This window comes from Spiribacter onubensis (assembly GCF_040838425.1).
In the GTDB taxonomy this organism is placed as follows: domain Bacteria; phylum Pseudomonadota; class Gammaproteobacteria; order Nitrococcales; family Nitrococcaceae; genus Spiribacter; species Spiribacter onubensis.
Genome location: NZ_JBAKFI010000002.1, coordinates 390484 through 447887 on the forward strand (window position 1 = coordinate 390484; position 57404 = coordinate 447887).

The window sequence follows — 57404 nt, forward strand, 5'->3', positions numbered from 1 at the left end:
CGCTGACGGCGAACGCGCGATCAGCTTCCGTAACGTCATCATTGCCGCCGGGTCCCGACCGATTGCACCGCCGGGATTCGACCTCGACCACCCGCGGGTGATGGACTCCACCGACGCCCTCAAGCTCGAGGAGGTGCCGAAGCGCATGCTGGTGGTGGGTGGCGGCATCATCGGGCTGGAGATGGCCTCGGTCTACCACGCGCTGGGCAGCGAGATTACCGTCGTCGAACTGGCTGACCGTCTCATGGCCGGCGCGGATCCGGACATCGTCAAACCGTTCCGGAAAATCATCGACAAGCGCTATGCCAATATCTTCCTGAAAACCCGCGTGAGCGCTCTCGAGCCTGATGATTCGGGAGTCACCGTCCACTTCGAGGGCGACAAGGCGCCGGCGGAAGACCGCTTCGACCGGGTACTCGTGTCAGTCGGCCGGCGACCCAATACCGATCTGTTCAACATTGCGTCCACCGGTGTCCGGCTACTTGACAACGGCTGCATCGCAGCGGACGAGCAGATGCGCACCAGCGTGCCGCACATCTTCGCGATCGGCGACCTGATCGGTCAGCCCATGCTCGCGCACAAGGCCGTGCACGAGGGCAAGATCGCCGCTGAAGTGGCTGCCGGCGAGAAAAGCGCCTTTGATGCCCGAGTCATTCCGTCGGTGGCCTACACCGACCCGGAGGTGGCCTGGGTGGGCGTTACCCAGGAGCAGGCGAAGGCCGAGGGCCTGGATGTGGAGGTCGGCAGCTTCCCCTGGGCCGCCAATGGCCGATCGCTATCTCTGGGCCGGGACGAGGGCATTACCAAACTCATTTTCGAGAAGGGCACCGAGCGCATTGTCGGGGCCGGCATCGTCGGACCCAACGCCGGTGATCTGATCGCCGAGGCGGGTCTGGCCATCGAAATGGGCGCGGACATGCATGACATCGGCCTGACGATTCATCCGCATCCAACGCTCTCGGAGACGGTCGGCATGGCTGCCGAGGCCGCCGCCGGGACACTCACGGATCTCTACATACCCAAGAAGAAACGCTGACCGCTCATGAATCGGACCGCCACCGTCGTTGCCACGGGGCGCTACCTGCCGGAGCGCCTGGTGACCAACGACGAGCTGCGGTCGAAGTTCGCCCCCTCCGGCCGTGCAGAGATCATCGATGGCTTTGAGGCGCGCTCGGGCATCCGCCAGCGTTACCACGCCGACGCCGGCCAGGCGACTTCCGATCTGGCGGCGGAGGCTGCCCGCCAGGCCATGGCGCGCGCAGCATGCCAGCCCGCCGACCTTGACCTGATCATCCTCGGTACCGACACACCCGATCAGCTCACCCCGGCCACCAGCGTCATCGTCCAGGCCAAGCTCGGTGCGTCCAATGCCGGGACTTTCGATATCGGCTGCGCCTGTGCCTCCTTCCCCACGGCACTCGCCACAGCGGTCGGACTGGTGACCGTCAATCCGGATATCCGGCGGGTGCTGGTGATCGGCGCCTACCTGATGCACCGGCTCGCCGACCCGGATGACCCGATGAGCTTCTTCTACGGGGACGGCGCGGGGGCCGCGATTGTCGAGCCTACCCAGGGGCCTGGACTGCTGGCCAGCGCCTTTCTGGCCGACGGCCGCTACGCCCGCCACTGGAGCATCGCTGCCGGCGGGACGGCGGAACCGGCCAGTCATGCGGCGGTGGAGGCCGGCCGCACCCGGGTTCGGCTCAACGAGCGCTACCCGCCGGAGATCAACGAGGAGGGATGGCCCCGGCTCATGGGCCGACTGGCCGCGCAGGGCGGGTTTACCATGGACGCGGTGGACCTGGCGGTCTTTACCCAGGTCAATGCGGCGAGTATCGACAAGGTATGCGATCGGGTGAACCTGGCCCGCGATCGAGCGCCCAAACTGATGGATCGGTACGGGTATACAGGCTCCGCCTGTGTTCCAATTGCACTGGACCATGCGATCGAGCATGGGCTGGTTGGCTCAGGCGATCTGGTCACCCTGCTTGGCTCGGGCGTGGGCTACAACATGGCAGGCGTGGCCCTGAGACTGGAGGAGAATCTGCCCGCATGACGGATGATACCGCGACCATTCGCCGACAGCAGCTGGACGGGCTTGTCGCCCATGCCGCCCGCCGCTGGGATGACACTGACCGCGCCCTGATCGAGGACTTCCTGCATCACTACCACGGCGGCATGGCCACGGAGGATCTGACCCATCGCGGCATCCCAATGCTTTATGGGGCGGCCATGTCACACTGGCGTCTCGGTGCCGATCGGCAGCCTGGCCATACCGCGCTTGCCATCTACAACCCCGATCCCGAACAGAACGGCTGGGAATCCACCCATACGGTGATCCAGATCGTCACCGACGATCGACCGTTCCTGGTGGACTCGCTGTCCATGGCCATCAACGAACAGGGCCTCATGATCCACCTGATCGTGCATCCCGTACTGGAAGTTGCCCGCGATGCCGAGGGATGGGTGACCTCGGTGGGTGAGAGTCCGGTGAGCGACGGCGAACCGGAGGCGTGGATCCACATCGAGGTCGACCGCCAGGCGGAGCGTCAGCAGCTGCAGGCACTGGAGGAGGCGATCCGCTCCGCCCTCGAGGATGTCCAGGTGGCGGTAGGCGACTGGCAGGCCATGCGCCAGCAGGCACAGCGCGCCCGGGCGGCACTCAGGCGCCGCGCCCCGGACAGCGACGATGACTACCTGGAGGAGGTGGACGACTTCCTCGCCTGGATCCTCGACGATCACTTCACGTTTCTTGGCTATCGTCGCTACGACCTGCGCAGAGCGCATGACGCCGTGCAGCTCCGCGCCGTCCGCGGCTCCGGGCTCGGCCTCCTGCGCGATGGCCATGATGCCGGGCGGTTGTCGCAGAGTTTCGAGGCCCTGCCGCAGGCGCTTCGCGAGCAGGCGACGGATCCCGATCCGCTTATCCTCACCAAATCGAGCCATCGCGCCACCGTGCACCGCCATGGCTACATGGACACCATCGGCATCAAGCGTTTCAACGCCCGTGGAGAGGTGATCGGGGAACACCGCTTTCTAGGGCTCTATACCTCTTCGGCCTATAGCCGCAACCCCCGCCATATCCCGCTGCTGCGGCGCAAGCTGGACGCGGTGCTCGACCGCGCGGGCCTGAGGAACAACAGCCATGCCGGCAAGGCGCTGGTGCACATTCTTGAGACCTATCCGAGGGACGAGCTCTTCCAGATCAGCGTCGACAAGCTCTACGAGACGGCCCGCGGCATTCTTCAGCTCCAGGAACGCCAGCGTGTCAGACTCTTCCTGCGTCACGACCGTTTCGGGCGTTTCGTCTCCTGCCTGGTCTACGCGCCGCGCGACCGCTATGACACGGCGGTGCGTCAGCGCATGCAGAAAATCCTCATGGACGCGTTCGATGGCGCGCATTCGGAGTTCACCGTCCAGCTGTCGGAAGCCGTTCTGGCGCGCATCCACTTCATCATCCATTTCGGTAGCGCCACCGCCCGCGATGTCGACGCTGACGCCCTGGAGGCGCAACTGGCGGCTACGACCCGATCATGGTCAGACGATCTGGCGCAGGCCCTGCTGGACCACTGCGGCGAGGCGCGGGGTACCCGGCTGCATCATCGCTACGGCGAGGCGTTCAGCGCCGCCTACCGCGAGGATACCGGCGCGCGAACCGCGGCACAGGATATCGAGCGTCTCGAGACCCTGGGCGACAATGAGGGCCTGGTGATCAGCCTCTATCGCCCCCTCGAGGCCCGCCCCGGCGTCCTGCGCCTCAAGCTCTACCATGCCGGCGAACCCATCAGCCTGTCCGACGTACTGCCGGTCCTTGAGCATATGGGCGTCCGTGTCATCGACGAACGTCCATACGGCATCCGTCCGCTGCAGACGGAGCGATGCTGGATCCATGACTTCGGGCTGAGCCATGATCCCGCCCTTGAACTCGACACGGGGATGCTGCGGGACGCCTTCCAGAACGGATTCGCGGCGATCTGGCGTCATCAGGCCGATGACGACGGCTTCAATCGCCTGATCCTGCTGGCCGGGCTGAGCTGGCGGGATATCGTCATCCTCCGGGCCTACGCGCAGTATCTGCGGCAGGCGGGTACCGCTTACAGCCAGCCCTATGTGGAAGCCACGCTCGCTGCCCACCCGGGGCTGGCCGCTCGGCTTGTCCGGCTCTTCCATGCACGCTTCGCTCCCGATACCGCTGACGCAGATCAGGCGGAACGCCTGGCCGGGGATATCGATGAACGGCTCGAGTCCGTCGCCAGTCTCGACGAGGACCGCATTCTCCGGCGTATGCTCGCGGCGATACTGGCCACCGTCAGAACCAATTTCTTCCGCATGGACGAGCAGGGTCAGTATCGCGACAACCTGGCCTTCAAGCTCCGCCCCGAGACGATTCCGGGCGTCCCGAAGCCGGTCCCCGCCTTCGAGATCTTCATCACTTCCCCCCGCGTCGAAGGCGTCCACCTGCGCGGAGGCAAGGTGGCCCGGGGCGGGCTGCGCTGGTCGGAGCGTCCCGAGGACTATCGCACCGAAATCCTCGGACTGATGAAGGCGCAGATGGTGAAGAACGCCCTGATCGTTCCGGTCGGAGCAAAGGGAGGCTTTGTCTGCAAGCAGCTCCCGCGGGAGCGCAGTGCCCGACAGAGGGAGGTGCTCGCCTGTTACCGGCTGTTCATCCGCGGCCTGCTGGATGTCACCGACAACATCGTCGACGGCCGGGTGGCGCCACCAGCGGCGGTGATCCGGCATGACGACGACGATCCCTATCTGGTGGTGGCGGCGGACAAGGGAACGGCCAGCTTCTCCGATGAAGCCAATGCGATCGCCGAAGAGTACGACTTCTGGCTCCATGATGCCTTTGCCTCCGGCGGCTCTACCGGCTATGACCACAAGAAGATGGGCATCACGGCACGGGGCGCGTGGGTTGCAGTGCAGCGGCATTTCCGGGAACTGGGCCGCAATATCCAGTTCGAGCCGTTCAGTGTCATCGGTATTGGTGACATGTCCGGCGACGTATTCGGCAATGGCATGCTCCAGTCAGAAACCACCCGACTGATCGCGGCCTTCGATCACCGGCACATATTCATCGACCCTGATCCCGATCCGGCAAGCAGCTACGCCGAACGTGAGCGACTGTTCGCCCTGTCGCGTTCGAGCTGGGCCGACTATGACGAATCCCTGCTCTCCGAGGGCGGGGGCATCTGGCCCCGCAGCGCCAAATCCATCCGTCTGTCAGCACCGGCACGGCGGGCACTGGGCATTGACGCCAAGAAACTGACGCCCAACGAACTCATCTCCGCGATCCTGCGGGCCCCGGTGGACCTGCTCTGGAACGGCGGCATCGGGACCTACATCAAGGCCGCCTCGGAGAGCCATGCCGAGGTGGGCGACAAGGGTAACGACGCGTTGCGGGTCGATGCCGAAGACCTGCGCTGCCGGGTCATCGGCGAGGGCGGCAACCTCGGCGTCACGCCGCTGGGGAGAGTCGTTTTCGCTCTGGCGGGCGGACGCATCAACAACGACGCCATCGACAACTCCGGTGGCGTGGACTGCTCAGACCATGAGGTCAACATCAAGGTCCTGATGAACGGCGTGGTCGATGATGGCGATCTCACCATGAAGCAGCGCAACGCCCTGCTCGAGGAAATGACCGATGCCGTCGCCACGCATGTCCTGGCCAACAATTACCGCCAGACTCAGGCATTGAGCCTGATGCATGACCGGGCCCCGGGCAGACTGCCCGAACAGGGCCGCTGCATGCGGCTGCTGGAGCGCGAGGGGCGGCTCGATCGAGCGGTGGAGCAGCTGCCCGACGACGAGATGCTCGCCGAGCGAGAGCAGCAGGGCCGCGGTCTGACACGACCCGAACTGGCCATCCTGCTCGCCTACAGTAAAATCCGCAGCTTCGAACAGCTTCTCGATTCGCCGCTGGTGGAGGGGGAGGAAAACCTCGACGAACTGCTGGATTACTTCCCGAAGCCTCTGCGAGAGCGCTTCTCCGCACGTATCGACCGGCATCCACTGCGTCGCGAGATCATCGCCACCAATCTCGCCAATCACGTCCTGAACCGCATGGGCGCCACGTTCCTCATGCGGGTGACAGAGGCAACCGGGGCCGATCTACCCGAGGCGGTCCGGGCCTACCTTGCCGCCCGCGACATCTACGACCTGCGCAGCCTGTGGCGGGAAATCGACGGCCTCGACAACCAGGTGGCCACGGCCGGGCAACAGCGCCTCCTCCACCGCATCTGTGACCTGCAGGAACGCGCCACCCGGTGGCTGCTGCGCCATCAGCCGGCCATCAGCAGCACCGGTATTGCCATCGACCGCATGCACACCGCGATCCGGAACCTCGACGACGCCCTGCCGGCGCTCCTTCCCGAGCCTGCGCTGGAGCGTCTGGCGCGCGATCGCCAGCGGCACCTGGATGCCGGCATTCCCGCCGGACTGGCCGATCGCATGAGCCGTCTGCCGCGGCTCTACCCGGCGTTGGACATCAGTGCCGCCGCCGGAGTGGCGGGTGCCGATCTGACGGAGACGGCGCGTATCCATTTCCGGGCCGCGGATCAGCTTGGCCTGGGCGACCTGAACGAGGCCATCGCCGGCTTCAGTCCCGACAGCGATTGGGAAGCAAGGTACCGCATCGGCCTGATGGAGTCGCTGCACCGCGAACATCGTCGGCTGACCGAAGCCATCCTCTGCAGCACGGCGCCGACTGACGCCGATAGCCGGGTGGCGGAGTGGCTGACCACCCGGGGCAATCGTATCGACTACCTGCGAGAGACCATCGAACAGGTCACGGGCACCGCACAGGCCGACTCGGCCATGCTCGGTGTCGCGATGCAGGAACTCCGCCATGTCGCCGCCAATCCGCAGGAGCAGCATTCATGAGCGAGACCGTCGAACTCGCCTGCCAGTCTGCGGGGGCCGGGCCGGCGCTGGTCATGCTGCATGGCCTCTACGGCTCGGGAAACAACTGGCGGGGTATCGCCCGTCAGTTCGAGGCAGGCCACCGAACCCTGCTGCCCGACCTGAGAAACCACGGCCGCTCACCGAGCCATCCGGATATGGACTATCGGCGGATGGCGGCCGATGTGCTGGCCCTGCTCGACCGGGAAGGCATTGACCGGGCCAGCCTGGTCGGACACAGCATGGGAGGCAAGGTGGCCATGGCACTGACGCTGACCGCTCCCCAGCGGGTCGAGCGTCTGATGGTGGTGGACATCGCCCCGATGGCATACGACCACTCCGCCGAGCATGGCCGCATCATCCGGGCCATGCGCGAGTTGGACCCGGGCATGCTGCGCCGCCGCGAGGATGTTGATTCAGCTCTGGCCGAATCCATTCCGCATGCGGCCGTACGGCAGTTCCTGCTCACCAACCTCCAGCGTCAGGGCGAACAGTGGCGGTGGCGTATTCCGCTGGACATCCTTGCCGACCAGCTGCCGGTCATCCAGGGATGGCCCACCGGACTCGGCACATTCAGGGATGCACCCGTCGAGTTCATCCACGGCGGGGTCTCGGGCTATGTCGATGACCGCGGCCGTGCCGCCATTGCGAAGCACTTCCCCGACGCCATGATCATGTCCTATGCGGGCGTCGGGCACTGGGTCCATGCCGAGGACCCCAAGCGATTCAGTACCGATCTGCACACCTTCTTGAGCGATAACAACAACCCGTGAGCACCCCGAGGAAGAACCATGGCCGAGGACTTCAGACAGAACGCACTCGATTACCACCGCTACCCCACACCGGGGAAAATAGAGGTCGCGCCCACCAAGCCGCTCGCCAATCAGCGTGACCTCGCCCTGGCCTACAGTCCGGGCGTCGCGGCCGCCTGCGAGGCCATCGTCGAGGATGAACGCGAAGCGGCGACGATGACCGCCCGGGGCAATCTGGTCGGGGTGATCACCAACGGCAGCGCGGTACTCGGGCTTGGCGCCATCGGGCCACTGGCATCAAAACCGGTCATGGAGGGCAAGGGGGTGCTCTTCAAGAAATTCGCCGGCATTGATGTCTTCGACATCGAGATCGCCGAAACGGGCGCCGATCAGCTGGTGGAGACCATCGCGCGACTCGAGCCGACGTTCGGCGGGATCAACCTCGAGGACATCAAGGCACCGGAGTGCTTCGAGGTGGAAGAAAAGCTCCGCGAACGGATGAACATCCCCGTATTCCACGACGATCAGCATGGCACGGCCATTACCGCGGCGGCGGCGATCTACAATGGACTGCGACTGGTCGACAAGCGCTTCGAAGAGGTCAAGCTGGTGACCTCCGGCGCCGGCGCATCGGCCGTTGCCTGCCTCGACCTGCTGGTCTCCATGGGGCTGCGTCCGGAAAACGTGATCGCCACCGATCGCCAGGGGGTCATCTACAAGGGCCGCACCGAGTACATGGATGACCGCAAGGGCATCTACGCGACCGAATCACCGGCGCGGACGCTGGGCGAGGCCATCGAGGATGCGGATATCTTCCTCGGGCTCTCGGCACCCGGAGTTCTCTCGCCCGAGATGGTCAAGCGCATGGCCGATAAACCGCTGATCATGGCGCTGGCCAATCCGACGCCGGAAATCTGGCCCGAGGATGCGCTGGAGGCCCGTCCGGACGCGATCATCTCCACCGGCCGTTCGGATTATCCCAATCAGGTCAACAACGTCCTCTGTTTCCCGTTCATCTTCCGCGGGGCGCTGGACGTCGGTGCCACCACCATCAACGATGAGATGAAAAAGGCCTGCGTACGGGCCATCGCCGATCTGGCCACGATGGAGTCATCCGACGTGGTCCGCGCGGCCTACGGTGGCAAGCCACTGTCCTTCGGACCCGAGTACCTGATTCCCAAACCCTTCGATCCCCGGCTGATCACCCGTATCGCCCCCGAGGTTGCCCGCTCGGCCATGGAAAGCGGCGTCGCCACTCGCCCGATCGATGACTTCGCCGCCTATCGGCGGCGGCTGTCGACCTATGTGTTCCAGTCGGGCCTGCTGATGAAACCGATCTTCGAACGGGCCACCCAGAACCCGCAGCGCGTGGTCTACGGCGATGGCGAGGACGAGCGCATCCTCCAGGCCGTCCAGCTGGTGGTGGACGACGGGCTGGCCCGTCCGATCATTATTGGCCGCCGCCGCGTGGTGAAGATGCGCATTGAGCGTCTTGGCCTGCGACTCGGCATCGACACTGATTTCGAGCTCGTCGACCCCGAGGACGACCCTCGCTTCAAGGAATACTGGCGCCTCTACCACTCACTGATGGAGCGCCGCGGTATCACACCGGACCGGGCGAGGCAGATCGTGCGCACCCGCAACACGGTGATCGCGGCCCTCATGGTCCGCCGCGGCGAGGCCGATGCCATGCTCTCGGGCGCCGTGGGGAAATACCATCGTCAGCTCGATTACGTGAACGAGGTCCTGGGCCGGCGCACCGGCGTCCGCAATCTGGCGGCCATGAACGCCATCATCACACCCAAGGGCACGCTTTTCCTCTGTGATACCTACGTCAACCAGAACCCCTCGGCCCATCAGCTCGCCGAGATGACGGTGCTGGCGGCCGATGAGATCCGGCGCTTCGGCATGGTTCCCAAGGTGGCCCTGCTCTCGCACAGCAACTTCGGCACCTCGGAAGCGCCGGAAGCGATCAAGATGCGCGAGGCCCTGCAGTTGATCGAGGATCGCGACCCGGCGCTTGAGGTCGAGGGCGAAATGCACGGCGACGCCGCACTCAACGAAGAGATCCGCCGTCGGATCTTCCCCAACTCGCGACTGGACGGCGAAGCCAACCTGTTGATCATGCCCACACTGGATGCCGCCAATATCGCCTTCAACCTGCTGAAGACGGTGACCGATGCGGTTTCCATCGGGCCGATCGTTCTCGGCATGTCAAAGCCCGCGCATATCCTCACGCCATCGGTCACTGTCCGCGGTGTCGTCAATCTGACGGCGCTTGCCGGCGTCGAGGCCGCCATGGCCGCCGGAAAACCGGAGGAGAAAGATGACTGAAGCCATCCGTGTCCACGAAGTCGGCGGTCCCGAGCAGCTGCGGTACGAGTCGATCGAGGTCCCCGCACCGGGACCCGGCGAGGTTCTCGTGCGTCAGACGCACATCGGCGTGAATTACATCGACGTCTACTTCCGCACCGGGCTTTACCCGGCCGGCAATCTACCCTTCACGCCCGGCCTGGAGGGCGCAGGTGAGATCATTGCCGCCGGCGAGGGCGTCACAACGCTCCGGCCGGGCCAGCGGGTGGCCTATGCCGGCGGACCACTGGGTGCCTATGCCGCCGAGCGGGTAATGCCGGCGGACCGGCTGGTGCCGCTGCCGGAGTCGATCAGCAACGAACAGGCCGCAGCCGTCATGCTCAAGGGCATGACCGCCCATGTCCTTCTGCAACAGGTACATGCCGTGCGACCGGGCGACCGGGTACTGATCCATGCAGCGGCGGGGGGTGTCGGGCTGCTGCTCTGCCAGTGGGCCAGCCATCTGGGCGCCACGGTGATCGGAACCGTGGGCAGCCCTGGGAAGGCCGAGCTGGCAAAAGCCAATGGCTGTCACCATCCCGTGCTCTACCGCGAGGAGGACGTCCTGGAACGGGTAAGGGCACTGACCGGGGGCGACGGTGTGCACGTCGCCTATGACTCCGTCGGCGCCGATACGCTGATGGTCTCGCTTGCCTGTCTGGCCCGACGTGGCATGCTGGTAAGCTTCGGACAGTCCTCGGGGAAACCACCCGCCATCGAGGTGGGTCAGCTGGCAGCCGGCGGTTCGCTCTTCCTGACCCGCCCGTCGCTGTTCGACTACATCGCCACGGCGAACGAGCTGCAAACAGCCGCTGCCGCCGTTTTCGAGGTGATCGGCCAGGGCAGGCTGACCGTGCGGATCGGTCAGCGGCTGCCCCTCGCCGATGCGGCCACCGCCCACCAGCGGCTGGAATCGCGGCAGAGTACCGGTTCGACCATTCTCACGGTCTAGTGACCGGCGGACTCGATCCGCGGCAGGCTATTGCCCAGCGGGTCGAGTCCCAGGGCCTGGCGGTAAGTGCGGCGGGCCTGCTCCTCTTCGCCAAGCCTTTCATAGAGTTCGGCCAGCATGCGGGCCATCGCCGGGTTGTTGCTGCGTTCGACGGCCGCCTCCAGATAACCCCGGGCCTGTCCCCACAGCTCGCAGCGGGCGGCCTGGCGCGCGGCGGCGTACAGCAGTGCCGGGTCCTCCGGCCGCTCCCGTAACCACCCGGTGATCCGGTCGTAGACCCGCTGTGGGGGATCGACCGGCAGTTCGCCATAAACCTCGACCAGCTCCGGCGCCCAGTGCTGGCGTAACCAGCGACGCAGCTGCTGCTCGGCGGTCGCCGGGCAATCCGCATCGATCAGCGCACGTGCATAGCGGGCCTGCAGCGCCGGATCACGCCGGCGCACCTTGGGCAGAGACTTCCAGATACGGCCCAGACTGTCGGCATTGGCCTCCACGCCAAGCTCGTCGAACCGCTGCCCCATCGCGCGGTACTCGATATCGGCGAGCTCCTGCTCGGGCAACGCCTTTTCCCGGCGCAGATCAGGCAGGAGATCCGCGAGCCCGGCATGGTCGTCCACCGCCTGCATGGCCCTCGCCAGCAACATGAGAACGCGATGGTTGCGTGGCGCCTTCTCCCTCAGCCAACCCAGCGTGGCCAGGGCCTGTTCCCACTGTTCGGCCTCCGCCTGCAGCTGCGCCTGGAGCAGCCCCACCGCGACCCGTGCCCGGGGGTTGGCGGCATCCGCCGCTGCGAGAAGGTCATCCCGCCGTTGCCACTCACCCCGTCGTTGCGCGGCGATGGCCGCCAGCAGATGATGCATGAGCGGCTGGACGGCCGCCCGGCTGGTGCCCTCCAGATGGCGCTCGGCTTCGGCATAACGGCCCTCGGCCAGTTCGATGAGCCCGTCCACCAGCTCGCGCTGTGCCTTGTGCGTGCGCCGACTCGCCCAGCGCACGCGGATTCGCCCCGGCGCCAGCAGAAGGCGCCGCGCCAGCCCATAGAGCAAAGTGACAACCACCCAGGCCGCGATGAATGCGACGACCGCCACGAACAGGCTCGTCTGCACGGTTACATCGCCGACGCGGAGCATCAGGAAACCGCCCTGGTTGGCAAACCACAGCGCCGCCGTAACGCTCGCCAGCAGCAGCACGACCAGCATTAACAGCCGGCCCATCATGGCTCACTGCTCCCGTCGAGAACCGGCGACAGGACACCCGCGATATCGGGGGTCTCGACTTTCACGGGCTCCTGCATGAGCCCGTCCAGTCGCTCCCGAACCGCCGAGACCATCGGCGAAGCGGAGTCGAAATAGGCAGCAACCCAGTCATCAACGCGCTGCAGCGCGTCGCGGTAGGTTGCCGGCTCCCCACGCAGGGCCGCCAGCCGTGCCGATTCAATCTGCAGCAGCAGATTCTGCTGGAGAAGGAAGCGCGACTCGGGTTCCGGCAGGGGTTCCACCTGGCGGTCGCGGCTCACCGTGACCAGTCCGCCCAGGCCTTCGAGCAGGCGTTCACGAGCCCGCTCGAGGCGGCTCTGCCAGCCGCCGTCGGCCGATGTCTCCGCGCCACTTCCGGCGCTATCCGCGGCATCCTGTTCGAATTCGGTGACACCGGCAGCCAGGGGAAGATCATCGAGTTGATCGGCGACACGATCCAGGCCGCGGTTGATGGCGACCATGTCCACCCGGTCCACCGCGAGTAGACGGTCCACGGCCTCACCAATGGCCTCGCGGCGATCAATGCCCATCCCCCCCAGGCCTGACAGCAGAATATCGGCCGACTCAAGCGCCTCGAGCGCACCGGCGATGTCGCCATTGAAACGGACCCGGTGTAAGGCCATCCGGGCCAGATAACTCGCCTCGGCCACTCGCCAGTCATCGGTTTCCGACTGCATGCGCCGATAGAGCTGATCGACCCGATCGGCCAGCTCCTTGCGGGCGGACACCTGATCCGCCATGCGATTCTCGAGTCGCGCGAGCGATTGCAGGCGAGATTCCAGGGCCTCATTCAGGTTGGTGATCCGTCCATTGAGTTCACCGAGATCGCTCTGCTGCTCATCGGCCAGTGCCTGCAGTTCGCTGCGTTCGGCAAAACCTGACTGGGCGTCGGCCAGTGACTGCACCTGGAGGTACAGATAGCCACCGCCGGCAGCAGCCAGCAAGGCAACGAATACCGCAATCACCAGGGCGCCGCGACCCGCGGACCGGCCCTTGGGAGAAGGCGTCGGGGCCGGCTCGGCCCTCTCCCCGACATCCCCGCCATTGCCGCCGGCGCCGTCGTCCGCCGACGCGGAGACGGGCCGCGAATCGTCAGCCGACCGCTGTCCCTCGGTGTCTTCGCTGAGCGGGCCGTTGCCCGTCGTCGGTTCCTCGGAATCCTTGTCCTTTTCAGTCATTGGTTTTCTCTCTGCAGCGCTGCGCAGACGGCGCGGGTGATGGCCTCATCGTCCGCCCCATCGGCCACCAGCGGCCGATCAAATCCGGCGGCTGTCGCGGCCTGTGCGATACGATCGCTTACCGTGACCAGCCGTCCCTGCCTTACCCACTCTATCGCGCCTGGTTCCGCCATGCCGAGCAAATGCTCGAGCCCCGTCCGGCTGGTCACGATTGTGCAGTCGAGCCGCCTGGCCTGCCACTCCCGGGGAACCGCCAGGGTATCGGCGGGCTTGATGCGCTCGTAGACCACCATCTCGCGGAGATCCACATCCTGCATCAGGAGGGCGGACTGAAGACGCCGGCGTCCGCCCCGGCCACGAACGATCACGACGGTCTCACCCGGGCCGGGATCGAACGCCGGCTCCGCGAGCAATGCGTCCGCGCCTCCCCCGGCGGCCGGGGCCACGGTCACCGGTCGTCCCGCATCGCGCAGGCTGGCCGCGGTGCCAGGCCCCACCGCAGCCAGACTTGTCGAACGGCAGTGCGCCGGTGGTAGATGGACCAGTCCGTGGTGCACGGCATTGGGACTGGTAAAGACAAGCCAGTCAGGGCACTGTCCGTCGATCATGGATTCGGGATCACAGGGGGCGATCGCGAGTGTCGGACGGTGTAACACCGTCGCCCCGGCCGCTTCGAGCCGCCGGATCAGTCCATCGGCCTGGCCCGCCGGCCGGGTTACCAGGACGCGCCGTCCACCGAGGGGGGCGCTCAATGGACCTCGGCCAGTATTTCCGCGGCGCCCTGCGAGAGCAGATCCTCGGCGACGGCGCCACCCAGTTCGACGCCCTCTGTCCGGGGCGCCCGGCCTTCCGCGCGCAGCACCCGCCGGCCGTCCCGGCTGGCGACCAGTGCCCGCAACCAGAGGCCGTCCCCCTCAAGCACGGCATAGGCCGCGAGCGGCACATGGCAACTGCCATCGAGCCTGGCGTTGACCGCACGCTCGGCGGCAACCCGGTCATGCGTATCAGGGTCATCGAGACCCGCAATCAAGGCCTCGACCTCCGGATCGTCGGCGCGACACTCAATCCCGAGCGCACCCTGACCCACCGCGGGCAGGCTCTCTTCCGGCGGCATCACCCGGGTGATCTGGTCGACCATCCCCAGTCGCCGCAAACCGGATGCCGCCAGCACGATGACATCGAACTCACCGGCGTCCAGCTTAGAAAGTCTGGTCTGGACGTTCCCCCGCAGTGACTCGACGACCAGATCCGGACGCCGCGCCCGGATCTGGCACTCACGTCGCAGGCTGGCCGTACCCACGCGGGCGCCCGCGGGAAGCTCCGTGATGTCGCCGTAATGGCGGGAGATCAGGGCATCGCAGGGGTCTTCGCGATCGAGGATGACGGGCAACCGGAAGGCCTCCGGCACCACCGCGGGAACATCCTTCATGGAATGCACGGCGATATCCGCCCTGCCGGCCAGCATGCCCTCCTCAAGCGCCTTGACGAAAAGCGCCTTGCCACCAACAGCCATCAGGGGCCGGTCGGTGATCTCGTCGCCGCGGGTGGACAGGCGCACCAGTTCGACGCCGAGCCCCGGATACCGGGCTCGGAGACGGTCGGCGACATGTTCGGCCTGCCAGACGGCAAGCGGACTGCGGCGGGTGGCGATACGAAGATGGTCTACGGACATAAAAAAGGCCCAGCGGCGGCCGCGGCGGCCGGAATCGGTCAGCCGCAACCATACCGCCAGATCGTCATCAGGCAAACCGTCAGCCCGGACCAGCCGCGGACTTCAGCCATCGTCTGACCTGCGGCAGGCGCCGCCGACTGACTGGCAGGCGCTCTTCACTGCCGTCGACGAGCGCCTGTGTACGTCCGTCCAGATCCTTCTCCAGCCCGCGCAGGGCATCGCGGGCGATCAGGGCACTGCGATGGACGCGCAGGAAGCGCGGGCCGAATTCCGCCTCCAGCCGGCACAGCGAATCCTCGATGAGATCCTCGCCCCCATCATGCTGAACCGTGACGTATTTCTGGTCAGCTACGAAACAGCGCACTCCATCCACCGGGATCAGGCTCAGCCCATTGCGTCGGCGACAGAGGATATGCCGTCTTTCACCACCGGAGCCGGGCGCCTGGATTCGGGCGATCTGCTCGGCACTGAGCGGCCGGGCACGCTGGATGGCCGAGCTGAGCCGTGCCGGCTGGACATGTTCCAGAACGTATTCGACGCCGCTCTGCTGGAGCCGGGGCAGCATGGGATCGGTCAAGGAACTGGCCAGCAGCACGGCCGGCGCCGGGCGCTCATTGGCCAGCGCCACGGCGACGCGCAGGTCGGCTTCCTGTCGAATCCCGAGCACGACAACGTCGACCGGGTCATGACGATGGGCATCCGTTACCTCACCCGGGTCCTCGAGCACGGCGCTCACTGCGCAGCCGGGTGTGGAGGCGACCAGACGGGCGAGCCGCTGCCGCAATGATGACTGTTCGCAGGCAATGACGATCTTCATCAATGACATCCTCCCGAAAGCGTTGGTGGCTTGAAACGCCGCCCGACAGGATGACGGACGGCTTGATCAAGCTTGCTCGAGCTCTCGGAGGGATGCCGCCAACCGGTTCACAGAACCGCGCATCCGGCGTTCAGTGCCGGCCGGCTGCTATACTGCATGGCTCAGTTGACGGGGACGAAAGGGCATGAGCAAGTCAGACGCGAAGGGCATGTGGAGCGGTCGATTCAGCGAGGCAACGGACGCGTTCGTCGCCGCCTTCAGTGCCTCCGAACACTATGACCGACGGCTCTACCGTGAGGATATCCAGGGCTCCAGAGCCCATGCGCGCATGCTGGCGGACTGCGGCGTCATCACCCAGGCCGACGCGGCCGCCATCATGGAGGGGCTGGATGCGATCGCCGCCGAGATCGAGGCCGGCGACTTCCCCTGGGATCCCGCCCTTGAGGACGTCCACATGAATATCGAGGCGCGGCTCACCGAGCGAATCGGCGAAGCCGGCAAGCGGCTGCATACCGGCCGCTCGCGCAACGACCAGATTGCCACCGATGTACGGCTGTGGCTGCGCACCGTGATCGACGAGACGATCGGCCTGCTGCTTCGGTTCCAGACCGGGCTCGTGGACCTCGCCGAGCGCGAGGCGGACACGGTCATGCCCGGATTCACCCACCTGCAGGTCGCGCAGCCTGTCAGTTTCGGACACCACATGCTGGCCTGGTATGAAATGCTGGTTCGGGATCAGGCGAGGTTTGCCGACGCCCGACAGCGACTCAACCAGATGCCGCTGGGATCAGCAGCCCTGGCAGGCACGACCTTCCCCATCGACCGCCACCAGACCTGCGCCGAACTCGGCTTCGAGGCACCGACCCGCAACTCGCTGGATGCCGTCTCTGACCGGGACTTCGCCATTGAATTCGTCTCGGCGGCGGCACTGACCATGACCCACCTGTCGCGGATGGCAGAGGAACTGGTGATCTGGGCATCGCCACTGACCGGTTTCATCGAGTTGCCCGATCGCTTCTGCACCGGCAGCTCGATCATGCCGCAGAAGAAAAACCCCGATGTCGCCGAGCTGGTCCGGGGCAAGAGCGCCCGGGTTCATGGCGCGCTACAGGCACTGCTCACCCTCATGAAGGGCCAGCCGCTCGCCTACAATCGTGACAACCAGGAAGACAAGGAACCGCTGTTCGATGCCGCGGATGCGCTTCGTGACAGCCTGCGGGCCTTCGCCGACATGGTCCCCGCCTTGCGCGTGAACCGCGGGCGAACCCGCGCCGCGGCCCGTGAAGGCTTCGCCACCGCGACGGACCTCGCCGATTACCTGGTCCGCCATGGCGTCGCCTTTCGGGACGCGCACGAAATCGTCGGCAAGGCAGTCGCCTACGGCGTGGCCGAGGAACGCGATCTGGCCGACATGTCGCTTGCCGAGCTGCAGCAGTTTTCGGAGGTCATCGGCGAAGACGTCTTCGAGGTCCTGACGCTGGACGGATCGCTGGCTGCCCGAGACCATGTGGGGGGTACGGCGCCGGCCCAGGTGCGCATCCAGGTGGAAGCGGCGCGGCAGCGGCTCGCGTCAGGCTGAGGCGCCACGCGGGCACCGCTACGACGAAAGCGCCAGAACCCGGCGCAGCCACCGGCCGATGTCATCGATCTCCTCTCGGCAGACCTGATGCTCCATGGGATAGTCGTGCCAGTCGACCGGATACCCGAGGGCCAGTAAGGCATCCCGCGAGGCGACGCCCAACTGGTGGGAGAGGACCGGATCATGATGGCCGTGGGCGAGGAAGACCGGCGTACCGCGGTTGGCCGCCGCTCGAGCCTGCGCCAGGTGATCAGGCAACGGCAGATAGGTGGACAGGCCCATGATCCCGGCCAGCCCTGAGGCATAGCGCAGACCCGTATGCAGCGCCAGGGCGCCCCCCTGGGAGAACCCCGCCAGGACCAGGCGTTCAGGCGGGACACCCCGTTCGCCCTCGTGGTCGATCAGCGACTCGATCCAGCCCGCGGCCCGATCGAGGCCCTGCTCATCGGCAGGCGTCCCTGCCGTCAGTCCGTAGATGTCGTACCAGGCCGGCATCGAAAGACCGCCGTTCAGCGTAACGGGCTGCTCGGGGGCATGCGGGAAAATGAACCGCACTGCGCTGTCTGCCGGCAGGCCCAGCTCGGGGACGATCGGTTCAAAATCGTGTCCGCTGGCACCCAGTCCGTGCAGCCATATCACGCTGTGGCGTGCGTCCGCTGGCCCCAGTTCGACCGTCTTGAGCAGTTCATCCGCCATGTTCCTCTCCCTCTGCGTCGTGTGTATTCGGAATCGCAGCCTACCGGCTTTATACTATCGCGCCACTCAAACCACCGGGTCCGGATCATCATGCGCATCCTGTCCTGCCTGCTGCTCGTCATGCTGATACTGCTGAGCGGATGTGGCGTAAAGGGCGACCTTTACCTACCTGAAGCCAATGCGCCCGCCGGCGCCGGGGAGATGGCATGAGTCTGTCCCGCCACAATGGCATCCTGAACATCGAGGATTGCGCGGTGCCGGCGCTGGCCGAGCAGTTCGGCACGCCCCTGTATGTCTACTCGCGAGCCGCCATTGAATCCGCATGGCGAGCCTACGACCAGGCCTTCGCCGACCGCGACCATCTGATCTGCTACGCGGTGAAGGCAAACGGGAGCCTCGCCATTCTCCAGCTCCTGGCCCGCCTCGGCAGCGGTTTCGACATCGTCTCGGGCGGTGAACTGGCCCGCGTGATGGAGGCCGGCGGCGACCCCGGCAGAGTGGTTTTCTCCGGCGTCGGGAAGACCGAAGCGGAGATCGTCCAGGCACTGGACGTCGGCATCCTTGCCTTCAACGTGGAGTCGGAGGCGGAGCTCGAGCGCATCGCCGCAATCGCCCTGCGCAAGGGACTCGAGGCGCCTGTATCGCTGCGCGTCAACCCCGATGTCGATGCCCGCACTCACCCCTACATCTCCACCGGGCTGAAGGAGAACAAGTTCGGAATCGACATCCATCGGGCCGAGGCCATCTACCGCCAGGCGGCGGCAATGCCCGGTATCCGCGTCACGGGCCTCGATTTCCACATCGGCTCACAACTCACCGAACTCGATCCACTGGCTGACGCCCTGTCGAGAAGCCTCTCGCTGGTCGATCGCCTCGGCGATACCGGAATCGGTCTGGCGCATCTGGATATCGGGGGAGGTCTGGGGATCCGCTACGAGGACGAACAGCCACCGACGCCCGCAGATCTTGCCGAGCGCCTCGCCCCCCTGCTCGCGGATCGGCCGCAGCGCCTGCTCATGGAACCCGGCCGTGCGCTGGTGGGCGAGGCCGGCCTGCTGCTCACCCGGGTGGAATACCTCAAGCCCGGTCATCGGGATTTCGCGATTGTCGATGCCGCGATGACGGATCTGCTCCGGCCCGCGCTGTACGATGCCTGGCAGCGCATCGAGAATGCGGAGCCGGTCGACGCCGAGCCGCGCCTCTACGATATCGTCGGACCGGTCTGCGAGAGTGCCGATACACTGGGCAAGGCGCGCTCCCTGGCGCTCGCCCCCGGTGCGTTGCTGGCGATCCACGGCGCTGGTGCCTACGGCTTTGTCATGGCCTCGCAATACAATGCCCGCCCGCGGCCGGCGGAGGTCCTGGTGGATGGCAGCCGCGCCCATTTAATCCGCGAGCGTGAACCGCTGCAGGCCCTCTGGCAGGGCGAACGACTGCTGGAAACGCCATGAGCCTCGGATTCACCAAGATGCAGGGGCTCGGCAACGACTTTGTCGTGCTCGACGGCATCACCAACCAACTGGATATCACGCCGGAGCGGGTCCGTCGCATCGCCGACCGCCGCTACGGCGTCGGCTGTGATCAGGTGCTGCTGGCCGAGCCGGCGCAGGCACCGGAAGCCGATTTCCGCTATCGGATCTGGAACGCCGACGGCGGTGAGGTCGAACACTGCGGCAATGGCGTGCGCTGCATGGCCCGTTTCCTGAAGGATCACGGTCTGTCGGCGGACGGGCGGATGACACTCGAGACCGCCAAAGGGCTCACCCGGGTGGAGATACTGGCGGATGACATGGTCCGGGTCGATATGGGCCCGCCGGTCCTGACGCCGGCGGATATCCCTTTCCGGGCGGCGGAACGGCAGGCGCTCTATCCGCTCGAGGTCCAGCAGCAAGTGTTCGAGGTGGCCGCCGTTTCCATGGGCAACCCGCATCTGGTACTGCGCGTGGACGACGTGGACACGGCGCCGGTCGCCGGCCTGGGGCCGCTGCTGGAGCGTCATTCCGATTTTCCCAACCGGGTCAACGCCGGGTTCCTTCAGGTGCTCGGTCGCGACCGCGCCAGGCTCCGCGTCTATGAGCGCGGCGTCGGCGAGACCCTTGCGTGTGGCACGGGCGCCTGTGCCGCCGTGGTCGCCGGCGTTCTCAATGGCTGGTTCGACTCGCGTGTCACGGTAGACCTGCCGGGCGGCAGGCTGGTGATACACTGGTCTGGTATGGGGGAACCGGTGTGGATGACCGGCCCGGCGGTACCCGTATTCGAGGGCACAATGGCGGCGGGGGCGGAATGAGCAGGCAAACCACGGAATCTGCGGAAACGGGCAACGATCCTGACGAACGCCAGGTGCTCGATTACCTGCGCGAACACCCGGATCTGCTCCGGCGCCATCGGGACGTGCTGGTTAACCTGGACATCCCCCACGACAGCGGTGGCGCGGTCTCCCTTATCGAGTATCAGGTATCCATCCTGCGCGAGGAGGCCCGGGAGCTGTCCCGCCGGCTCGATCAACTGCTCTACATCGCCCGGGACAACGACCGGCTCGCCGAACAGCTGCATCGCTTCACCCTTGAGTTGCTGGCCGCGGAAGACCTCGAGAGTGTCCTGGTGGCATTGCGGGATGGCCTGCGACAGGACTTCCGCGCCGATGTGGTACAGGTGCTGCTGATCGGCGATGGCCTGCCCGGCGGGGGCGTTCCCGTACTTGCCCCCGATGACGCCGAGGCCATGCAACTCGAGGAGCATTTCCCCGGTACCACACCGGTGCTGGGGAGCCTCGACGCCGAGCGCCTGGCACTGATCTTTGGCGATCAGGCAGAGACACTGGCATCCGCCGCGGTCATCCCGATGGACGAGACGCCACTGCGCGGCTTTATCGCCATCGGCAGCCGCGATCCGGACCGCTATCATGATGACCAGGGCACGGTGTTCCTTAGCCAGCTGGGATCACTGGTGGCGCGGGTCCTGCGCCGTTCCCTCAACGGGGAGTCCGGTTGACCGCGGCCGGGCTGCAGCCGGCTCTCGATACCTACCTCGCCCATCTGCGGGATGAGCGTCGTCTCTCGACGCTGACCTGCCGACACTACCGCCGCGATCTCGAGTCGTTCGTCGATTTCCTGGACGGCACGGATACCCATGACTGGCGGGCCGTGAGCAGCGCTCATCTCCGGGCGTGGATCAGTGCCGGCCACCGCCGCGGACTCTCGCCACGCTCGCTGCAGAGGCGACTCTCGGCCGTGCGCGGGCTTTATCGCTATCTGCAGCGGGAGGGCCGGGCACAGAACGACCCCAGTGCGGATATCCGGGCACCGCGCGAGCGCCGGCGGCTGCCCGAGACACTGGACGTGGATGCCGTGTCCCGACTGCTGGACGCGCCCGACACGGCAGCGCCGCAGGACGATCCCCTCCCGCGGCGCGATCAGGCCATTTTCGAGCTTGTCTACGGCTCCGGTCTGCGTCTCGCCGAAGTCGCCGCCCTGGACATCACCGATGCCGCGGGACAGCCCCGCGAACTCCGGGTCATCGGCAAGGGCGCCCGAACGCGTATCGTCCCGGTGGGAAGCAAGGCCCGGGAGGCCCTGGGCCGCTGGCTCGCCGTGCGGGACGAGCTGGCCCGGTCAGGCGAACCGGCCCTGTTCGTCAGCCGCCGGGGTGGCCGTCTTTCCCATCGCGCCATACAGACCCGTCTCGCCGAACTGGCCCGCACCCGGGAGATGGATCAGCCGGTCCACCCCCACATGCTGCGACACGCATTCGCCACACACCTCCTGGAGTCCAGCGGCGATCTGCGCGCCGTGCAGGAACTTCTGGGCCATGCCGATATCGGTACCACGCAGATTTACACGCATCTGGATTTCCAGCATCTGGCCGAGGTCTACGATCGCGCCCATCCCCGGGCACGACGCAAACGGAAGTAGCCCGGATTCCGCGCGGCTGCGTTACCATGACGGGTCCTGAACGCCAGTACAGCAACGCCCGGAGAACCGTTTTGCAGCAGTTTGATGGCACCACCATTCTCGCCGTGCGCCGCAATGGCCAGACCGCCGTCGGTGGCGACGGCCAGGTGACGCTGGGTGACACCGTCATGAAGGGCAATGCGCGCAAGGTGCGTCGACTCTTCCACGATCGGGTCCTGGCCGGATTCGCCGGCGGCACCGCCGATGCCTTCACGCTGTTCGAGCGCTTCGAGGGCCAGCTCGAGCGCTATCGGGGCCAGCTCACCCGGGCGGCGGTGGAAATGGCCAAGGACTGGCGCTCGGATCGGGCCCTGCGGCGACTTGAGGCGCTGATGATGGTGGCCGATTCGGAAAGCCTGCTGATGATCTCGGGCAACGGCGACGTCGTTGAGCCGGAGCGCGATCTCATGGCCATTGGCTCGGGCTCGGGCTTCGCCCAGGCGGCCGCACAGGCGCTGATGACCGAGACGGAGCTGGATGCGGCAACCATCGTGCGGCAGGCCCTCGGCATTGCCGCTGACATCTGCATCTACACGAACCACAACCTGACCATTGAAACCCTCGGCGACGGGACAGCCTGATGAGCGAAATGACACCCCGCGAAATCGTCCAGGAGCTGGATAAGCACATTGTTGGCCAGGGGGACGCCAAGCGTGCCGTCGCCAATGCCCTGCGCAACCGCTGGCGGCGACTCCAGGTGGATGCCGAACTGCGGCCCGAGATCACCCCCAAGAATATCCTGATGATCGGTCCCACCGGCGTTGGCAAGACCGAGATCGCGCGACGCCTGGCGCGGCTGGCCAATGCCCCGTTCATCAAGATCGAGGCCACCAAGTTCACCGAGGTGGGCTATGTCGGCCGCGACGTGGAATCGGTCATTCGCGATCTCACGGACAACGCCGTGAAGATGATCCGTCAGCAGGAGATGGCCCGACAGGCGAACCGGGCAGAGGACGCGGCGGAGGATCGCATTCTCGACGCGCTCCTGCCCCAGGCCCGCGGCGGCGAGGCGGACGAGAGCCTGGACAGCACCCGTCAGAAGATGCGCAAGAAGCTGCGCGAAGGCGAACTGGACGATCGCGAAATCGAGATCGATGTCCGCGGCCAGCAACCGGGCCTCGACATCATGGCGCCGCCGGGGATGGAGCAGCTCACCAGTCAGCTCCAGGGCATGTTCCAGAATCTCGGCAACCAGCGCAGCGAGCGCCAGCGCATGCGCATCGCCGACGCCTGGCGGGTACTGCGCGATGAGGAGGCGGCCCGGCTGGTCAATGAGGAGGAGATCAAGCAGAAGGCCATTGAGGCCGTGGAGCAGAGCGGCATCGTATTCATCGACGAAATCGACAAGGTCGCGCGTCGCAGCGAGCAGGGCAGCGGCGGCGATGTCTCCCGCGAGGGCGTGCAGCGCGACCTGCTGCCTCTGGTGGAGGGTAGCACCGTGTCGACACGGCACGGCATGGTCAATACCGACCACATCCTCTTCATCGCCTCCGGCGCATTCCATGTCTCCAAGCCCTCTGACCTGATCCCGGAACTGCAGGGCCGGCTGCCCATCCGCGTGGAGCTGGACTCCCTCTCGGTGGAGGATTTCGTGTGCATCCTTACCGAGCCGGATGCTTCCCTCGTCCGGCAGTACCAGGCGTTACTCGCCACCGAAGGGCTGGAACTCGCCTTCACGGCGGAGGGCGTCGACCGGATCGCCCGCATGGCCTGGGAGGTCAACGAGCGGACCGAGAACATCGGCGCACGGCGGCTCCACACCATCATGGAGCGACTGCTCGAGGCGATCTCCTACGGCGCACCGGATCAGAGCGGCGGGGCAGTGACCATCGACGCCGACTATGTGGACGCGCAGCTTGCGGACCTGGCCGGCGATGAAGACCTCAGCCGGTACATCCTCTGAGGTCGACATGAAACGTCCCGCACGCCGTGAAACCGGCCATATCCCCACGGATATCCGACTCCACCGCCGCTCTCGGATGCTGGAGGTCCACTTCGACAACGGCCGGCGGTTCGAGCTGGGCGCGGAATATCTCCGGGTCTACTCGCCGTCTGCCGAGGTCCGCGGCCACGGCCCGGGGCAGGCCATCCTGCAGGTCGGCAAGGAGTCGGTGGGCATCGTCGGGATTGAACCCGTGGGCCAGTATGCGCTGCGCATCGATTTTGATGATGGTCACAACACCGGCCTGTACTCATGGGATCTGCTCTACGATCTGGGCGAGAATCAGGCCGCCTACTGGCAGGATTATCTGGATGCCCTGGCCGATGCCGGCCATCAGCGCAATGGGGGTAAGGGTGCATGACCACAGTCGATCGGCAGCACGGAGAAGAGACCGATTTCGGCTTCCAGCGCGTACCGGTGGAGGAGAAGGCACGCCGCGTCGGCGAGGTATTCAGCTCGGTGGCCCGACGTTACGACCTCATGAACGACCTGATGTCGGCGGGCCTGCACCGTTTCTGGAAAAGCCAGGCGCTGCGCCTGATTGATGCCCGGCCGGGGCAGCAGGTGCTGGATCTGGCGGCCGGCACCGGCGATCTCAGCATGGGGATGGCCCGGCAGGTCGGTGGCGAGGGGCGGGTGATCGTCTCCGACATCAATCAGGCCATGCTGGAGACCGGCCGCGACCGGTTGCTTGACGAGGGCCTGACCGGCAATCTCGATTATGTCATCGCCAACGCCGAACAGCTGCCCTTCCCACCCCGGCAGTTCGATCGCATCAGCATCGGCTTCGGGCTGCGCAACGTCACCCGGATCCCGCGGGCCCTGCGGGCGATGCGCGAGGCACTCCGGCCAGGTGGAAGGCTGGTCATACTCGAATTCTCGTCGCTGTACCTGCCCCCCCTTCAGCCCCTCTATGATCTCTACTCCTTCCGGATGCTCCCCCTGATGGGGAAACTGGTGGCGAACGATGCGGACAGCTACCGTTATCTTGCCGAATCCATCCGACTGCACCCCGATCAGGAGACCCTGAAGACCATGATGGAGGAGGCCGGCTTCGAGGACGTCGACTACATCAATCTGAGCGGGGGGATCGTCGCCCTCCATCATGGCCATGTCTACTGACTGGCTGCCCCTCGGCCTGATCGAGCAGGGCATCAACCGGATCCTGCACCTGGATCCGGAGACGGCCCATCGGCTCTCACCCCTGGACGGCCGGGAGCTCGGCCTCAGACTCACTGATCCCGAGCTGAGTCTGCGCGTGGCTTTCGGGGTGGAAGGCCTGACCCTGATCAGCGACGACACCGACATGAGCGACTGCGATGCGCTGCTCGAGGCCTCCCTGGCCGGACTCACCGGGCTCGTGCTGTCGCGTGGGCGACGCAGTCGTGATGTGGCTTTCCGGGGCGATATCGGCACCATCCAGGAGGTCCGCAGCCTGTTCAGCGACCTTGATGTGGATCTCGAAGCGCAGATGGCCCGGCTCGTCGGCGAGGCCTCGGCTGCGCGAGTGAGCGCGGGCGTGCGCGACGGAAGTGAATGGTGCCGCCGGAGCCTGGACACGCTGCTGCGCAACACCGGCGAGTTCGCCACCGAGGAGCGCCGCTGGCTGCCGGTGGCCCTGGAAGTTCAGCATTTCCTGGCGGACGTCGACGTGCTCCGCGAGGATGTCGATCGGCTCGAGGCACGGATCCGGCGGCTGGAACGCCGCGGGGGGAGAGGATGATCCCGCGGCCACGCCTGCTGCTGCGCCTGGTCCAGATCAATGTGGTGTTGCTGCGCCACGGGCTGGACGAGGTGCTTTTCGCCACCCGGTGGTTCCGGCCCTTCCGGTTCCTCCGGCTGTTCATGCCATGGGCCTGGTTCCAGCGGCGACAGCAGCCGCGCGGCGAACGCATCCGCCTGGCGCTTGAGGATCTGGGCCCGATCTTCGTGAAGTTCGGACAGATCATTTCCACCCGGCGCGATCTGCTGCCGCCGGACATCGCCGCCGAGCTGGCACGGCTGCAGGACAACGTCCCGCCGTTTCCCGGGAACCAGGCCCGCGGCATCGTCGAGGCAGAGTATCAGCAGCCCATCGATGCCTGGTTCGCCCATTTCGACACCGAGCCCATGGCATCGGCATCGATCGCCCAGGTGCATCCGGCGCGTCTGCACGACGGGCGTGATGTGGTGGTCAAGGTGGTCCGGCCCGGCATCGAGCGGGCCATCGCCCGGGATCTCGGCGTCCTCTACCTCTTTGCCCGTCTGGCGCAGCGCTACTGGAGCGAAGGCTACCGCCTGCGGCCGGTGGAGGTCGTGCGGGAGTTTGACACCACCCTGCATGACGAGCTGGATCTGATGCGCGAGGCGGCCAACGCCTCCCAGCTCAAACGCAATTTCCAGGACTCGTCCCTGTTGTACGTCCCTGAGGTTTACTGGCCGGGCACCCGTCAGCGTGTCATGGTCATGGAGCGTATCCACGGGCTCCAGATCAGTGACATCGAGGGCCTTAAGAACGCTGGCGTCGACATGAAGGCGCTCGCCGAGCGGGGCACGGAGATCTTCTTCACCCAGGTCTTCCGCGACAGCTTCTTCCACGCCGATATGCACCCGGGCAACATCTTCGTCGATGTCAGCGATCCCGCCGATCCGCGTTATGTCGCGGTCGACTTCGGCATCATGGGTTCACTCAGCCCCGTCGATCACCGTTATCTGGCCGATAATTTCCTTGCCTTCTTCAATCGCGACTACCGCCGGGTCGCCGAACTCCATGTGGCATCGGGCTGGGTGCCACCGGACACCCGTGTGGATGAGTTCGAGGCCGCCATGCGGACGGTCTGCGAACCCATCTTCGAACGCCCGCTGGGCGAGATCTCGCTGGGTGCGTTGCTGATGCGCCTGTTCCAGACCGGCCGCCGCTTCAACATGGAAATCCAGCCCCAGCTGGTATTGCTGCAGAAGACGCTGCTGGCCATCGAGGGTCTCGGCCGGCAGCTCTACCCCGAACTTGATCTATGGGATACCGGCAAGCCGTACCTGGAGCGTTGGATGCGTGAGCAGGTCGGCGCCCGGGCCGTGCTCAAGCACCTCAGCCGTGAACTCCCGCACCTCGCCGAGACGCTGCCGGCGTTGCCGCGGCGGGTGGACGAGGCCCTGGGGGAAGTCACTCGAGCCCGTGAGCAGCTCGACCGCCAGCAGGATCAGCTCACGGCTCTCCGCCTGGAGGTCCGACAGAACGGACGGCGCGGTTTTGCCACCGGTGTGGGTGCCGCCCTCGTGATCTCGGCGTTCATCCTGGCGGGGCTCGACGGCCGCAGCCCGATGATGCTCGGCGAGGCACCGCTGGTGAGCTGGGTCGTGGGGAGCCTTGGCGCGATCATCTGGCTGGCCGCCTGGCCGCGCAGATAGCAATACCCACCGAGGGCATCAGTTGCCGAGGATATTCAGCCCCTTGAGCAGGTTCAGCGCCTCGGCCAGGGCGTAGTCCCGCGTGGCGAGGCTCGACTGCGGTGGGGCCTGTTGATCAGTGGCATTGGACCGCCCGCTGTCACCCTGCAGATGTCGCGGCAGATTCGACTCGCGCACCGCCTCGGCAGCCCGCTCACGGTCGCTGACCCGCAGATTGGCGATCTCTACATCGGGGATGATGCCCTCGGCCTGGATGGATCGGCCGTCCGGCGTGTAGTAGCGGGCTGTGGTCAGCTTGACCGCATTGCCGTTGCGCAGCGGCAGAATGGTCTGGACCGAGCCCTTACCAAACGTCGGCTCCCCCATGATGACCGCCCGCCGCTGATCCTGGAGTGCGCCGGCGACGATTTCCGCAGCCGAGGCCGACCCGGCATTGACCAGCACGACCAGCGGCGCCCCGTTGAGAATGTCATTGGGGGTTGCGGTGAATTCATTGCGGGCGCTCTCCACGCGTCCCTCGGTGGAGACGATGACGCCGTTGCTGATAAAGGCGTCGGCCACGCCGACCGCGGCATCCAGCACGCCCCCCGGATTATTGCGCAGATCCAGGACAAGTCCATCCAGCGACCCCGATTCATGCCGAAGCTCATCCACCGCCTCAAGTACATCCTCCCCGGTGCGCGACTGGAACTGACTGATGCGCAGATAACCGAATCCGGGCTCCAGCATCCGCGCGCGGACGCTTTCCACCTGGATGACGTCTCGCTTCAGCGTGATCTCAATCGGGGCGTCTTCGCCCTCCCGCAGAATGCTCAGGCCGATCTCCGTGCCCGGATCGCCGCGCATCAGCTCCACGGCTTCCTGCAGATCAAGCCCCTTCACCGACTGCTCATCGATACGGATGATCAGATCGCCCGGCTCAATGCCGGCTGCATCCGCCGGCGTCCCGTCAATAGGCGCAATGACCTTGATGAAGCCATCCTCCATGCCCACTTCGATGCCCAGTCCACCAAACTCTCCCCGGGTGCCCTCCCTGAGCTGCTGATACTCGGAGGCCGCCAGATAGGCGGAATGGGGATCGAGGCCCTGAAGCATGCCGCGGATGGCGTTACGGACGAGTTCCTCATCGTCCACTGATTCGACGTGATCACTCTGAATCCGCTCATAGACCTCGGTGAAGACGCGCAGCTCCTCAAGCGGCAGGTCATCCGCGCTCTGCGACTGCGCCGTCACACCCTGTATATTCGCGAGCAGCAGCGCGATCAGCGTGCCGGCTGTCAGCCCCTGGAGCATTCCGGGAATACGCATCATGCCATCCTCAACCCTGGTTACCTTCCGCGCGCAGCCATGCCAGTGGATTCACCGGCTCGCCGTCGGCACGCAACTCGAAATAAAGCGCGGTCTCGGCACGACCGCCACTGCGACCGACGGTGGCAATCACATCATCTGCTTCCACCCAGTCTCCGACATCGGAATAAAGCGCCTGGTTGCGTCCATAGAGACTGAGGTAACCCTCTCCATGATCAATAATGAGCAGCAACCCCAGACCGCGCAACCAGTCGGCGAACACGACCTGCCCCGGCGCCACGGGCGTCACCGGCTCGCCTTCATCACCGCCAATAAGCAGCCCTGTCCATCGCAGACCGGCGGCCCGCTCACTGCCATAACGCGCCAGCAGGGGGCCACGAACCGGCCAGGCCAGCGCCCCTTCCGATAATGACGGCCACTCGCCGACGGCTGGCCCCGTCGCGGCCAGCCGAGCCTGGAGATCCTCGATGAGATCGGCGAGCGACTCGGCCTCCTCACGTGACGAGGCCAGACGCCCGTCGGTCTCGCGGATTCTCTGGCGCAGCCTGGCCAGCAGTGCATCCCGCTCAGCCAGGCTGCTCTGCAGCTCTGCCAGCCGGGAGGCCCGCGTCTCCCGCGCCGTCTGCTGTTCCACCAGCAGCGTCTGCAACTCGGCACGCTGCTCACCCAGCCGCCGCATGGCCGCTTCCGCGGCACTCACCCGCTCGGCTCGCGCCTCACCCAACCGCTGCTGGTAGATCAGCAGCCGCTGGATTCTGGCGGGATCGTCGTCACCAAGGATCAAACCGAGCGGGGCCAGCGCCCCGCGCCGATAGGCCGAGCGCACGGTCTCCGCCAGATAGTCCCGGTGCCGCTCGCTGCGGGCCGCCTCGGCCTCCATCGCCGCCTGCAGTTCTTCCACCCGCCGGGTTCGGGCAGCAATCGATTCATCCAGTGCCTGTAAATCCGCCTGCTCCTCGCCAATGCGCCGCTCCAGCCTCGCCAGCTCCGCCTCCAGCCCGCCGGCCCGCTCACGGTCGGCGGCAAGCTGCTCACCAAGCGCCTCCATTTCGGCGCGGAGGGTTTCGAGTCGCTCCTGACGCGCCGCAAGCTCACCGTCGGTGGCCCCGAACGCGAGGGCGGGAAGCGCCAGGCAGAGGACTGGCAGGAATCGTCTCATCGGCAGGTCATCTCGGCTGGTATACTCCCGCAGCGTTCACTCATGCTAACAGCGCCGGGTCATGGATAGAGTCATAGAATTCAGCATTAATCATCCGTTGCTCATCGGGGCCCTGCTCGCCGTGGTGGCGGCATTGATCGCCAGTGAGATCATGAATTTCCGGCGCGGCCGTCACGCCATCGACACCGCCGATGCAACGCGGCTATACAACGATGATGCCGCGGTATTCGTCGACGTGCGCAACGAAAACGCCTATCAGACCAGTCATCTGCCCGGGGCGATCAACATCCCCATGGAGCATATCGATAAACGCCAGGACCGGTTGAAGCGATTCAGCGACCGGACGATCGTGGTGTACTGCGACAGCGGCCAGCGGACGCTCAAGGCCGTCCAGGCGCTCCAGGGCCTGGGCTGGCCCGATGTCCGGCAGCTGCGCGGCGGAATCAACGCCTGGCGTGAGGCAAGCCTGCCGACCGAGGGACGCAGCTGAGCCCGATCCAACAGTCGATTTACCGTCAAGGAGTCAATATGGCCGACACGCCGAACGGAAATGCCGCCGGAGGCCCCGGAGAAGCCGCCGCACAGGGCGGGAATGCCCAACAGTTCGCGATCCAGAAGGTGTATCTGAAGGACTGCTCGGTAGAAACGCCCGGCGCTCCGGAAGTCTTCACCCAGGCCTGGAAACCGGAAGCCCGCGTGGAGCTCAATACCCGCCGCACCCCCCTTGGCGACGGCCTGCACGAGGTGGTGCTGACGGTGACGGTGACCGCCACCGCGGAGGAAAAGCCATCCTATCTCTGCGAAGTCCACCAGGCCGGGATCTTCACGGTCAACGGCTTTGAGGACAACGCCACCGACCAGCTGCTGGGTGCCTATTGTCCGGGCGTGCTGTTTCCATATGCCCGCGAGGCGATCAGCGATCTCACCGGTAAGGCCGGTTTCCCGCCGATGACCCTCTCACCGGTCAACTTCGACGCCCTCTATGCGCGCCAGCGCCAGCAGGAGGCGGAAGGCGCCGAGGCCGCGGGTCAGGGCAGCGATACCACGGGCTGAAGCGGTGAGCCGCCGCTATGCCGTGCTCGGGGCAGGGTCATGGGGAACGGCCCTCGCCCTGGTTCTGGCCCGCAACGGTCATGACGTGCGGCTCTGGGGGCATGATCCGGAGGCCGTCCGGTCGATGGGCGTGACCGGGCACAACCCCCGCTATCTCACCGACATCCCGCTGGCTGCAGCCATTCAGCCGCGAATCGATCTAGCGTCGGCGCTAGAGGACATCGACGCGCTGCTCATCGCCGTACCCAGTCACGCCTTCGCGGAAACGCTGCGGCAGCTGCCCGGCCAGCTGCCCGCCGGAATCCCGGTCCTCTGGGCAACCAAGGGTCTCGACGCCGCCAGCGGGGGGCTGTTGCATGAGCTCGCCGGACAGGCGCTGCCCGGTCACCCGCTCGCGGTTCTCTCCGGACCCACGTTCGCCCGGGAAGTTGCCAGAGGGCTCCCCACCGCGGTGGTGCTCGCCGGTCACGATCGAGCCATCGTCCAGGCGCTCGGCCATGATTTCCATGATGAGCGCTTTCGTGTCTACATCAGTGACGATCTTGTCGGCGTTGAACTGGGTGGCGCGGTCAAGAACGTGCTCGCTATCGCCACGGGGATCGCCGACGGCCTCGGGTTTGGTGCCAATGCCCGCGCGGGCCTCATCACCCGGGGGCTGGCCGAAGTCCGTCGCCTTGGCGCATCGCTTGGTGCCGAGGATAGAACCCTCACCGGCCTGGCCGGGATGGGTGATCTCATCCTCACCTGCACCGATGACCAGTCCCGCAACCGGCGGATGGGGCTTGCCCTGGGCCGCGGAGAGTCCATCGCCGCCGCGGCCGAAACCATCGGCGAAGTCGTGGAGGGGGTTCGCACCGCCGGTGAGGTGGGCGCCCTGGCCCGCCGACTGATGGTCGAGCTACCCATCTGTCAGGCCGTCGAGGCGATCGTGCTGGGCCGGGAGACCCCGATGGCAGCGGCAAAAAACCTGATGGAGAGACAGCCGGGAGCCGAATTCGGCGACTGATTCGGCTGCGCAGCCCGGGCTAGACGCTACCGGCATACCCCATCTGCCGCCATGCCTCGTAGACGGTGACCGCCACGCTGTTGGAGAGGTTCAGACTGCGATTACCCGGCTGCATCGGCAACCGCAGTCGCCGTGCCGGGGGAATCGATGCCATGACCCGGTCCGGCAGACCGGCGGTCTCGCTACCGAACAGCAGTGCGTCCTCCGGTCCGTAGTCCGGCTGATCGAAACGGACCCGGCCCCGTGTGGTCAACGCCCAAAGGCGCGCCGGCGCCACGGCTCCGATGAAGGCGTCGAGGTCATCATGCACCTGCATGGTGGCGAATTCGTGATAATCCAGGCCGGCTCGACGCAGCCGCCGGTCATCAAGCACGAAGCCCAGCGGCCGGATCAGATGAAGCCGTGCGCCACTGTTGGCGCAGAGGCGGATGACGTTGCCGGTATTCGGCGGAATCTCCGGGCTGTGCAGAACGACATGCAGCGGCATCCGCGCATCATACCTGCATCTGGAGGTCCCGGATCTTGCGCGTCAGGGTATTGCGGCCCCAGCCGAGCAGACGCGCGGCGTCCTGACGGCGTCCGCCGGTGCGCTTCAGTGCCGCCTCGATCAACACCCGCTCCAGCCGACTCTGAGCCGCGGCCAGCGCGCCGTCGCCCTGGTTCTCGGCCTGACGCTCGGCCCAGCGGGCCAGCGCCGTCTCCCAGTCCACCGCCGGCTCCTCAACGGCCGAGGGGTCGATGCCCGTCAGTTCCGGAGGCAGATCATCCATCTGCACCTCACGACCGCTCGCCATCACGGTCAGCCAGCGACAGGTGTTCTCGAGCTCGCGGACATTGCCCGGCCAGGGCAGTGTCTGGAAACGATGCTCGACCTCGCGGGTGAGCTGTTTCGGTTCGACATTGAGTTCGCGGGCGGCCCGGTGCAGGAAATGGTCCGCCAGCGCGGGGATGTCGGCACATCGCTCCCGTAGTGCCGGGCAGTGGATGCGAATGACGTTGAGACGGTGGAACAGGTCCTCGCGGAACCGCCCCTCGGCGACACGCGCTTCAAGATTCTGGTGCGTGGCCGCAATGATCCGAACATCGACGCGCATCGGCGTGTGCGCTCCGACCCGATAGAACTCGCCGTCCGCCAGCACACGCAATAGCCGCGTCTGCAGCTCCGCCGGCATGTCGCCGATTTCATCCAGGAATAGAGTACCGCCATCGGCCTGTTCGAAGCGGCCGCGACGGACCTGGTGGGCGCCGGTGAATGCACCCTTTTCATGACCGAAGAGCTCGGATTCCATCAGATCCCGCGGGATGGCCGCCATATTCAGGGCGATGAAGGGTTTGCCAGCGCGTGGGCTGTGGCGGTGCAGGGAACCGGCGACCAGCTCCTTGCCGGTCCCCGACTCGCCATTGATCAGCACCGTGATGTTCGAACGTGACAGCCGGCCGATGGCCCGGAATACCTCCTGCATGGCCGGCGCCTCGCCGATGATCTCCGGCATATCCTCACGTCGGCCCTCGGGCGGCCCACTGCTGCGCGCGGCGGCGGCCGCACGGCGCACGAGGTCAACCGCCTCCTCCACGTCAAACGGCTTCGGCAGATACTCGAATGCACCGCCCTCGTAGGCGGACACCGCGGCATCAAGATCGGAATGCGCGGTCATCACGATCACCGGCAGCTCCGGGTCGTGCTCATGGAAGCGACCCATCAGGGTCAGTCCATCGAGTCGTGGCATACGGATGTCGGTGATCAGCACATTGGGCTGATCACGCTCCAGGGCCATGAGGGCCTCTTCGCCGGTCTCGAAGTCGACGGCGCTCAATCCGTCCCGTTCCAGCGCCTTCTTCAGCACCCAGCGAATGGAGCGATCATCATCGACTATCCAGACAGTCGTCGAATCGGCCATCAAGCTTCCTCCAGCGGTAACCAGACGGTGAATACGGTACGACCGGGCTCACTGGTGCACTCAATCAGACCGCCATGCTGATTGACCAGGTTCTGGGCGATCGGCAGGCCGATGCCACTCCCCTCGGGGCGACCCGTGACCATGGGATAGAAGATCTGATCCTGTAGCTCGGGCGCGATGCCGGGGCCGTTGTCAATGACATCCACACGTGCCACCAGCCGATGCTGCCGATCGCCGATGGTGAAGCGCCTGTGACTGCGGGTCTGCAGGGTGATCCGCCCTGAGTCACCCACGGCCTGCAGGGCATTGCGCACGAGATTGAGCAGGGCCTGGATCAGCTGGTCACCGGCCGCCGGCAGCAGGGGTATACTCGGGTCGTAATCCCGCTGGATCTCGACTCCGGCCGGCGCCTCGGCCACCGCCAGATGTCGGACCCGCTCCACCACCTCATGCAGATTGGTCGGCGCATGCTCAATCCGCGATTCCGGCCCCAGCAGACCGTTCACCAGCGTGCGCAGGCGATCCGCTTCGCTGATGATGATCCGGGTGTACTCCTTCTGATCATCGCCAGAGAGTTCCGCTTCCAGCAGCTGTGCGGCACCGCGCAGCCCGCCCAGCGGGTTCTTGATCTCGTGGGCGAGCCCCCGGATCAACTCCCGGATCGCCTGGTTCTGTGCAATGAGGCGGTTTTCGCGGGAAATCCGCAGATGGCGGTCAAGCTGCTCGAATTCGAGAAGCAGACTGGATGCACCATCGAGGGGCGTGATCGCGCAGTCAACCGTAATGGTGCGCTCGGGCCCGAGCGCCAGACGCATTTCACGTTCCGTGTAACTCGCACCCTCGGCGAGCGCCTGTCCAACAGGATCAGCCAGTACGGCCAGCGCCGGCACCAATTGTGTCAGCCGCTCACCGACTGCCTGCCGACTGCTGACATGCAGCAGTGACTCGGCGGCCGCGTTCATCCGCGTGATCCGCCGCTCTGCGTCGATGACCACCACCGCCCGGGTGAGGCTGTCGAGAATTTCGCTGGCATCGGCAGTCGGGGCTTCGTTCATCATTGCACTCGCTTGAAGCAAGAAACACGCCAGTCCATTCGGCCTCTCGGATATGGGCTCAACGGCGGGTCCAGTGTAGGCGCTGCGGCGGCATAACGCACCATTTTGGTGCGATGCCCCAGGCCGTATCGGCTCCCCACCCGTCCCCCGTGCAGGGTGCTGTGCCGGCTCTGCCCCTTCCCCCGGACTCACGCGAGACGCGGGGCTTGGAACGCGGTGGATAACACACCGATCGGCGTCTCAAGATCGCCCGGTGGACGGATAGGGAGCCGATAAGCCCAGGATCTGGTGGTGTGTCATGGCTTGTCGATCCCGTCTCCTTGTCCCGGGCGAACTCGGGGCGCGTTTCGGTGGGTCATCCACCGCATGAAGCGCCTCGCGCACCGCGCGAGCCCGGGACAAGGCGACGGGAGCGACAGGGCACGGCCAGGGATCAACCCCGGCCGGAACAGCGGTCGATCCACGTCTTGCATGACCTGGGGAGCCGGAAGTCGGGTAGAGAGTGGAACTCCAGAGATAAAAAACCCCCGCCGAAGCGGGGGTCTCTGATCGATTGGCGAATCGCCTCGACGCGGATCAGACGCTGTAGTAGAGGTCGAACTCCACCGGATGGGTGGTCATCCGCAGCTGCTGGACTTCCTCGCGCTTGATCTCGATGTAGCCGTCGATGGCGTCATCGGTGAAGACACCACCGACCTTGAGGAACTCGCGGTCCTTGTCGAGGCCGTCCAGCGCTTCCTCCAGCGAGAAGGCGACCTTATCGATCTCCGCCTCTTCCTCGGGCGGCAGATCGTAGAGATCCTTATCCATGGCATCGCCGGGATGGATCTTGTTCTGAATGCCGTCGAGGCCGGCCATCAGCATCGCCGCGAAGCAGAGATAGGGGTTGGCGGTGCTGTCGGGGAAGCGGACCTCGATCCGCCGTGCCTTGGGGTTGGAGACCCACGGGATACGGACGGATGCCGAACGGTTACGCGCGGAGTAGGCCAGCAGGACGGGAGCCTCAAAGCCGGGCACGAGCCGCTTGTAGCTGTTGGTCGAGGCATTGGCGAAGGCGTTGATCGCCTTGGCGTGCCTGATGATGCCGCCAATGTAGTAAAGCGCCGTTTCCGACAGGCCGCCATACTGGTCTCCGGCGAACAGCATCTCGCCGGTCTTGCCGATGGACTGATGGACGTGCATGCCGCTGCCGTTATCGCCGACGACGGGCTTGGGCATGAACGTGGCGGTCTTGCCATAGGCAGCGGCCACGTTGTGCACGACATACTTCAGGGTCTGGACCTCGTCGGCCTTCTTCACCAGCGTGTTGAAACCGACGCCGATCTCACACTGGCCCGCCGTCGCGACCTCGTGATGATGCACCTCGGTCTCCATGCCCATGTCCGTCAGGCATTCAAGCATGGCGGAGCGCATGTCATGCAGGCTGTCCACCGGTGGGACGGGGAAGTAACCGCCCTTGACGCCCGGGCGATGGCCCATGTTGCCGTCCGGATAGACCTTTTCAGTGTTCCAGCCGGCCTCCTCGGAGTCGATCTTGTAGAACGACCCGCTCATGTCGGTGCCCCAGCGGACATCGTCGAACACGAAGAATTCGTTCTCGGGGCCGAAGTAGGCCACGTCACCGATGCCGGTGGACTGCAGGTAGGCCTCCGCCCGCTGTGCGATGGAACGCGGGTCGCGTCCGTATCCCTGCATGGTGTTGGGCTCGATGATCTGACAGACCAGGATCAGGGTCGAATCATCGAAGAACGGGTCGAGGACCGCCGTCTCAGGATCAGGCATCATGATCATGTCGGATTCGTTGATGCCCTTCCAACCCTCGATCGAGGAACCGTCGAACATCTTGCCCTCGGTGAAGAAGTCCGCATCCACGGCGTGAGCGGGCAGGGTCACATGCTGCTGCTTACCCTTGGGGTCGGTGAACCGGAGATCCACGAAGCGGACCTCGTTCTCCTTGATCATCGCAAGCACGTCATCGGCGGTTTTAGCCATTATTCGGCCTCCAGTGATATCGAACCAAAAGTTTTGCCCCCGTGGGGGAAGCAGTTTCCATGCCAACCTGGGCGAAGCGCACCAAAACAGGCCTTACCTTCGCTGCTATGGCACCGGAATGGCAATAGCTGCACCAATAAAGGGCGCAACGCATATGGAATGCACCGTAACGGTGCATAGACCGGTGGGAGCATGCCTGACAGCGCCTGCCTGGCCGGGCTATACTGCCCGGCATTTCGCGGATTCGCTGGAGAATCAATGACCTTTCAGGACCTGATCCTCGCCCTTCAGAACTACTGGGCGCAGCGGGGTTGCGTGCTGATGCAGCCGCTGGACATGGAGGTGGGTGCCGGGACATTCCACCCGGCCACCTTCCTGCGCGCAATCGGACCGGAGCCCTGGCGGGCCGCCTATGTACAGCCGTCCCGCCGCCCCACCGACGGGCGTTACGGCGAGAACCCCAACCGCCTGCAGCACTACTATCAGTTCCAGGTGGTCCTGAAACCCTCCCCGGCAGACTTCCAGGAGCAGTATCTGGGATCATTGCAGGCGCTGGGCATTGATCCGCTCGTCCATGACATCCGTTTCGTGGAAGACAACTGGGAGTCACCCACGCTGGGGGCGTGGGGCCTGGGCTGGGAGGTCTGGCTCAACGGCATGGAGATTACCCAGTTCACCTACTTCCAGCAGGCTGGCGGACTGGATTGTCGGCCGGTGATGGGCGAGATCACCTATGGCCTCGAGCGGATCGCGATGTATCTGCAGGAGGTGGAAAGCGTCTTCGATCTCGTCTGGACCGAGGGCGTTGATGGTCCGGTCACCTATGGCGATGTCTATCTGCAGAATGAACGGGAGCAGTCTCGCTATAACTTCGAGGAAGCCGACGTGGAGAGCCTGTTCGGCTGGTTCGATACCTGCGAACGCGAAGCGCTGCGTCTCGGGGAGCAGGGTCTCGCGCTGCCGGCCTATGAAATGACGATGAAGGCCTCGCATACGTTCAACCTGCTTGACGCGCGCCACGCCATATCGGTCACGGAACGGCAGGGCTATATTCTGCGGGTGCGCAACATGGCGCGGGCGTCGGCACAGGCCTATCACGATGCCCGGGAGGCGCTCGGCTTCCCGCTTTGCCGATCCACCGGCGGCGACAGGAGTGTGGCATGACGGAAGACCGCGCCTCGCTGCTGTTCGAACTCGGCACCGAGGAGTTGCCGCCCGGCGCCCTTGACCGATTGAGTGATGCCCTGGCCGCTGCCGTGACCGCCGGCCTCGATCGAGCCGGCATCACGTATAGCGGTGTTTCGGCGCTCGGCGCCCCGCGGCGGCTGGCGGTGGAAGTGGAGGCCATCGCGCGGCGGCAGCCTGACCGCGATTTCGAACGCCGGGGCCCTGCTGTTGCCGTTGCATTCGACGCGGAAGGCAATCCGACCCGGGCCGCGGAGGGGTTCGCGCGTTCCTGTGGTGTCGACCTGGACGTCCTGGAACGCCTTGAGAATGACGACGGTGCCTGGCTGGTCCATCGCGGTACCGAGCCGGGTCAACCCGTGGAGGCGCTGCTGCCGGAGATCATCGAACAGGCGATGGCCAGTCTCCCGATTCCCAAGCGCATGCGCTGGGGAGATGAGACGGCGGAGTTCGTGCGTCCGATCCATTGGGTGGTTCTGCTCCTGGATGAATCGGTCGTGCCGGCCACCCTGTTCGGCGTGGACAGTGGCCGGCAAAGCCGCGGACATCGCTTTCACCATCCAGCACCCGTATCCCTGGACCATGCAAGGGATTACCGATCGGCGCTTCGTGCGGCCCATGTGCTTGTGGACCGGATCGAGCGACGCGATCGTATCCATGAGGCGGTGCGCGCCGAGGGCGAGAAAATCGGGGGCCATGCGGTTATCGAGGCGGCATTGCTGGACGAAGTCACTGCGCTCGTGGAGTGGCCGGTGGTCCTGTCCGGCAGCTTCGATGAACGCTTCCTGCGAGTGCCGCCCGAGGCCCTGATCTCGAGCATGCAGGGCCATCAACGTTATTTCCCGGTGCGCGATGCCAACGGCCGCCTCCTGCCAAGGTTCATCACGGTGGCCAACATCGACAGCCGTGATCCGGCCCGCGTGATCGCCGGCAACGAGCGCGTGATCCGGCCACGCCTGGCGGATGCGGCCTTCTTCTGGGATCAGGATCGCGCCCGGACACTGGCATCACGGCTGCCCGACCTCGCGAACGTGGTGTTCCAGAAGGAACTGGGCAGCCTCGCCGACAAGACAGAGCGTGTTGCTGGACTGGCGGCCGCCTATGCGGACCGCTTTGAGACGGACAGCACAGACGCGGCGCGGGCGGCCAGACTGGCCAAGACCGACCTGCTGACGCAGATGGTCGACGAATTCCCCGAACTACAGGGCGTCATGGGCCGCTATTACGCGCGCGAGGACATGGAGCGCGATGCCGTGGCCATCGCCCTGGACGAGGTCTACCGGCCCCGATATGCCGGTGATGCGGTGGCGGCATCGCCGCTGGGTCGTCTTCTGGCGGTCGCGGAACGTGCCGACACGCTGACCGGCATCTTCGCCATCGGCAAGGCGCCGACAGGTGCCAAGGATCCGTTCGCATTGCGCCGTGCCGCTGTCGGGCTGCTGCGCAGTCTCATCGAGGGCGGGCATGCCATCAATCTGGCCTCCCTGTTCCGCGACGCCGCCGAGCGCCAGCCCGATGGGCTTGACGCAACAGCCCAGGTCGAATCGCTGGTGGAATTCAGCCTCGAGCGGCTGCGCGGCCTCTACCAGGAGGCCGGCTATGGGGTGGAGTTATTCGAGGCGGTGCGCTCGGTCCTCGATCTGGAGGATATCGAACCACTGGATTTCGATCGGCGCCTGCGAGCCTGTCAGGACTTCGCGCGGCTACCCGCGGCCGGCAGCCTTGCCGCCGCCAACAAGCGGATTCGGAATATCCTGCGGAAGGCGGGGGACGAACCCGCACATGACGTGGATGAGGGGCGGCTCGTCGTCGACGCCGAGCGACAGCTCCATCAGGCCGTCGAGGCGCGCGTATCACCGGTGCAGAAGCTGATCGAGGCCGGCGCCTACAGCGAGGCCCTCGCCCAGCTGGCCGAGCTGCGGGGGCCGGTGGACCGGTTCTTCGATGAAGTCATGGTCATGGCTGATGAACCCGATCTTCAGGCCAACCGCCTGGCTCTGTTACGGCGGCTCCAGGCGTTGTTTCTGGCCATCGCCGACGTATCGGCCCTCCCGGAGTCTGCCTAGATAGTGCGCCGCCAGTGTCTGCTGCTCGACCGGGATGGCGTCATCAACGTCGACTCGGCGAATTACATCCTCGAGGTGGATGAGTGGAATCCGATCCCCGGCAGCCTGGAGGCCATCGCCAATCTGACGCATGCCGGGATCAGGGTTGCCGTCTGCACCAACCAGTCAGCCGTGGGCCGCGGGATGCTCTCCAGGGAGACGCTGGAGCGGATCCATCGGCGCATGCGCGAGGCCATCATCGCGGCGGGCGGCCAACTCTCGGGCATTTTTTTCTGTCCTCACGCACCCGAAGCCCGGTGTGCCTGCCGGAAGCCTTCACCGGGCCTGATCCAGCAGGCCCTGGAGGAATTGGGTTGCGCGACGGATGCGGCCCTGGTCATTGGTGACAGCCGGCGTGATCTGGAAGCGGCAAGACGCGCGGGGGTCGAAGCCTGGCTGGTCAGAACCGGTAACGGCCGGGCGACCGAGGCATCGCTCACCGACGGGACGGCAGTCTACGATGACCTGGCGTCGGCCGCTGAGAAATTGTTGCGGGAAATCAATTCCCCGGAGCCAGCCCCATGAGTGTGAGCCAGACCACGAACGTCCCATCCGCCAGCCTGATGCGCGGTCTGCTCTTTCATGCCGGCTTGATCGTGACGGTGATCATCTGGGCACTGGTCAGTCTCCCGAGCTTTCCACTACCCCTGCGCTGGCGGTACTGGTGGATTACGCGGTGGTGCAGCATTGTCGCTTTCATGGTCCGCTACATTGCTGGAATTCGTATTGAATTCAATGGCTTGGATAATATCCCCACGCAGCCGGGCGTGGTCCTGGCTAAACACCAGAGTGCCTGGGAGACCCTCAATCTACTCCCCCTGTTCTACCCGCAGAGCTGGGTATTGAAACGCGAGCTGCTGAGGATACCGGTGTTCGGCTGGGGACTTGCCCGGCTGGACCCAATCGCCATCGACCGCGGCGCCGGTCGTGAAGCCCTTCGCCAGGTTATTGATCAGGGTCGTGAAAAGATCGCGTCCGGGCGCTGGATCGTGGTTTTCCCGGAAGGCACCCGGGTCCCCCCCGGTCAAAGCGGCCGATACCAGCAGGGGGGCGCATTGCTGGCCTGCCGGGCGGGCGTCCCGGTCACGCCTGTTGCCCACAACGCGGGCGAGCACTGGCCTCGACGGGGGCTCCGCATGAAGCCCGGAACGATTTACGTGGAGGTCGGACCACCCATCCCCACTGAGGGGAAAAGCCCCGCACAGGTGGTGAACGAGACGGCGGAATGGATCGAGGCGGCCATGGATCGGATCAGTCGAGACCGCTCAGCCAGCCGGTAAAAGCCCTTAGACGTCCAGGTTACTCACCTGCAGGGCGTTTTTCTCGATAAACGCCCGGCGCGGTTCGACATGATCACCCATCAGCGTCGTGAATATGTCATCGGCGCCGACCACATCCTCGATCCTGACCTGGAGCAGACGACGGGTTTCCGGGTCCATGGTGGTCTCCCAGAGCTGATCGGGATTCATCTCGCCGAGCCCCTTGTAGCGCTGCACGGACAGACCCCGTTTGCCCTCTTCCATTAACCACTCCACCGCCGCGCGGAAATCAGACACCGGGGCACTGCGTTCGCCGCGCCGGATCTCGGCACCCTCACCAATCAATGTCTGCAATGATTCCGCCAGACGCCGGATGCTTTCGTACTCGCGGGACAGAAAGAACGGTGCGGGGAAGGTATAGGGGTAGAGTATTCCGTGCATCCGCTTGGTGATGACTGCTTCCTGGAAGCCACCATCCGGTCCGGTCTGTACCTTCACGCGATATCCCGTCCCGGTGGGAAGGCCCTGGTTGATGCGCCCGCCAAGCTCGTCGAACCAGTTCTCCAGAACCGCCCCGTCACGGAGCTGGTCCTCGTTGAGCGGCGGCTGATCGACCATGGCACGCAGGATGACCGGATCCGAACGACGCCCGAGATGATCGATCATTTCCATCGTATCGAGGTATTGCCGGATCAGCTTCTCCAGCGCCTCCGGACCGATCACTGGCGTATCGGCAGACGGTAACAGACTGGAGCCGGAGAGGGAGAGCTGGAGCAGGTAATTCGTGAGCTCACGCTCGTCCTTGACGTAGTGTTCCTGCTTACCGCGGCGAACCTTGTAGAGCGGCGGCTGAGCGATATACACATGGCCCCGCTCCACCAGCTCCGCCATCTGTCGATAGAAGAAAGTAAGCAGAAGGGTCCGGATATGGGAACCGTCCACGTCCGCATCCGTCATGATAATGATGCGGTGGTAACGCAGCTTGTCCGGATCGAACTCCTCCCGGCCAATCCCGCAGCCGAGGGCAGTGATCAGGGTGCCCACCTCGGCGGATGAAAGCATTTTGTCAAAACGCGCCTTCTCGACGTTGAGAATCTTGCCCTTGAGGGGAAGAATCGCCTGCGTCCGCCGGTCCCGGCCCTGTTTCGCCGAGCCACCGGCGGAGTCACCCTCCACCAGGTACAGTTCGGAGAGGCTGGGATCCTTTTCCTGGCAGTCGGCGAGTTTCCCGGGCAGACCCGCCACGTCCAGCGCACCTTTTCGACGCGTCATTTCGCGGGCTTTCCGGGCCGCTTCGCGGGCTCGGGACGCATCGACGACCTTTTCGACAATGGCCTTCGCGTCGTTCGGGTTCTCGTAGAGAAAAGCGTTGAGCGCCTCTGACAGGGTGGATTCCACTACACCCTTCACCTCTGAGGAGACGAGCTTTTCCTTGGTCTGGGACGAAAACTTCGGGTCCGGGACCTTGACCGATATCACCGCCGTCAGGCCCTCGCGGATATCATCCCCGCTGGGCGCCACCTTGAGCTTTTTCGTGTAGCCCTCGCTCTCCATATACTGGTTGAGGGTCCTTGTAAGGGCAGCACGGAAACCGGACATGTGGCTGCCACCATCCTTCTGGGGGATGTTGTTCGTGAAACAGAAGATCGCTTCCTGATAGGAGTCACTCCACTGCATGGCGACCTCCACCACGATGTCGTCCCGCTGTGTGCTGAGGTAGAACACCGAGGGATGCAATGGCGTCTTGTTCTTGTTGAGATGCTCGACGAAGGCCCGAATCCCGCCGGCATACTCGAACGCATCCTCCTTGTCGCTCCGCTCATCCTTGAGAACGATCCGCACCCCGGGGTTGAGGAACGAGAGCTCCCGGAAACGCTTGGCCAGGATGTCGTAGTTGAAATCGATGTTCGTGAAGATATCCGGACTCGGGTGAAAGGTGATGCGGGTCCCGGTGGCACCCGTCTCACCCGCGACCTTGAGGGGCGCCACCGGCTCACCGGCCTGGTACTCCTGCATATGCACCTTGCCGTTCTTGTTAACCACAAGCCGCAGCTGGTCCGAAAGTGCGTTGACGACCGAAACGCCCACTCCATGGAGTCCACCGGAGACCTTGTAGGAGCTGTTATCGAATTTACCGCCGGCGTGCAGTACCGTCATGATGACCTCGGCGGCGGAACGCCCCTCCTCGGGGTGGATATCCACCGGGATGCCCCGGCCGTTGTCCTGGACTGATACCGAGTTGTCGCCATGGAGGATCACTTCGATTTCCGAACAGTAACCCCCGAGCGCCTCATCCACGGCGTTATCCACCACCTCGAAAACCATATGGTGGAGACCGGTACCGTCATCGGTATCACCGATATACATGCCCGGACGCTTCCGGACAGCGTCCAGTCCACGAAGAACCTTGATCTGGGAGGAGTCGTATTCGGTCTGTGCGCTCATGGGATTACCTTTTCAGTCAAGCGCTTAATTATACCCCATCTTGGCAAGCAGGGCTTGGTCATACCCCGCGCGGCCCCTGGCTGACCTGTCCATGTTCCACGTGGAACCATGCCGCCTCGTGGAAGGATGGCAGCTGATCCGCATCGATGGCCGTCAGGAAGATCTGCGCCATGCTCTGCTCCAGACGCTGTGTCAGATCCTGCCGATGCGGCGCATCCAGCTCGGCCGGGAGATCGTCAATCAGCAGGATCGGGCACTGGGTCGAAGCCTTTCCCCAGTACTCAATCAAGGCCATTTTCAGGGCAGCAACCAGGAGCTTCTGCTGCCCACGACTGAGATGACCGGACGCATCAATGCCATCAGCGGTGAAACGGATATCAGCCCGGTGAGGGCCATAAAGCCCGAAACCCTGGGCAAGCTCACGCTCCCGCGCCCCGGCGAGCACGTCGGCGAACGCGTAACCGCCCCGCCACCCCGCCCGGAACTGCCAGTCCAGATCAATCCCGGGCAACCAGGCTGCCGCCATCGCCAGGGCCCGCGGAACCAGCTCATCAAGAAACCGACGACGACGACGATCAACCGCCTCCCCGGCGGCGGCCATTTCCGGTTCCCATGCAGCAGCCAGACGCCGGTCTCCATGGCGTAACGCGGCGTTCCGCTGCCTGAGCGCTCGCTGGTAACGACGCCAGTCGTCCCTGTAATGGTGTTCCACGTGAAACACTCCCCAGTTCAGGAACGCACGCCGGACGGCCGGACCATCCGTCAGTAGACGCTGCGCCTCGGTATTGATCACTTGAAGTGGTATGAGCCAAGCCGCCTCCGATAAAACGGTGACATCACGGCCGTTCAACCGGACACGCGTCTCGCCATTCCCATGCCGGACCCCAAGTCGATGAACACTGCGATCGGCGTCCACCTTTCCCCAGACGGTCGCTTCAGACGCACCCGTCTGTATGACGCGCGACACACGATGGGTCAGGAAGCTTTTCGAGCGCGCGAGAAAATGAATCGCTTCAAGCAACGAGGTCTTGCCGGCCGCATTCCGCCCATGGATGACATTAATGCCGGCCCGGGGCTCGATGGATGCGGTCTCCAGATGTCGGAACGACTGCCAGCCCAGTTGCAGTAGCCCGCTGGCCTCCGCGGACTCATTCATCCCTACAGCCGCATGGGCATGACGACGTAGCGGGCGTCCCGATTCTTTTCACCCAGTATCAGCGCACTGCTGTTAGCATCCCGTACATGAAAATGCACCGTCGGTTCGTCAATGGCGCCCAGCGCGTCGAGCATATAGCTGGCGTTGAACCCGATTTCCGTCGGCTCACCATTGAAGCTGGCGGGGACTTCCTCCTGCGCCTCTTCCTGCTCCGGATTATTGGACTGAATCCGGAGTTGGTCAGCTTCGAAGCCGAAGCGAACCCCTCGATATTTCTCGTTCGAAAGGATAGAGGCACGCACCAGCGCCTTGCGCAGGGTCTCGCGGTCAACCACTGCACATGGACCGTCCTCGTCCGGGATCACCCGTTGGTAATCAGGGAAGCGGCCGTCGATCAGCTTCGATGTAAACCGGATGTCCGGCAGCGAAACCTGTACATGGCCGGCCCCGAGAACCATCTCGACCTGCTCCTCGGTGTGATCCAGCAATCGCAGCATCTCCTGCACACCCTTTCGCGGCACGATCACCTGAGTCGCTTCCGCGAGATCGAGTTCGGGGGAGAGCCCAGCCAGCGCCAGTCGATGGCCGTCGGTTGCGACGGAACGCAGATGATTCGGTTCCAGCTCGAAGAGCAGGCCGTTGAGGTAGTAGCGCACATCCTGTAAGGCCATTGCAAAATGCGTTTTCTCGATCAGCCATCGTACCTGCGACTGCGGCAGCGCCACCCGATGCGAGACCTCGACGTCATCCACCGTGGGGAAGTCATCCGCCGGAAGGGTCGCCAGCGAAAACCGGCTCGGTCCCGCCTTGAGAACGATTCTTTCCTGTTCCTGTGACAGATGAACCGCGGCGTCATCCGGCAGGTTACGGACGATATCCATGAGCTTGCGGGCTGGAACCGTTGTCCGACCGGGCTGACCGCCCTCAAGTGGCATCTCCGTTTTCAGCTCCACCTCGAGGTCGGTCGCAGTCAACGAGACACTGTCAGTTGTCTTGTCGATGAGGATGTTGGCCAGAATCGGCAGAGTCTGACGTCTTTCCACCACACCGATCACAGCCTGGAGTGGGCGCAGCAGTGCATCCCTTTCGATCTCGAATTCCATGACCCGTCCCGTTGTTCTGTTATTCCTAGAGTGTGTATTAAAGACACTTGTAGTGACAAGGGCGGCCCATATCGCTGGATAACCAATACAAGCCACTGTTATATATGGATTTTTCGTTATTTACATATTGTTGACTACTGCGGCTTTTCCCGAGGATTGGCACTGCATAACCTGTGGATGAAATTGTCGCCATGTCTTGCCCACTGGTTATCCACATCATGATGACAGGGTTCTGGACAGGTTGTGATAGTCCTCATCGAAGCGGGCGTCCGATTCACGCAGTTCCCGGACCTTGCGGCAGGCATGCAGCACCGTGGTGTGATCGCGTCCACCAAAGGCATCACCGATTTCCGGGAGACTGTGGCTGGTCAGCTCCTTGGCGAGTGCCATTGCCATCTGACGGGGGCGGGTGATTGACCGGCTCCGTCGCTTTGAGAGCAGATCCGAGACGCGGACCTTGTAGTACTCGGCGACGGTTTTCTGGATATTTTCGGTGGTCACGAGCTTGTCCTGCAGGGCCAGGAGGTCCCTCAAGGCCGCCTTGGCGAAATCCACGGTTATCGCAGCGCCGGTGAAATGGGCATTGGCCATGACCCGGCGGAGCGCCCCTTCGAGTTCACGGATGTTGGAACGGATCCGCTTGGCGATGAAGAACGCCACCTCGGGCGGCATGTCGATACCCGCCTGGTCGGCCTTGCTCAACAGGATCGCCACCCGTGTCTCGAGTTCCGGCGGTTCGATGGCGATCGTCAGTCCCCAGCCAAAGCGGGATTTCAGACGCTCCTCGAGCCCGTTGATTTCCTTGGGATAGCGGTCGCAGCTCATGACCACCTGCTGATGGCCTTCGAGAAGCGCGTTGAAGGTATGGAAGAACTCTTCCTGGGAGCGTTCCTTGCCGGCGAAGAACTGGATGTCGTCGATCAGCAGGGCATCCACACCACGATAGTGACGTTTGAACTCGTTGATGGCGTTGTGTTGCAGGGCCTTGATCATGTCAGCAACGAACCGTTCGGAGTGAAGGTACAGCACTCTTGCGTTCGGCCGCGACGTGAGCAGCGCATTGCCGACGGCATGCATCAGATGCGTTTTGCCCAGTCCGACGCCGCCATAGATGAACAGCGGGTTATAGGCCTCCCCCGGGTTGTCGACTACCTGCAGGCTGGCCGCCCGGGCCAGCTGATTGGACTTGCCCTCGACAAACGTATCGAATGTGAAGTCGCGGTTGAGATTGGCACTGTGGGGCGTTGAGGCCGGCGCGCTGGTCTTCGCCCTTGATTCCCGCTCCTCGCTGCCAGAGATCCTGGGCGAGGCGGAGTGCACGCCGATCTCCAGAACGAGTTTTGGCGGGGCGTCCGGGCGCTGGATTGCCAGCAGCTCTTCAATGCGCTCGGAGAAATGCTCGCGGACCCAGTCGAGCACAAAGCGGTTGGGTGCGAAGAGCCGCAGCTGATCGCCCTGTTCCTCAGCCTGAAGGGGCCGGATCCAGGTGTTCAGCTGTTGATCCGGGATCTCCCTCTCCAGGCGTTGCAGACAGCCCTTCCAGAGTAATTCGGCCAAGGGTGCGGTTCCTCCAGGTCGGGGACAGGCACGGACCACGTAGCGTAGCCCTCGAAGGCAACGCCCGAGTCTATCGCCTGCCCGGACAGGGTACCAGCCGGAGCGGGTCGCGCCCGCGCCGTTCAATTGACACCCGGATAATCACCACAGTACGCTTACCGGCTGTTTATCTTTTGACTACTCGATAAGGCGGCTACGTCATGAAGCGGACGTTTCAACCCAGTGTGCTCAAGCGCAAGCGCAACCACGGCTTCCGTGCCCGCATGGCTACACGCAATGGCCGCAAGGTGCTTGCCCGGCGCCGTGCCAAGGGACGCGTCCGACTGACTCCGTAATCTTGGCGGAGGCGGCAGCGAGCGGCCACGGCTTTCCGCGTGCCGCCCGGCTGACCCGGTCGGCGGAATTCCGTGCCGTATTCGGTAACGCACAGCGGTATGCAGATCGCTACTTCACGATCCTGGTCAGCAATGGCAGTGTGTCCCATGCTCGGCTCGGACTGGCGGTATCCCGCCGGGCTGCGCCCCGGGCGGTTGACCGGAATCGACTCAAGCGGCTGATTCGAGAGACATTCCGTCAGCAGCGGCCCGGCCTGCCGGCAGTCGACGTGGTCGTCATGGTGCGGCCCATCGCCTGTCACACGGAAAACGCTAAACTGGCGGCCGCGCTCGACAGACTCTGGCAACGGATATCCCGCTCATGCGAAGCATCCTGATCGCCTTCCTACGCGTCTATCGCTATTGCATCAGTCCGTTGTTCGGGCCCTGCTGTCGTTTTCACCCCACCTGCTCGTGCTATGCCATCGAGGCCGTCGAGCGCCATGGTGCGCTTCGGGGCGGGTATTACGCCGTCCGGCGCATCCTGCGCTGCCATCCCTTTCATCCCGGCGGGCTCGATCCGGTCCCGGGAAGCGAAACCGTGAGTCGCCACCGATGATGGATAACCAACGCCTTTTCCTGCTGGTCGCCCTGGCTCTGGTCATGCTGCTCATCTGGACGACCTGGCAGCAGGATTACGGCCCGGCGCCGGCTACCCAGACCGCTGCCGAGACGCCGGTGGAGAGCGCGCCGCCGGCGACCGGGACCGCCCCGACAACGGATACCACGCCGCAGGCCGCCGCACCGGAGCGCGAACCGGGCCGTGACGGGGACGCCAGCGCCTTTACCGACGCCGATGTTGTCCACGTCCAGACCGATCTGTTCGAGATCGCCATTCCCCTGCAGGGCGGTAACATCCGCGGGGCCCGTCTGCGCCAGTACACCGTCTCCGAAGATGATCCGGCGCTGTTCCGCCTCCTGCGACCCGCCGATCCGCTCTTCGTCGCACAGAGCGGGATGGTGGCCGACGGTGGCGCGGCGCCCGATCACAACGCCCGCTGGCAGGCGGCCGCCGAGCAGTACACGCTTGATGCGGGCCAGGATGTACTGGAAGTGCCGATCCGCTGGCAGAGTCCGGACGGCGTCACGGTGACCCGGCGTTACGTGTTCGAGCGTGACAGCTATGTGGTCCGTGTGGTCCAGGAAGTGGAAAACGCCTCCGCCAGTGATTGGCGGGCCTACCAGTACAGCCAGCTCCGTCGCACGCCACAGACGGAAGGGCCGGGATTCCTCGGTGCGGCGAGTTACACCGGTGGCGTGATCTACAGCCCGTCGGAGAAATACGAGAAAGTCAGTTTCGGTGACATGGAGGATGAAAATCTCTCCCGGGATATCACCGACGGCTGGCTGGCGATGATCCAGCACTACTTCCTTGCCGCATGGGTCCCGCCACGCGAGGAGAACCTCCGGTATTACAGCCGGGTGGATGACGGGGAGTACGTCCTGGGCCAGAGTTCGCCCTGGCAGACGGTCGCCGCAGGGGAGACCGGTCGTTTCGAGAACCGCCTTTTCGTGGGTCCCAAGGAGCAGGACAGGCTTGCGAAGGTGGCACCGGGACTGGACCTGACGGTCGATTATGGCTGGCTGACGATCATCTCCAAGCCCCTTTTCATCGCCCTGAGCTGGATCCACGACGTGGTGGGCAACTGGGGCTGGTCGATCATCCTCCTGACGTTGGGCATCAAGCTGGTCTTCTACAAGCTCTCCGAGACCAGTTATCGCTCCATGGCGCGGATGCGCAAGTTGCAGCCGGAGATGCAGAAGCTCCGCGAGCGTTATGGCGATGACAAGCAGCAGATGAATCAGGAGCTGATGCAGCTCTACAAGAAGGAGAAGGTCAATCCGCTCGGCGGCTGTCTCCCGATACTCATCCAGATCCCGGTGTTCATCGCCCTTTACTGGGTGCTGCTGGAGAGTGTCGAGCTGCGCCAGGCGCCCTGGATACTGTGGATCAAGGATCTCTCCGTGCGTGATCCGTATTTCGTGCTGCCGCTGCTGATGGGGGCGACGATGTTCCTCCAGCAGAAGCTCAATCCGGCACCGATGGATCCCATACAGCAGAAGATCATGATGGGGCTGCCCTTCATCTTCACCGTTTTCTTCATGTTCTTCCCGGCGGGTCTGGTGCTTTACTGGGTGACCAACAACAGCCTCTCGATCCTGCAGCAGTGGATCATCACCCGGCGAATTGAGGCCGGCGACAAGAAGGCGGATGCCTGAGGCGACCATCTGTGCCGTCGCGACGCCACCCGGTCGCGGCGGTATCGGGGTGATCCGCCTCTCGGGGCCGGATACCGCGGAGATCGCCGAAGCGGTGGCTGGTCCCCTGCCACCGGCCCGTGAAGCCGCCTGGCGTCGTTTCCGTGGCCCCGACGGAGAGACGCTGGACGAAGGGCTGTTGCTCTGGTTCCCGGGGCCGCGATCGTTTACCGGTGAGGATGTCGCCGAGTTCCAGGGGCATGGCGGTCCGATCGTCATGGATCGGCTGCTTCAGCGCCTGCTCCGGCTGGGCGCGATACTGGCCGGACCCGGTGAATTCAGCCAGCGGGCCTTTCTCAATGGCCGCATGGACCTGACCCGTGCCGAGGCCATCGCCGATCTGATTGAGGCCGGCAGCGAGGCCGCGGCCCGGGCCGCGGTCCGGTCACTGCAGGGTGAGTTTGCCCGCACCGTCGACCAGCTGATCGATCGTCTGACGGCGCTGCGCGTCCATCTCGAAGCCGGGATCGATTTCGCTGAGGAGCCACTGGAGGGTCTGGCCCTGGATGAGCTGAGCCGCCAGATCGAGGCGTTGGATGCCGATCTGGCCGAGACCCGGCGTCGGGCCTCCCAGGGCCAGCAGCTACAGGAGGGGTTGACGCTGGTCATTGCCGGCCGACCCAATGCCGGCAAATCCAGTCTGCTCAACGCACTGGCCGGCCGCGACGCCGCGATCGTGACGGAGCTTGCCGGGACGACCCGCGATGTCCTGCATGCCCATCTGCATATCGACGGCATGCCGCTGCGCGTCCTGGATACGGCCGGGCTGCGTGACGGAGGCGACCTCGTCGAGCAGGAGGGCGTGAGACGGGCGCGACAGGCCATGGCGGATGCCGATCGCATCCTGCTGGTCGTGGAGGATAGTGCAGACGGGGATCCGGGCGTTCAGGACGAAATGGAATCCATCCGGCGGGAGTTACCGGCCGATATCCCGGTGACCCCCGTGATCAACAAGATCGATCTCACGCGGCGCCCCGCGGGATCGGATGGCGGGGTGGTGGCGGTCTCCGCGCTTACCGGCGCCGGTTTGGAAACGCTTCGCAGCCATATCCGGGGGCGTCTTGATCTCTCCGATGGAGAGGCCGTTTTCATTGCCCGGCGGCGCCATCTGCAATCGCTGGACCGGGCCGAGGTTTCGCTCACCGAGGCGAGGACGGCGGCTGCTGAGGGAATGGGCGAGGAACTCGTGGCGGAATCCCTGCGTCAGGCGCAGGAGCATCTGGGCGAGATTAGCGGGGCGGTGACAACCGAGGATCTGCTGGGGAAGATCTTCGCCACTTTCTGCATCGGCAAGTGATGGCGCTGGCACCCGTCGCGCCCGCGTGCGCTCAGAGCCAGCCCCGGCGTCGGAAAAACCACAGCGGTCCGAGTCCGGCGGCCACCATCACCGCGATCGCCAGCGGGTAGCCGAGGGGCCAGTCCAGACCGGGCATGAAGCGAAAATTCATGCCATAGATGCCGGCGATCAGCGTGGGCGGCAGAAACATCACCGCCGCGATCGAGAATCCCTTGTTGATCTGATTCTGCCGCACTCCAATGAAGCCGCGTGTGGAGTCCATGAGAAACTGAATGTCCTCGGACTGATAAGCCACATGCGAGGTCAGTGCGTCCACGTCCTGCTGGATGCCGTGGAGTGACGTCTGCTGTTGCACCTGCCCGGCCAGATGTCGCAGGAGAAAAGCGAGGCCCAGGCTGGTGTCGAGCATGCAGAGCCGCATCCTGCCGTTCTCGTCATCGAGGCCGCCGAGACGACGCAGCACCTCGTCCCAGTCCTTCCTGTCCGATTCGTGAATCTCGGTGCGCAATGCCGCCACCTCGCAGTGCATCGCCTCGACAAGGTCGGCATGCGTCTCCACCTTCTCCTCGAACAGGAGGATCGCCAGGTCGGTGGTTGAGGCGATGGCGATCTGCCGGTCCGCCGCCTGCCGTTGCAGGTGATCAATCTCCGCATTGGCTCCATAGCGGATTGTCACCAGCCGATCCTCGCCGATGATGCAGGCCACCGAGGTCATCCGGCGCACGGATCCCTCGGGTATCTGTTCCATGTACAGTGACCGCAGGTGAATACCCGCCTCGTCGATGAAGCAGCGCGTGGAGGGCTCTATCTGCTCGACTTCCTCGCGCGCCGGCACATGGCTCGGCATGATCCCCTCGACGATTGCGCGTTCATGCTCGTCCGGATTGTGGACATCCAGCCAGATGGCCTGTTCGAAAGAGCCGGCCGGTGCCGGCACAAGATGCCCGTCAACGGAGCTGAAAGCGCGGATCATGGCTGAACCATCCGATTTTGGCCCGGGAGTCGGGGACGATATCATCGCCATTCTGACAACCACTATCTGCTGGAATCATGGACCTGAATCAAACGCATGATGTCATCGTGGTCGGTGGCGGCCATGCCGGTACCGAAGCAGCCCATGCGGCTGCCCGCATGGGTGCGCGGACCCTGCTGCTGACGCAGAGCCTCGATACCATTGGCCAGATGAGCTGCAACCCAGCCATCGGCGGTATCGGCAAGGGCCATCTCGTGCGCGAGATCGATGCCATGGGAGGGGTAATGGGCCGCGCCATCGACCGCGCGGGGATCCAGTTCCGTGTGCTCAACCAGCGCAAGGGTCCCGCGGTACGCGCAACACGCGCGCAGGCCGACCGTGCGTTGTACCGGCAGGCGGTGCGCAGCGTGCTCGACGACACGCCCCTGCTGTGTCTTTTCCAGGACACCGTCCAGGATCTGATTGTCGAACAGGGCGAGGTCCGCGGCGTAATCACGGGCATGGGCCTGATGCTTCGTGCCGGTGCGGTGGTCCTGACCGTGGGCACCTTCCTTGGCGGGCGTATCCACATCGGCGATCACAACCGCAGTGGAGGCCGTGCGGGGGACGCACCCTCCATCGCCCTCGCCCAGCGCCTCCGAGAACTGCCGTTGCGGGTTGGGCGTCTGAAGACCGGTACGCCGCCGCGCATCGATGCCAGCAGCATTGATTTTGCCCGGCTGGAGGCCCAGCCAGGCGATGAACCGGCGCCGTATTTCTCGCGCTGGAGCCGCGGCGACGAACACCCGCGGCAGGTGGCCTGCCATGTCACCTATACCAACCCCGCCAGTCACGACATCATTCGTGGCGCATTGCATCGTTCACCGATGTATAGCGGCGGGATCGACGGCGTAGGTCCCCGTTACTGCCCCTCCATTGAAGACAAGGTGGTCCGGTTCGGCGAGCGTGAGGGCCATCAGATCTTTCTGGAGCCTGAGGGGCTGGATACGCGCGAGGTTTATCCCAACGGTATTTCCACCAGCCTGCCTTTCGATGTCCAGATCGCCATGGTGCGGACCATCCACGGGCTGGAAAAGGCCCATGTGACGCGGCCGGGATATGCCATCGAGTATGACTATCTCGATCCCCGCGATCTGCATCCCAGCCTCGAGAGCCTGCATCTGCCCGGTCTGCTCCTCGCGGGCCAGATCAATGGGACGACGGGCTACGAGGAGGCGGGCGCCCAGGGGCTGCTCGCGGGCCTCAATGCGGCCGCCCGTGTCCGGGGCCTGGCGCCCTGGGTGCCGCAGCGGCACGAGGCCTATCTGGGTGTACTGGTGGATGATCTGACCACGCGGGGGACCAGCGAGCCCTACCGAATGTTCACCTCTCGGGCCGAGTACCGCCTGCAGCTTCGCGAGGATAACGCCGACCTGCGTCTGATGCCGGTGGCGCGTGACTATGGGCTGATCGGCGATGCCGAGTGGCATGCGTTCGAGGCCTATCGGGAAGCGATCGAGGCGGAGAGCCAGCGGCTGGAGAAGACCCTTATCCGCCCCGATGACCTGGGTATGGACTCCGGTGCCGGCATTCTCGGCAAGCCCCTGCGCCGGGAGCAGACCCTCATGACGCTGCTCAAGCGGCCGGAGGTCGACTATCCGACCCTGATGACACTGCCCGGCGCCGGACCGGGAGTGACAGAAACGGCGGTATCCCGGCAGGTGGAGATCAGAGCCCGGTATGCGGGCTATCTCCAGCGTCAGGCCGATCAGGTCGAGAAACAGATGCGCCATGAGCACCTCCCGTTGCCGGTGGACATGGATTACCGGGCCGTGGCGGGCCTGTCGGCGGAGGTCAGCGAGAAGCTCTCCAGTCATCGCCCGGCGACCCTGGGGCAGGCGTCACGCATCCCGGGTATGACACCGGCTGCGGTGTCACTGCTTCTGGTCCATCTGCGCCGGGGTGATACCCGCCGGAGCGCCTGAGTGGGCGGCAGCATGCAGATCGGCGAGGATGAACTGCGTCGCGGGATGCAGACGCTGGGTATCGATGATGCGATGGCGCCCGCCCTGCTCGCCTACCGCGACCTGCTGGTCCGCTGGAATCGGGTCTACAACCTTTCAGCGGTTCGTGAGCCGGTTGCGATGGTCCCGCGCCATCTCCTCGACAGCCTGTCGGTGCTGCCGTGGTTACCGTCTGGTGCCCTGCTGGATGTCGGCACCGGGGCCGGCCTGCCGGGTATTCCCATCGCCCTGGCGCAACCGGATCGATCCGTCACCCTGCTGGAGAGCAATGGCAAGAAGGTGCGTTTCATCCGCCAGGCCTGCCTGGAGCTCGGTCTGGACAATGTCGTGATCGCGGCGGCGCGCCTGGAGTCCTTCACGCCCGCCGAGCCCTTTGACGGGATCATCTGCCGTGCATTCACGGATGCAGCGGGCTTCTGGCAAGGCGTGGTCCGGCTGCTGGCGCCAGGGGGCAAGGCCCTGGCCATGAAAGGTCGGCGGGAGACGGAGGAATTGGCGGCGCTCGATCAAGCCGGCGTATCATGCCGGTGGCAGCCGCTCGTTGTTCCCGGACTTGATGCAGAGCGCCATTTGCTCATCATGAAAGGGCAGAAACCCGTCACAGGATGATTCCATGACCCAGACACTGGCCGTCGCCAACCAGAAGGGCGGAGTCGGCAAGACCACCACCTGCGTGAATCTGGCCGCGTCGCTGGTCAGCAATGGCCGCCGTGTTCTCCTCGTCGACCTCGACCCGCAGGGTAACGCCACGGTGGGCGCGGGGATCGACAAGGATACCGTCGAAGCGAGCAATTATGAGTTGCTGATGGGCGAGGCGACGCCGGAGGCGGTTCGATATGTGCGGACCGGCGGCGGTTTTGACGTGCTGCCTGCCAATGGCGATCTCACTGCCGCGGAGATCGGCCTCATGGAGGCTGGCGAGGGACGCGAAAAGCGGCTGCAGGAGGCATTGTCCACCCTTCGGGCGGACTATGACCACATTCTCATCGACTGTCCGCCATCACTGAACCTGCTCACGATCAATGCCTTCGTGGCCGCGGATCGGGTGCTCATCCCGATTCAATGCGAGTACTACGCTCTCGAGGGGCTGACCGCCCTGCTCAATACGATTCATCGGGTCCAGCAGACGGTGAATCCGGCCCTTGAGATCGAGGGCCTGGTGCGCACGATGTTCGACGGGCGCAACAATCTTTCCAACCAGGTGGGTGCACAGCTGCTGGCCCACTTCCCGGGTCAGGTCTACAGGACCCAGATCCCGCGCAATGTGCGCCTTGCCGAAGCGCCCAGTCACGGGCTCCCGGTTCTACAGTATGATCGGGCGTCACGGGGTGCCGTAGCCTATCTTGCGCTGGCATCGGAGTTGCTGCGCAGGCAGCAGGGTGCGCGGCCTGATGCAGGAGGGTTGAAATGAGCAATCGACGCCGGGGACTCGGGCGCGGTCTCGATGCCCTGCTGGGCGAGGCGGGCGGCGACGCATCAGAGTCGATGGCCGAGGGCCTGCGCGATCTGCCGCTGGAGCAGCTCGAGAGTGGCCGCTATCAGCCGCGACGGGAGTTCGATCCCGCCGCGCTGCAGGAGCTCGCGCGCTCAATCCGCTCGCAGGGGGTGGTCCAGCCGATTGTGGTGCGGCCCCTGCCGGGTGGCGAGCGCTATGAAATCGTCGCCGGTGAACGTCGCTGGCGGGCGGCGCAGTTGGCGGAGCTCGAACAGATTCCGGCCATCGTCCGTGACATCCCCGACGAGATGGCGGTCGCGGTCGCCCTGATCGAGAACATCCAGCGGGAAGATCTCAACCCGCTCGAAGAGGCCAGCGCATTGAAACGGCTGACCGAGGAATTCGGCATGACCCACCAGGCCGTTGCTGACGCGGTCGGCCGGTCCCGTGTGAGTGTCTCCAACCTGCTGCGCCTGCTCGAGCTGGCGCCGGCGGTGAAAACCCACATCGCCAATGGCGAGCTGGAGATGGGCCATGCCCGTGCGCTGCTGGCACTCGAGCCGATCGCCCAGGCGGAGGCGGCGGCGCGGGTCGTCGCCCGGGGACTCACGGTCAGGCAGACCGAGGCGCTGGTCCGGCAGATGCTGGAAGGGGGGAATGAAGCGGCTGACCAGCCGGCGATCGACCCCAACATCCGCCGTCTGCAGGCGGATCTCGCGGATCGTCTCGGGGCGAATGTGCGCATTGAACATGGTCAGCGGGGCAAGGGTCGGCTCGTGATCCGCTACAACAGCCTCGACGAGCTGGACGGCATTCTTGAGCATATCCGTTGAAGCTTATGGCCGACTTCATTATACTCCGCGCAATTTTGCGGACACCTGTCGGGGCGTCATGACGCTTGTAAGCGTGGCTCGACGGGTGATCTGGCTGCAGATGGCGATCGGGCTGACTGCAGCCGGAGTCTGGACATTGACGAACGGGGTTCAGGCAGGCCTCGCGGCAGTGTCCGGGACTGGCATCAGCGTGTTCATGACGTTTTACGTCGCATTGCGCTGGTCGCTCAGAAGTGCGGCGGAGAGCGAACCCAGAGCCATACTGGGGGCCTTCTACCGCGCCCAGATGATGAAGCTGCTGCTCGGGACGGTGCTGATCTTCGCCGCCGTCTATGCCTTCCGGGAGGAAGCGGGCGCACTGGTGATCACGCTGGCCCTGACCCTGGCCGCTTACGGCCTGGTGTTGCTGGGCGATATAGACTGAATGCGGACGGCACGGGACAAAAACGGATATGGCAAGCGGTTCAGCAACGGAATACGTCGTCCATCACCTCGAGCATCTCGCGGTCGGAG

Annotated in this window: 53 protein-coding genes (2 of these 53 only partly in view); 36 read left to right on the forward strand and 17 right to left on the reverse strand. The window is 64.9% G+C overall.

Annotated features, from left to right (window positions below):
* The 6 genes in view from lpdA to V6X63_RS05405 are tightly spaced (at most 18 nt apart) and all read left to right on the forward strand, a layout consistent with a single transcriptional unit that may run on beyond the window.
* On the forward strand, window positions 1-1036 hold the 3' portion of the coding sequence (gene lpdA / locus V6X63_RS05380; protein WP_367978349.1) for a dihydrolipoyl dehydrogenase. 743 nt of this gene lie to the left of the window's left edge; 1036 of the gene's 1779 nt are visible here — the last part of the coding sequence; its start codon lies off the left edge, out of view; the stop codon is at window positions 1034-1036.
* Between the two features lie 6 nt (window positions 1037-1042).
* Entirely contained in the window at window positions 1043-2056 is a 1014-nt protein-coding gene (locus tag V6X63_RS05385) for a 3-oxoacyl-ACP synthase III family protein (protein WP_367967625.1), read from the forward strand.
* Entirely contained in the window at window positions 2053-6885 is a 4833-nt protein-coding gene (locus tag V6X63_RS05390; RefSeq protein ID WP_367978350.1) for an NAD-glutamate dehydrogenase, read from the forward strand. Before V6X63_RS05385 ends, V6X63_RS05390 begins: the two co-directional genes overlap by 4 nt.
* The gene (locus tag V6X63_RS05395) at window positions 6882-7676 is read left to right on the forward strand and encodes an alpha/beta fold hydrolase (RefSeq protein ID WP_367967627.1); all 795 of its coding nucleotides are present in this window, start codon (window positions 6882-6884) and stop codon (window positions 7674-7676) included. The genes V6X63_RS05390 and V6X63_RS05395 overlap by 4 nt, the downstream gene beginning before the upstream one ends.
* 18 nt (window positions 7677-7694) lie before the next feature.
* On the forward strand, window positions 7695-9989 hold the full coding sequence (locus V6X63_RS05400; protein ID WP_367967628.1) for an NADP-dependent malic enzyme: 2295 nt from the start codon (window positions 7695-7697) through the stop codon (window positions 9987-9989).
* Window positions 9982-10959 carry a quinone oxidoreductase family protein gene (locus V6X63_RS05405; RefSeq protein WP_367967629.1) on the forward strand — a complete coding sequence of 326 codons (978 nt, stop codon included), beginning with the start codon at window positions 9982-9984 and terminating at the stop codon, window positions 10957-10959. The genes V6X63_RS05400 and V6X63_RS05405 overlap by 8 nt, the downstream gene beginning before the upstream one ends.
* On the opposite strand, the gene V6X63_RS05410 is transcribed toward V6X63_RS05405, so the two are convergent.
* The 5 genes from V6X63_RS05410 to V6X63_RS05430 all read right to left on the reverse strand — a co-directional run bounded on the left by V6X63_RS05410 (window position 10956) and on the right by V6X63_RS05430 (window position 15882).
* Window positions 10956-12176 (reverse strand): heme biosynthesis HemY N-terminal domain-containing protein, encoded by a 1221-nt coding sequence (locus V6X63_RS05410; RefSeq protein ID WP_367978351.1) that lies wholly within the window; start codon window positions 12174-12176, stop codon window positions 10956-10958. The genes V6X63_RS05405 and V6X63_RS05410 overlap by 4 nt on opposite strands.
* The gene (locus V6X63_RS05415; protein ID WP_367978352.1) at window positions 12173-13393 is read right to left on the reverse strand and encodes a uroporphyrinogen-III C-methyltransferase; all 1221 of its coding nucleotides are present in this window, start codon (window positions 13391-13393) and stop codon (window positions 12173-12175) included. The genes V6X63_RS05410 and V6X63_RS05415 overlap by 4 nt, the downstream gene beginning before the upstream one ends.
* Window positions 13390-14145 (reverse strand): uroporphyrinogen-III synthase, encoded by a 756-nt coding sequence (locus V6X63_RS05420; protein ID WP_367978353.1) that lies wholly within the window; start codon window positions 14143-14145, stop codon window positions 13390-13392. The genes V6X63_RS05415 and V6X63_RS05420 overlap by 4 nt, the downstream gene beginning before the upstream one ends.
* Window positions 14142-15065: a hydroxymethylbilane synthase gene (hemC, locus tag V6X63_RS05425; RefSeq protein ID WP_367967872.1), complete on the reverse strand. Its 924-nt coding sequence runs from the start codon at window positions 15063-15065 to the stop codon at window positions 14142-14144. The genes V6X63_RS05420 and hemC overlap by 4 nt, the downstream gene beginning before the upstream one ends.
* 79 nt (window positions 15066-15144) lie before the next feature.
* Window positions 15145-15882: a LytR/AlgR family response regulator transcription factor gene (locus V6X63_RS05430; RefSeq protein WP_367967633.1), complete on the reverse strand. Its 738-nt coding sequence runs from the start codon at window positions 15880-15882 to the stop codon at window positions 15145-15147.
* A 184-nt stretch (window positions 15883-16066) separates the two neighbouring features.
* Here V6X63_RS05430 and argH point away from each other — a divergent pair, with 184 nt between their 5' ends.
* The gene (gene argH, locus V6X63_RS05435) at window positions 16067-17461 is read left to right on the forward strand and encodes an argininosuccinate lyase (protein ID WP_367978354.1); all 1395 of its coding nucleotides are present in this window, start codon (window positions 16067-16069) and stop codon (window positions 17459-17461) included.
* 18 nt (window positions 17462-17479) lie between these two features.
* On the opposite strand, the gene V6X63_RS05440 is transcribed toward argH, so the two are convergent.
* Complete coding sequence (locus V6X63_RS05440; protein WP_367978355.1) at window positions 17480-18157, reverse strand: alpha/beta hydrolase; 678 nt, start codon at window positions 18155-18157, stop codon at window positions 17480-17482.
* A gap of 90 nt (window positions 18158-18247) precedes the next feature.
* On the opposite strand from V6X63_RS05440, the gene lptM reads away from it, so the two are divergent.
* From lptM to ubiB, 11 genes are all read left to right on the forward strand, one after another.
* Entirely contained in the window at window positions 18248-18367 is a 120-nt protein-coding gene (gene lptM, locus V6X63_RS05445; protein WP_367967636.1) for an LPS translocon maturation chaperone LptM, read from the forward strand.
* Complete coding sequence (gene lysA / locus V6X63_RS05450; RefSeq protein ID WP_367978356.1) at window positions 18364-19608, forward strand: diaminopimelate decarboxylase; 1245 nt, start codon at window positions 18364-18366, stop codon at window positions 19606-19608. The genes lptM and lysA overlap by 4 nt, the downstream gene beginning before the upstream one ends.
* Window positions 19605-20444, forward strand: coding sequence for a diaminopimelate epimerase (dapF, locus tag V6X63_RS05455; RefSeq protein ID WP_367978357.1), 840 nt, complete (start codon window positions 19605-19607; stop codon window positions 20442-20444). The genes lysA and dapF overlap by 4 nt, the downstream gene beginning before the upstream one ends.
* A complete protein-coding gene (locus tag V6X63_RS05460) occupies window positions 20441-21148 on the forward strand; it encodes a DUF484 family protein (protein ID WP_367967641.1) in 708 nt (235 codons plus the stop codon). Before dapF ends, V6X63_RS05460 begins: the two co-directional genes overlap by 4 nt.
* Window positions 21145-22068, forward strand: coding sequence for a tyrosine recombinase XerC (xerC, locus tag V6X63_RS05465; protein ID WP_367967643.1), 924 nt, complete (start codon window positions 21145-21147; stop codon window positions 22066-22068). The genes V6X63_RS05460 and xerC overlap by 4 nt, the downstream gene beginning before the upstream one ends.
* A 71-nt stretch (window positions 22069-22139) precedes the next feature.
* Window positions 22140-22688 (forward strand): ATP-dependent protease subunit HslV, encoded by a 549-nt coding sequence (hslV, locus tag V6X63_RS05470; RefSeq protein ID WP_367967873.1) that lies wholly within the window; start codon window positions 22140-22142, stop codon window positions 22686-22688.
* On the forward strand, window positions 22688-24010 hold the full coding sequence (gene hslU, locus V6X63_RS05475) for an ATP-dependent protease ATPase subunit HslU (protein WP_367967644.1): 1323 nt from the start codon (window positions 22688-22690) through the stop codon (window positions 24008-24010). Before hslV ends, hslU begins: the two co-directional genes overlap by 1 nt.
* A gap of 7 nt (window positions 24011-24017) precedes the next feature.
* Window positions 24018-24410 carry a gamma-butyrobetaine hydroxylase-like domain-containing protein gene (locus V6X63_RS05480; RefSeq protein WP_367967645.1) on the forward strand — a complete coding sequence of 131 codons (393 nt, stop codon included), beginning with the start codon at window positions 24018-24020 and terminating at the stop codon, window positions 24408-24410.
* The gene (locus tag V6X63_RS05485) at window positions 24407-25171 is read left to right on the forward strand and encodes a class I SAM-dependent methyltransferase (protein ID WP_367967647.1); all 765 of its coding nucleotides are present in this window, start codon (window positions 24407-24409) and stop codon (window positions 25169-25171) included. Before V6X63_RS05480 ends, V6X63_RS05485 begins: the two co-directional genes overlap by 4 nt.
* The gene (locus V6X63_RS05490; RefSeq protein ID WP_367978358.1) at window positions 25155-25772 is read left to right on the forward strand and encodes a ubiquinone biosynthesis accessory factor UbiJ; all 618 of its coding nucleotides are present in this window, start codon (window positions 25155-25157) and stop codon (window positions 25770-25772) included. Before V6X63_RS05485 ends, V6X63_RS05490 begins: the two co-directional genes overlap by 17 nt.
* A complete protein-coding gene (gene ubiB, locus V6X63_RS05495; RefSeq protein WP_367967651.1) occupies window positions 25769-27436 on the forward strand; it encodes a ubiquinone biosynthesis regulatory protein kinase UbiB in 1668 nt (555 codons plus the stop codon). Before V6X63_RS05490 ends, ubiB begins: the two co-directional genes overlap by 4 nt.
* Window positions 27437-27454: 18 nt before the next feature.
* Here ubiB and V6X63_RS05500 read toward each other — a convergent pair whose 3' ends face one another.
* Together V6X63_RS05500 and V6X63_RS05505 are read right to left on the reverse strand one after the other, a co-directional pair.
* The gene (locus tag V6X63_RS05500) at window positions 27455-28744 is read right to left on the reverse strand and encodes a S41 family peptidase (RefSeq protein ID WP_367978418.1); all 1290 of its coding nucleotides are present in this window, start codon (window positions 28742-28744) and stop codon (window positions 27455-27457) included.
* A 10-nt stretch (window positions 28745-28754) separates the two neighbouring features.
* Window positions 28755-29903 carry a murein hydrolase activator EnvC family protein gene (locus V6X63_RS05505; protein ID WP_367978359.1) on the reverse strand — a complete coding sequence of 383 codons (1149 nt, stop codon included), beginning with the start codon at window positions 29901-29903 and terminating at the stop codon, window positions 28755-28757.
* A 61-nt stretch (window positions 29904-29964) separates the two neighbouring features.
* Here V6X63_RS05505 and V6X63_RS05510 point away from each other — a divergent pair, with 61 nt between their 5' ends.
* From V6X63_RS05510 to V6X63_RS05520, 3 genes are read left to right on the forward strand one after another with little or no spacing between them, the layout of a single operon-like run.
* On the forward strand, window positions 29965-30393 hold the full coding sequence (locus tag V6X63_RS05510; RefSeq protein ID WP_367967653.1) for a rhodanese-like domain-containing protein: 429 nt from the start codon (window positions 29965-29967) through the stop codon (window positions 30391-30393).
* Between the two features lie 38 nt (window positions 30394-30431).
* Entirely contained in the window at window positions 30432-30956 is a 525-nt protein-coding gene (gene secB / locus V6X63_RS05515) for a protein-export chaperone SecB (protein ID WP_367978360.1), read from the forward strand.
* A gap of 4 nt (window positions 30957-30960) precedes the next feature.
* Window positions 30961-31962 carry an NAD(P)H-dependent glycerol-3-phosphate dehydrogenase gene (locus V6X63_RS05520; protein ID WP_367978361.1) on the forward strand — a complete coding sequence of 334 codons (1002 nt, stop codon included), beginning with the start codon at window positions 30961-30963 and terminating at the stop codon, window positions 31960-31962.
* A gap of 19 nt (window positions 31963-31981) precedes the next feature.
* Here V6X63_RS05520 and trmL read toward each other — a convergent pair whose 3' ends face one another.
* The 4 genes from trmL to glnA all read right to left on the reverse strand — a co-directional run bounded on the left by trmL (window position 31982) and on the right by glnA (window position 36907).
* On the reverse strand, window positions 31982-32449 hold the full coding sequence (trmL, locus tag V6X63_RS05525; RefSeq protein ID WP_367967657.1) for a tRNA (uridine(34)/cytosine(34)/5-carboxymethylaminomethyluridine(34)-2'-O)-methyltransferase TrmL: 468 nt from the start codon (window positions 32447-32449) through the stop codon (window positions 31982-31984).
* Between the two features lie 7 nt (window positions 32450-32456).
* Window positions 32457-33860: a nitrogen regulation protein NR(I) gene (gene ntrC, locus V6X63_RS05530; RefSeq protein ID WP_367967659.1), complete on the reverse strand. Its 1404-nt coding sequence runs from the start codon at window positions 33858-33860 to the stop codon at window positions 32457-32459.
* Window positions 33860-34915: a nitrogen regulation protein NR(II) gene (glnL, locus tag V6X63_RS05535; RefSeq protein ID WP_407826390.1), complete on the reverse strand. Its 1056-nt coding sequence runs from the start codon at window positions 34913-34915 to the stop codon at window positions 33860-33862. The genes ntrC and glnL overlap by 1 nt, the downstream gene beginning before the upstream one ends.
* Window positions 34916-35491: 576 nt before the next feature.
* Complete coding sequence (gene glnA, locus V6X63_RS05540) at window positions 35492-36907, reverse strand: glutamate--ammonia ligase (protein WP_367967662.1); 1416 nt, start codon at window positions 36905-36907, stop codon at window positions 35492-35494.
* 258 nt (window positions 36908-37165) lie between these two features.
* Here glnA and glyQ point away from each other — a divergent pair, with 258 nt between their 5' ends.
* From glyQ to V6X63_RS05560, 4 genes are read left to right on the forward strand one after another with little or no spacing between them, the layout of a single operon-like run.
* Window positions 37166-38071, forward strand: a complete 906-nt coding sequence (gene glyQ / locus V6X63_RS05545) for a glycine--tRNA ligase subunit alpha (protein ID WP_367967663.1) — start codon at window positions 37166-37168, stop codon at window positions 38069-38071.
* Window positions 38068-40158: a glycine--tRNA ligase subunit beta gene (gene glyS / locus V6X63_RS05550; RefSeq protein WP_367978362.1), complete on the forward strand. Its 2091-nt coding sequence runs from the start codon at window positions 38068-38070 to the stop codon at window positions 40156-40158. Before glyQ ends, glyS begins: the two co-directional genes overlap by 4 nt.
* Before the next feature lie 3 nt (window positions 40159-40161).
* Window positions 40162-40722: a D-glycero-beta-D-manno-heptose 1,7-bisphosphate 7-phosphatase gene (gene gmhB, locus V6X63_RS05555; RefSeq protein ID WP_367978363.1), complete on the forward strand. Its 561-nt coding sequence runs from the start codon at window positions 40162-40164 to the stop codon at window positions 40720-40722.
* Window positions 40719-41477, forward strand: a complete 759-nt coding sequence (locus tag V6X63_RS05560) for a lysophospholipid acyltransferase family protein (protein WP_367978364.1) — start codon at window positions 40719-40721, stop codon at window positions 41475-41477. The genes gmhB and V6X63_RS05560 overlap by 4 nt, the downstream gene beginning before the upstream one ends.
* Before the next feature lie 6 nt (window positions 41478-41483).
* Here V6X63_RS05560 and gyrB read toward each other — a convergent pair whose 3' ends face one another.
* From gyrB to dnaA, 4 genes are all read right to left on the reverse strand, one after another.
* Window positions 41484-43901 carry a DNA topoisomerase (ATP-hydrolyzing) subunit B gene (gyrB, locus tag V6X63_RS05565; protein ID WP_367967669.1) on the reverse strand — a complete coding sequence of 806 codons (2418 nt, stop codon included), beginning with the start codon at window positions 43899-43901 and terminating at the stop codon, window positions 41484-41486.
* 58 nt (window positions 43902-43959) lie between these two features.
* Window positions 43960-45057, reverse strand: coding sequence for a DNA replication/repair protein RecF (gene recF, locus V6X63_RS05570; protein ID WP_367978365.1), 1098 nt, complete (start codon window positions 45055-45057; stop codon window positions 43960-43962).
* A 2-nt stretch (window positions 45058-45059) separates the two neighbouring features.
* Entirely contained in the window at window positions 45060-46160 is a 1101-nt protein-coding gene (dnaN, locus tag V6X63_RS05575; protein ID WP_367967671.1) for a DNA polymerase III subunit beta, read from the reverse strand.
* A gap of 216 nt (window positions 46161-46376) precedes the next feature.
* Window positions 46377-47717 carry a chromosomal replication initiator protein DnaA gene (dnaA, locus tag V6X63_RS05580; protein WP_367978366.1) on the reverse strand — a complete coding sequence of 447 codons (1341 nt, stop codon included), beginning with the start codon at window positions 47715-47717 and terminating at the stop codon, window positions 46377-46379.
* Between the two features lie 200 nt (window positions 47718-47917).
* Here dnaA and rpmH point away from each other — a divergent pair, with 200 nt between their 5' ends.
* Genes rpmH through mnmE form a run of 5 tightly spaced genes read left to right on the forward strand, consistent with a single transcriptional unit; the run spans window position 47918 to window position 51647 of the window.
* Entirely contained in the window at window positions 47918-48052 is a 135-nt protein-coding gene (rpmH, locus tag V6X63_RS05585; protein ID WP_367978367.1) for a 50S ribosomal protein L34, read from the forward strand.
* Between the two features lie 2 nt (window positions 48053-48054).
* Window positions 48055-48429, forward strand: a complete 375-nt coding sequence (gene rnpA / locus V6X63_RS05590) for a ribonuclease P protein component (protein WP_367978368.1) — start codon at window positions 48055-48057, stop codon at window positions 48427-48429.
* Window positions 48414-48650: a membrane protein insertion efficiency factor YidD gene (gene yidD, locus V6X63_RS05595; protein WP_367967677.1), complete on the forward strand. Its 237-nt coding sequence runs from the start codon at window positions 48414-48416 to the stop codon at window positions 48648-48650. The genes rnpA and yidD overlap by 16 nt, the downstream gene beginning before the upstream one ends.
* A complete protein-coding gene (gene yidC / locus V6X63_RS05600; RefSeq protein WP_408022304.1) occupies window positions 48650-50311 on the forward strand; it encodes a membrane protein insertase YidC in 1662 nt (553 codons plus the stop codon). The genes yidD and yidC overlap by 1 nt, the downstream gene beginning before the upstream one ends.
* Window positions 50304-51647 carry a tRNA uridine-5-carboxymethylaminomethyl(34) synthesis GTPase MnmE gene (gene mnmE, locus V6X63_RS05605; RefSeq protein WP_367978370.1) on the forward strand — a complete coding sequence of 448 codons (1344 nt, stop codon included), beginning with the start codon at window positions 50304-50306 and terminating at the stop codon, window positions 51645-51647. Before yidC ends, mnmE begins: the two co-directional genes overlap by 8 nt.
* A 31-nt stretch (window positions 51648-51678) precedes the next feature.
* Here mnmE and V6X63_RS05610 read toward each other — a convergent pair whose 3' ends face one another.
* Complete coding sequence (locus tag V6X63_RS05610) at window positions 51679-52620, reverse strand: CorA family divalent cation transporter (protein ID WP_367967682.1); 942 nt, start codon at window positions 52618-52620, stop codon at window positions 51679-51681.
* 77 nt (window positions 52621-52697) lie between these two features.
* Between V6X63_RS05610 and mnmG the strand changes: the two genes are divergently transcribed.
* The 6 genes in view from mnmG to atpB are tightly spaced (at most 58 nt apart) and all read left to right on the forward strand, a layout consistent with a single transcriptional unit that may run on beyond the window.
* Window positions 52698-54584 (forward strand): tRNA uridine-5-carboxymethylaminomethyl(34) synthesis enzyme MnmG, encoded by a 1887-nt coding sequence (gene mnmG, locus V6X63_RS05615; protein WP_367967683.1) that lies wholly within the window; start codon window positions 52698-52700, stop codon window positions 54582-54584.
* Window positions 54585-55232: a 16S rRNA (guanine(527)-N(7))-methyltransferase RsmG gene (gene rsmG, locus V6X63_RS05620; RefSeq protein WP_367967684.1), complete on the forward strand. Its 648-nt coding sequence runs from the start codon at window positions 54585-54587 to the stop codon at window positions 55230-55232.
* Between the two features lie 4 nt (window positions 55233-55236).
* Window positions 55237-56034 (forward strand): ParA family protein, encoded by a 798-nt coding sequence (locus V6X63_RS05625; protein ID WP_367967686.1) that lies wholly within the window; start codon window positions 55237-55239, stop codon window positions 56032-56034.
* Complete coding sequence (locus V6X63_RS05630; protein ID WP_367967688.1) at window positions 56031-56891, forward strand: ParB/RepB/Spo0J family partition protein; 861 nt, start codon at window positions 56031-56033, stop codon at window positions 56889-56891. Before V6X63_RS05625 ends, V6X63_RS05630 begins: the two co-directional genes overlap by 4 nt.
* A gap of 58 nt (window positions 56892-56949) precedes the next feature.
* A complete protein-coding gene (locus tag V6X63_RS05635; protein WP_367967689.1) occupies window positions 56950-57315 on the forward strand; it encodes an ATP synthase subunit I in 366 nt (121 codons plus the stop codon).
* Between the two features lie 28 nt (window positions 57316-57343).
* Window positions 57344-57404, forward strand: the 5' portion of a protein-coding gene (atpB, locus tag V6X63_RS05640; protein ID WP_367967690.1) for a F0F1 ATP synthase subunit A. Its footprint extends 707 nt past the window's final position; 61 of the gene's 768 nt are visible here — the first part of the coding sequence; it begins with the start codon at window positions 57344-57346; the stop codon falls past the right edge of the window.

Coding starts and splice junctions, on each gene's coding strand:
- V6X63_RS05390 (WP_367978350.1), top strand. CDS start 2,053: ATGACGGATGATACCGCGACCATTCGCCGACAGCAGCTGGACGGGCTT.
- V6X63_RS05395 (WP_367967627.1), top strand. CDS start 6,882: ATGAGCGAGACCGTCGAACTCGCCTGCCAGTCTGCGGGGGCCGGGCCG.
- V6X63_RS05415 (WP_367978352.1), bottom strand. CDS start 13,393: ATGACTGAAAAGGACAAGGATTCCGAGGAACCGACGACGGGCAACGGC.
- V6X63_RS05610 (WP_367967682.1), bottom strand. CDS start 52,620: ATGATCCGCGCTTTCAGCTCCGTTGACGGGCATCTTGTGCCGGCACCG.
- ubiB (WP_367967651.1), top strand. CDS start 25,769: ATGATCCCGCGGCCACGCCTGCTGCTGCGCCTGGTCCAGATCAATGTG.
- lysA (WP_367978356.1), top strand. CDS start 18,364: ATGAGTCTGTCCCGCCACAATGGCATCCTGAACATCGAGGATTGCGCG.
- dnaN (WP_367967671.1), bottom strand. CDS start 46,160: ATGGAATTCGAGATCGAAAGGGATGCACTGCTGCGCCCACTCCAGGCT.
- argH (WP_367978354.1), top strand. CDS start 16,067: ATGAGCAAGTCAGACGCGAAGGGCATGTGGAGCGGTCGATTCAGCGAG.
- V6X63_RS05485 (WP_367967647.1), top strand. CDS start 24,407: ATGACCACAGTCGATCGGCAGCACGGAGAAGAGACCGATTTCGGCTTC.
- V6X63_RS05385 (WP_367967625.1), top strand. CDS start 1,043: ATGAATCGGACCGCCACCGTCGTTGCCACGGGGCGCTACCTGCCGGAG.
- gyrB (WP_367967669.1), bottom strand. CDS start 43,901: ATGAGCGCACAGACCGAATACGACTCCTCCCAGATCAAGGTTCTTCGT.
- dapF (WP_367978357.1), top strand. CDS start 19,605: ATGAGCCTCGGATTCACCAAGATGCAGGGGCTCGGCAACGACTTTGTC.
- V6X63_RS05410 (WP_367978351.1), bottom strand. CDS start 12,176: ATGATGGGCCGGCTGTTAATGCTGGTCGTGCTGCTGCTGGCGAGCGTT.
- V6X63_RS05400 (WP_367967628.1), top strand. CDS start 7,695: ATGGCCGAGGACTTCAGACAGAACGCACTCGATTACCACCGCTACCCC.
- V6X63_RS05500 (WP_367978418.1), bottom strand. CDS start 28,744: ATGCGTATTCCCGGAATGCTCCAGGGGCTGACAGCCGGCACGCTGATC.
- rpmH (WP_367978367.1), top strand. CDS start 47,918: ATGAAGCGGACGTTTCAACCCAGTGTGCTCAAGCGCAAGCGCAACCAC.
- glyS (WP_367978362.1), top strand. CDS start 38,068: ATGACGGAAGACCGCGCCTCGCTGCTGTTCGAACTCGGCACCGAGGAG.
- V6X63_RS05560 (WP_367978364.1), top strand. CDS start 40,719: ATGAGTGTGAGCCAGACCACGAACGTCCCATCCGCCAGCCTGATGCGC.
- V6X63_RS05430 (WP_367967633.1), bottom strand. CDS start 15,882: ATGAAGATCGTCATTGCCTGCGAACAGTCATCATTGCGGCAGCGGCTC.
- V6X63_RS05630 (WP_367967688.1), top strand. CDS start 56,031: ATGAGCAATCGACGCCGGGGACTCGGGCGCGGTCTCGATGCCCTGCTG.
- glnA (WP_367967662.1), bottom strand. CDS start 36,907: ATGGCTAAAACCGCCGATGACGTGCTTGCGATGATCAAGGAGAACGAG.
- mnmE (WP_367978370.1), top strand. CDS start 50,304: ATGCCTGAGGCGACCATCTGTGCCGTCGCGACGCCACCCGGTCGCGGC.
- ntrC (WP_367967659.1), bottom strand. CDS start 33,860: ATGGCCGATTCGACGACTGTCTGGATAGTCGATGATGATCGCTCCATT.
- V6X63_RS05490 (WP_367978358.1), top strand. CDS start 25,155: ATGGCCATGTCTACTGACTGGCTGCCCCTCGGCCTGATCGAGCAGGGC.
- hslU (WP_367967644.1), top strand. CDS start 22,688: ATGAGCGAAATGACACCCCGCGAAATCGTCCAGGAGCTGGATAAGCAC.
- hemC (WP_367967872.1), bottom strand. CDS start 15,065: ATGTCCGTAGACCATCTTCGTATCGCCACCCGCCGCAGTCCGCTTGCC.
- V6X63_RS05635 (WP_367967689.1), top strand. CDS start 56,950: ATGACGCTTGTAAGCGTGGCTCGACGGGTGATCTGGCTGCAGATGGCG.
- secB (WP_367978360.1), top strand. CDS start 30,432: ATGGCCGACACGCCGAACGGAAATGCCGCCGGAGGCCCCGGAGAAGCC.
- V6X63_RS05510 (WP_367967653.1), top strand. CDS start 29,965: ATGGATAGAGTCATAGAATTCAGCATTAATCATCCGTTGCTCATCGGG.
- mnmG (WP_367967683.1), top strand. CDS start 52,698: ATGGACCTGAATCAAACGCATGATGTCATCGTGGTCGGTGGCGGCCAT.
- V6X63_RS05625 (WP_367967686.1), top strand. CDS start 55,237: ATGACCCAGACACTGGCCGTCGCCAACCAGAAGGGCGGAGTCGGCAAG.
- lptM (WP_367967636.1), top strand. CDS start 18,248: ATGCGCATCCTGTCCTGCCTGCTGCTCGTCATGCTGATACTGCTGAGC.
- yidD (WP_367967677.1), top strand. CDS start 48,414: ATGCGAAGCATCCTGATCGCCTTCCTACGCGTCTATCGCTATTGCATC.
- V6X63_RS05405 (WP_367967629.1), top strand. CDS start 9,982: ATGACTGAAGCCATCCGTGTCCACGAAGTCGGCGGTCCCGAGCAGCTG.
- glyQ (WP_367967663.1), top strand. CDS start 37,166: ATGACCTTTCAGGACCTGATCCTCGCCCTTCAGAACTACTGGGCGCAG.
- V6X63_RS05480 (WP_367967645.1), top strand. CDS start 24,018: ATGAAACGTCCCGCACGCCGTGAAACCGGCCATATCCCCACGGATATC.
- V6X63_RS05505 (WP_367978359.1), bottom strand. CDS start 29,903: ATGAGACGATTCCTGCCAGTCCTCTGCCTGGCGCTTCCCGCCCTCGCG.
- glnL (WP_407826390.1), bottom strand. CDS start 34,915: ATGAACGAAGCCCCGACTGCCGATGCCAGCGAAATTCTCGACAGCCTC.
- V6X63_RS05460 (WP_367967641.1), top strand. CDS start 20,441: ATGAGCAGGCAAACCACGGAATCTGCGGAAACGGGCAACGATCCTGAC.
- V6X63_RS05440 (WP_367978355.1), bottom strand. CDS start 18,157: ATGGCGGATGAACTGCTCAAGACGGTCGAACTGGGGCCAGCGGACGCA.
- yidC (WP_408022304.1), top strand. CDS start 48,650: ATGGATAACCAACGCCTTTTCCTGCTGGTCGCCCTGGCTCTGGTCATG.
- recF (WP_367978365.1), bottom strand. CDS start 45,057: ATGAATGAGTCCGCGGAGGCCAGCGGGCTACTGCAACTGGGCTGGCAG.
- trmL (WP_367967657.1), bottom strand. CDS start 32,449: ATGCCGCTGCATGTCGTTCTGCACAGCCCGGAGATTCCGCCGAATACC.